Annotated in this window: 50 protein-coding genes and 4 tRNA genes; 11 read left to right on the forward strand and 43 right to left on the reverse strand. The window is 68.6% G+C overall.

Translation table 11 applies throughout. The features are described from left to right. The 11 genes from AAGI91_10520 to AAGI91_10570 form a co-directional block, all read right to left on the reverse strand. Window positions 1-114 (reverse strand): GTP-binding protein (locus tag AAGI91_10520; GenBank protein ID MEM1043052.1); only part of this gene is annotated, 114 nt, incomplete at its 3' end. 73 nt (window positions 115-187) lie between these two features. Further along, window positions 188-262, reverse strand: a tRNA-Thr gene (locus tag AAGI91_10525). Window positions 263-345: 83 nt separating this feature from the next. Then, window positions 346-418: transfer RNA gene (locus AAGI91_10530), tRNA-Gly, on the reverse strand. A gap of 90 nt (window positions 419-508) precedes the next feature. Next, a tRNA-Tyr gene (locus AAGI91_10535) sits at window positions 509-591 on the reverse strand. A gap of 48 nt (window positions 592-639) precedes the next feature. After that, window positions 640-712 (reverse strand) — tRNA-Thr (locus tag AAGI91_10540). Window positions 713-801: 89 nt separating this feature from the next. Next, window positions 802-1,446, reverse strand: a complete 645-nt coding sequence (locus tag AAGI91_10545; protein ID MEM1043053.1) for a DedA family protein — start codon at window positions 1,444-1,446, stop codon at window positions 802-804. Further along, window positions 1,439-1,927, reverse strand: a complete 489-nt coding sequence (gene ispF / locus AAGI91_10550) for a 2-C-methyl-D-erythritol 2,4-cyclodiphosphate synthase (GenBank protein ID MEM1043054.1) — start codon at window positions 1,925-1,927, stop codon at window positions 1,439-1,441. The genes AAGI91_10545 and ispF overlap by 8 nt, the downstream gene beginning before the upstream one ends. A 64-nt stretch (window positions 1,928-1,991) precedes the next feature. Then, window positions 1,992-2,714, reverse strand: coding sequence for a 2-C-methyl-D-erythritol 4-phosphate cytidylyltransferase (gene ispD, locus AAGI91_10555; GenBank protein ID MEM1043055.1), 723 nt, complete (start codon window positions 2,712-2,714; stop codon window positions 1,992-1,994). 67 nt (window positions 2,715-2,781) lie between these two features. Then, window positions 2,782-3,828 carry a tRNA preQ1(34) S-adenosylmethionine ribosyltransferase-isomerase QueA gene (gene queA, locus AAGI91_10560; protein MEM1043056.1) on the reverse strand — a complete coding sequence of 349 codons (1,047 nt, stop codon included), beginning with the start codon at window positions 3,826-3,828 and terminating at the stop codon, window positions 2,782-2,784. A 228-nt stretch (window positions 3,829-4,056) separates the two neighbouring features. After that, window positions 4,057-5,358, reverse strand: a complete 1,302-nt coding sequence (gene fahA / locus AAGI91_10565) for a fumarylacetoacetase (protein ID MEM1043057.1) — start codon at window positions 5,356-5,358, stop codon at window positions 4,057-4,059. 115 nt (window positions 5,359-5,473) lie between these two features. After that, window positions 5,474-6,466 carry a hypothetical protein gene (locus tag AAGI91_10570; GenBank protein ID MEM1043058.1) on the reverse strand — a complete coding sequence of 331 codons (993 nt, stop codon included), beginning with the start codon at window positions 6,464-6,466 and terminating at the stop codon, window positions 5,474-5,476. A 270-nt stretch (window positions 6,467-6,736) separates the two neighbouring features. On the opposite strand from AAGI91_10570, the gene AAGI91_10575 reads away from it, so the two are divergent. From AAGI91_10575 to AAGI91_10585, 3 genes are all read left to right on the forward strand, one after another. After that, complete coding sequence (locus tag AAGI91_10575) at window positions 6,737-7,933, forward strand: tetratricopeptide repeat protein (protein MEM1043059.1); 1,197 nt, start codon at window positions 6,737-6,739, stop codon at window positions 7,931-7,933. Window positions 7,934-8,067: 134 nt separating this feature from the next. Then, complete coding sequence (locus tag AAGI91_10580) at window positions 8,068-9,273, forward strand: cystathionine gamma-synthase (GenBank protein ID MEM1043060.1); 1,206 nt, start codon at window positions 8,068-8,070, stop codon at window positions 9,271-9,273. Window positions 9,274-9,505: 232 nt separating this feature from the next. Beyond that, window positions 9,506-10,258: a CDP-alcohol phosphatidyltransferase family protein gene (locus AAGI91_10585; GenBank protein MEM1043061.1), complete on the forward strand. Its 753-nt coding sequence runs from the start codon at window positions 9,506-9,508 to the stop codon at window positions 10,256-10,258. Between the two features lie 84 nt (window positions 10,259-10,342). Here AAGI91_10585 and AAGI91_10590 read toward each other — a convergent pair whose 3' ends face one another. From AAGI91_10590 to AAGI91_10600, 3 genes are all read right to left on the reverse strand, one after another. Continuing rightward, window positions 10,343-12,148 (reverse strand): carbamoyltransferase, encoded by a 1,806-nt coding sequence (locus AAGI91_10590; GenBank protein MEM1043062.1) that lies wholly within the window; start codon window positions 12,146-12,148, stop codon window positions 10,343-10,345. Window positions 12,149-12,161: 13 nt separating this feature from the next. Beyond that, entirely contained in the window at window positions 12,162-12,668 is a 507-nt protein-coding gene (locus AAGI91_10595; GenBank protein MEM1043063.1) for a universal stress protein, read from the reverse strand. A gap of 111 nt (window positions 12,669-12,779) precedes the next feature. Then, a complete protein-coding gene (locus AAGI91_10600) occupies window positions 12,780-13,337 on the reverse strand; it encodes an FHA domain-containing protein (GenBank protein MEM1043064.1) in 558 nt (185 codons plus the stop codon). A gap of 480 nt (window positions 13,338-13,817) precedes the next feature. Here AAGI91_10600 and AAGI91_10605 point away from each other — a divergent pair, with 480 nt between their 5' ends. The 3 genes from AAGI91_10605 to AAGI91_10615 all read left to right on the forward strand — a co-directional run bounded on the left by AAGI91_10605 (window position 13,818) and on the right by AAGI91_10615 (window position 16,404). Next, window positions 13,818-14,321, forward strand: a complete 504-nt coding sequence (locus AAGI91_10605) for a single-stranded DNA-binding protein (protein MEM1043065.1) — start codon at window positions 13,818-13,820, stop codon at window positions 14,319-14,321. A gap of 211 nt (window positions 14,322-14,532) precedes the next feature. Further along, window positions 14,533-15,942, forward strand: coding sequence for a hemolysin family protein (locus AAGI91_10610; protein ID MEM1043066.1), 1,410 nt, complete (start codon window positions 14,533-14,535; stop codon window positions 15,940-15,942). Between the two features lie 15 nt (window positions 15,943-15,957). Further along, entirely contained in the window at window positions 15,958-16,404 is a 447-nt protein-coding gene (locus tag AAGI91_10615) for a GNAT family N-acetyltransferase (protein MEM1043067.1), read from the forward strand. 15 nt (window positions 16,405-16,419) lie between these two features. Here AAGI91_10615 and AAGI91_10620 read toward each other — a convergent pair whose 3' ends face one another. The 20 genes from AAGI91_10620 to AAGI91_10715 form a co-directional block, all read right to left on the reverse strand. Next, window positions 16,420-16,911: a histidine phosphatase family protein gene (locus AAGI91_10620; GenBank protein MEM1043068.1), complete on the reverse strand. Its 492-nt coding sequence runs from the start codon at window positions 16,909-16,911 to the stop codon at window positions 16,420-16,422. Window positions 16,912-16,983: 72 nt separating this feature from the next. Further along, window positions 16,984-18,009 carry an AI-2E family transporter gene (locus AAGI91_10625; protein MEM1043069.1) on the reverse strand — a complete coding sequence of 342 codons (1,026 nt, stop codon included), beginning with the start codon at window positions 18,007-18,009 and terminating at the stop codon, window positions 16,984-16,986. After that, the gene (locus AAGI91_10630; protein ID MEM1043070.1) at window positions 17,993-18,535 is read right to left on the reverse strand and encodes a cyclic nucleotide-binding domain-containing protein; all 543 of its coding nucleotides are present in this window, start codon (window positions 18,533-18,535) and stop codon (window positions 17,993-17,995) included. The genes AAGI91_10625 and AAGI91_10630 overlap by 17 nt, the downstream gene beginning before the upstream one ends. Then, window positions 18,528-19,433: an ATP-binding protein gene (locus AAGI91_10635; protein ID MEM1043071.1), complete on the reverse strand. Its 906-nt coding sequence runs from the start codon at window positions 19,431-19,433 to the stop codon at window positions 18,528-18,530. The genes AAGI91_10630 and AAGI91_10635 overlap by 8 nt, the downstream gene beginning before the upstream one ends. Then, a complete protein-coding gene (locus AAGI91_10640) occupies window positions 19,434-19,712 on the reverse strand; it encodes a hypothetical protein (GenBank protein ID MEM1043072.1) in 279 nt (92 codons plus the stop codon). A 41-nt stretch (window positions 19,713-19,753) separates the two neighbouring features. Next, window positions 19,754-21,229 carry an adenylate/guanylate cyclase domain-containing protein gene (locus tag AAGI91_10645; protein MEM1043073.1) on the reverse strand — a complete coding sequence of 492 codons (1,476 nt, stop codon included), beginning with the start codon at window positions 21,227-21,229 and terminating at the stop codon, window positions 19,754-19,756. Continuing rightward, window positions 21,226-22,098, reverse strand: coding sequence for an MBL fold metallo-hydrolase (locus tag AAGI91_10650; GenBank protein MEM1043074.1), 873 nt, complete (start codon window positions 22,096-22,098; stop codon window positions 21,226-21,228). Before AAGI91_10650 ends, AAGI91_10645 begins: the two co-directional genes overlap by 4 nt. Continuing rightward, window positions 22,098-22,940 (reverse strand): Pycsar system effector family protein, encoded by an 843-nt coding sequence (locus AAGI91_10655; protein ID MEM1043075.1) that lies wholly within the window; start codon window positions 22,938-22,940, stop codon window positions 22,098-22,100. Before AAGI91_10655 ends, AAGI91_10650 begins: the two co-directional genes overlap by 1 nt. 202 nt (window positions 22,941-23,142) lie before the next feature. After that, window positions 23,143-26,874 carry a BamA/TamA family outer membrane protein gene (locus AAGI91_10660; GenBank protein MEM1043076.1) on the reverse strand — a complete coding sequence of 1,244 codons (3,732 nt, stop codon included), beginning with the start codon at window positions 26,872-26,874 and terminating at the stop codon, window positions 23,143-23,145. Beyond that, a complete protein-coding gene (locus tag AAGI91_10665) occupies window positions 26,871-27,776 on the reverse strand; it encodes an SdiA-regulated domain-containing protein (protein MEM1043077.1) in 906 nt (301 codons plus the stop codon). The genes AAGI91_10660 and AAGI91_10665 overlap by 4 nt, the downstream gene beginning before the upstream one ends. Before the next feature lie 69 nt (window positions 27,777-27,845). After that, a complete protein-coding gene (locus AAGI91_10670; protein ID MEM1043078.1) occupies window positions 27,846-28,898 on the reverse strand; it encodes a bifunctional phosphoglucose/phosphomannose isomerase in 1,053 nt (350 codons plus the stop codon). A 60-nt stretch (window positions 28,899-28,958) separates the two neighbouring features. After that, window positions 28,959-30,752 (reverse strand): phosphoenolpyruvate--protein phosphotransferase, encoded by a 1,794-nt coding sequence (gene ptsP / locus AAGI91_10675; GenBank protein ID MEM1043079.1) that lies wholly within the window; start codon window positions 30,750-30,752, stop codon window positions 28,959-28,961. A gap of 189 nt (window positions 30,753-30,941) precedes the next feature. Next, window positions 30,942-31,205, reverse strand: coding sequence for a hypothetical protein (locus tag AAGI91_10680; GenBank protein MEM1043080.1), 264 nt, complete (start codon window positions 31,203-31,205; stop codon window positions 30,942-30,944). A gap of 12 nt (window positions 31,206-31,217) precedes the next feature. After that, window positions 31,218-31,490, reverse strand: coding sequence for an HPr family phosphocarrier protein (locus AAGI91_10685; GenBank protein ID MEM1043081.1), 273 nt, complete (start codon window positions 31,488-31,490; stop codon window positions 31,218-31,220). Between the two features lie 11 nt (window positions 31,491-31,501). Beyond that, entirely contained in the window at window positions 31,502-32,509 is a 1,008-nt protein-coding gene (locus AAGI91_10690; protein ID MEM1043082.1) for a polyprenyl synthetase family protein, read from the reverse strand. Between the two features lie 11 nt (window positions 32,510-32,520). Beyond that, entirely contained in the window at window positions 32,521-33,183 is a 663-nt protein-coding gene (locus AAGI91_10695; GenBank protein MEM1043083.1) for an adenylate kinase, read from the reverse strand. Between the two features lie 118 nt (window positions 33,184-33,301). Continuing rightward, window positions 33,302-33,652: a hypothetical protein gene (locus AAGI91_10700; GenBank protein ID MEM1043084.1), complete on the reverse strand. Its 351-nt coding sequence runs from the start codon at window positions 33,650-33,652 to the stop codon at window positions 33,302-33,304. Further along, entirely contained in the window at window positions 33,645-34,085 is a 441-nt protein-coding gene (locus tag AAGI91_10705) for a hypothetical protein (protein MEM1043085.1), read from the reverse strand. Before AAGI91_10705 ends, AAGI91_10700 begins: the two co-directional genes overlap by 8 nt. Before the next feature lie 23 nt (window positions 34,086-34,108). Continuing rightward, window positions 34,109-34,663, reverse strand: a complete 555-nt coding sequence (locus tag AAGI91_10710) for a DUF883 C-terminal domain-containing protein (protein MEM1043086.1) — start codon at window positions 34,661-34,663, stop codon at window positions 34,109-34,111. Between the two features lie 6 nt (window positions 34,664-34,669). Beyond that, a complete protein-coding gene (locus AAGI91_10715; protein ID MEM1043087.1) occupies window positions 34,670-34,975 on the reverse strand; it encodes a phage holin family protein in 306 nt (101 codons plus the stop codon). A 261-nt stretch (window positions 34,976-35,236) separates the two neighbouring features. Here AAGI91_10715 and AAGI91_10720 point away from each other — a divergent pair, with 261 nt between their 5' ends. Then, window positions 35,237-35,509: a NifU N-terminal domain-containing protein gene (locus AAGI91_10720; protein ID MEM1043088.1), complete on the forward strand. Its 273-nt coding sequence runs from the start codon at window positions 35,237-35,239 to the stop codon at window positions 35,507-35,509. Between the two features lie 3 nt (window positions 35,510-35,512). On the opposite strand, the gene AAGI91_10725 is transcribed toward AAGI91_10720, so the two are convergent. From AAGI91_10725 to AAGI91_10735, 3 genes are all read right to left on the reverse strand, one after another. Then, complete coding sequence (locus tag AAGI91_10725) at window positions 35,513-36,457, reverse strand: hypothetical protein (protein ID MEM1043089.1); 945 nt, start codon at window positions 36,455-36,457, stop codon at window positions 35,513-35,515. Then, a complete protein-coding gene (rnd, locus tag AAGI91_10730) occupies window positions 36,454-37,635 on the reverse strand; it encodes a ribonuclease D (protein MEM1043090.1) in 1,182 nt (393 codons plus the stop codon). Before rnd ends, AAGI91_10725 begins: the two co-directional genes overlap by 4 nt. A gap of 85 nt (window positions 37,636-37,720) precedes the next feature. After that, window positions 37,721-39,226 carry a sugar transferase gene (locus AAGI91_10735; protein ID MEM1043091.1) on the reverse strand — a complete coding sequence of 502 codons (1,506 nt, stop codon included), beginning with the start codon at window positions 39,224-39,226 and terminating at the stop codon, window positions 37,721-37,723. Window positions 39,227-39,495: 269 nt separating this feature from the next. Between AAGI91_10735 and AAGI91_10740 the strand changes: the two genes are divergently transcribed. After that, window positions 39,496-41,178 carry a hypothetical protein gene (locus AAGI91_10740; protein ID MEM1043092.1) on the forward strand — a complete coding sequence of 561 codons (1,683 nt, stop codon included), beginning with the start codon at window positions 39,496-39,498 and terminating at the stop codon, window positions 41,176-41,178. A gap of 51 nt (window positions 41,179-41,229) precedes the next feature. Here the strand turns inward: AAGI91_10740 and AAGI91_10745 are convergent, their stop codons facing one another. After that, the gene (locus AAGI91_10745) at window positions 41,230-41,829 is read right to left on the reverse strand and encodes a DJ-1/PfpI family protein (GenBank protein MEM1043093.1); all 600 of its coding nucleotides are present in this window, start codon (window positions 41,827-41,829) and stop codon (window positions 41,230-41,232) included. A gap of 168 nt (window positions 41,830-41,997) precedes the next feature. On the opposite strand from AAGI91_10745, the gene AAGI91_10750 reads away from it, so the two are divergent. Further along, window positions 41,998-42,258, forward strand: coding sequence for a type II toxin-antitoxin system ParD family antitoxin (locus tag AAGI91_10750; protein MEM1043094.1), 261 nt, complete (start codon window positions 41,998-42,000; stop codon window positions 42,256-42,258). Beyond that, window positions 42,167-42,565 (forward strand): type II toxin-antitoxin system RelE/ParE family toxin, encoded by a 399-nt coding sequence (locus tag AAGI91_10755; GenBank protein MEM1043095.1) that lies wholly within the window; start codon window positions 42,167-42,169, stop codon window positions 42,563-42,565. Before AAGI91_10750 ends, AAGI91_10755 begins: the two co-directional genes overlap by 92 nt. A gap of 23 nt (window positions 42,566-42,588) precedes the next feature. Here AAGI91_10755 and AAGI91_10760 read toward each other — a convergent pair whose 3' ends face one another. The 4 genes from AAGI91_10760 to AAGI91_10775 all read right to left on the reverse strand — a co-directional run bounded on the left by AAGI91_10760 (window position 42,589) and on the right by AAGI91_10775 (window position 47,926). Next, window positions 42,589-43,317, reverse strand: a complete 729-nt coding sequence (locus AAGI91_10760; protein ID MEM1043096.1) for a TonB family protein — start codon at window positions 43,315-43,317, stop codon at window positions 42,589-42,591. Between the two features lie 35 nt (window positions 43,318-43,352). Beyond that, the gene (locus AAGI91_10765) at window positions 43,353-45,965 is read right to left on the reverse strand and encodes a M1 family aminopeptidase (GenBank protein MEM1043097.1); all 2,613 of its coding nucleotides are present in this window, start codon (window positions 45,963-45,965) and stop codon (window positions 43,353-43,355) included. 79 nt (window positions 45,966-46,044) lie between these two features. Continuing rightward, on the reverse strand, window positions 46,045-46,695 hold the full coding sequence (locus AAGI91_10770) for a hypothetical protein (GenBank protein ID MEM1043098.1): 651 nt from the start codon (window positions 46,693-46,695) through the stop codon (window positions 46,045-46,047). Window positions 46,696-46,720: 25 nt separating this feature from the next. After that, the gene (locus AAGI91_10775; GenBank protein MEM1043099.1) at window positions 46,721-47,926 is read right to left on the reverse strand and encodes an aminotransferase class I/II-fold pyridoxal phosphate-dependent enzyme; all 1,206 of its coding nucleotides are present in this window, start codon (window positions 47,924-47,926) and stop codon (window positions 46,721-46,723) included. A gap of 200 nt (window positions 47,927-48,126) precedes the next feature. On the opposite strand from AAGI91_10775, the gene AAGI91_10780 reads away from it, so the two are divergent. After that, on the forward strand, window positions 48,127-49,653 hold the full coding sequence (locus tag AAGI91_10780) for an aldehyde dehydrogenase family protein (GenBank protein MEM1043100.1): 1,527 nt from the start codon (window positions 48,127-48,129) through the stop codon (window positions 49,651-49,653). Between the two features lie 166 nt (window positions 49,654-49,819). On the opposite strand, the gene AAGI91_10785 is transcribed toward AAGI91_10780, so the two are convergent. Next, window positions 49,820-50,704, reverse strand: an 885-nt coding sequence (locus AAGI91_10785) for a TIGR00366 family protein (GenBank protein MEM1043101.1), incomplete at its 5' end; no start/stop codon positions are given.

A 50,704-nucleotide genomic window follows, 5' to 3' on the forward strand; every position in this document is an offset into this window, starting at 1 on the left:
CTCGGCGAGGACCTTGGTGATGGCGGCGGTGAGGGTGGTCTTGCCGTGGTCGACGTGGCCGATGGTGCCGACGTTGACGTGGGGCTTGGTGCGCTGGAAGGTCTCTTTGGCCATGAGAGGGTACCTCTGCTGGAGTGTCTACTGCTGAAATGTGTGCTGCTCGGTGCTGCAGGCCGTCGCCGGCCCGTGGAGCCTCCTCCCGGACTTGAACCGGGGACCCCTTCCTTACCATGGAAGTGCTCTACCGCTGAGCTAAGGAGGCGTTGTCAAGTGACGAGGTACGAACGACGAGTTTCGAACAGCTACCCGTTCGTCGCTCGGCGTTCGTACTTCGCCGCTGTGCTGAGCGGGAGACGAGACTCGAACTCGCGACCCTCAGCTTGGAAGGCTGATGCTCTACCAACTGAGCTACTCCCGCTTTTTCGATGACGAGCGCCGAACGGCGAGTGACGAACGGGTGCCGAGCAGATCGCTCGTCGTTCGCCACTCGAAACGCGTCGCTCGGCCGTGGGCAGGGAAGGATTCGAACCTCCGTACTCGTATGAGAACAGATTTACAGTCTGTCGCCTTTAACCACTCGGCCACCTGCCCGGTGTACTGCGCCCGGCGTCGCCGCCGGTCTGTCGGTCCTGCCGTGTGAGCTGGCGGAGGGACTCGAACCCCCGACCTGCTGATTACAAATCAGCTGCTCTACCAACTGAGCTACGCCAGCCTGTCCAGCAGAGCGTGCCAACGCGGCGGAACGTGACAGACTCGAAAGGTAGCGAGCCTGCCAGGCCCCTGTCAACTCCCGAAGCGGCCTCAGATTCCGGTTTCGGGGTCTTCGCCGTTTCTTTGTGCGCTCCGCCGCCAGCGCTTCGCGCCGAGGTAGGCCCCGAGTCCGAGCACGAGCAGCACGGTGACGACCTGCCCGTAGCGTGCCAGCCATGTGCCGATCACCTCCCACTGCGCGCCGACGACGAAGCCGAGGTACACGATCAGCGCGCACCACGCGGCGGCGCTCACCGTCGCCCACAACGCAACCGGCCCGGGCCGCATCCGGGCGGCACCAACCATCAGGGCGATCACCGCCCGCGCCCCGCTCAGAAACCGGTTCGCTGCTACCACTCCGAGGCCATAGCGCTCCAGCCACCTTTTGACTTTGCGCGCGCCTTCCTTCGGGATCCATCGCAAGCGGTCCGGGTCGAGCACGGCGTCGCCGATCCGCCGCCCGACGAGGTAGACTGTGAGGAAGCCCAGCGTCTCGGCGACGGTGGCGAGCGCGATGACCGGCACCAGCCCGACCTTGCCCAGCCCGACGAGCGTGCCGCCGAAGGCGACGACCATGTCGCCGGGGATCGGCGGGATGACGTTTTCGAGGTAGGCCACGGTGAAGACCGTCGCGTAGATCCACACCGGCGGCAGGTCCTCCATCCACGCGACGATGTCGCCGAGCAGCTCAGCCATCGGCGCGACCGGCCTCGACCAGCAGGCAGACGGCGTGCGCGGCGGCTCCCTCCTCGCGCCCGGCGAAGCCGATCTGCTCCCCCGTCGTCGCCTTCACCGACACCTGCCCGATCTCGATGCCGAGCACCTCGGCCATATTCGCACGCATCGCGTCGATGTGCGGGCGGAGCTTCGGGCGCTGGAGGACGACGACCGCGTCCACGTTCCCGACCCGGTACCCGGCCTCGCCGACGACGGCGCGGACGTGCGCGAGGAGTCTTAGGCTATCGGCTCCTTTCCACTCGGCGTCGGTATCGGGAAAGTGATGCCCGATGTCGCCGAGGGCCGCCGCACCCAGGAGGGCGTCGATGACGGCGTGGACGAGCACGTCGGCGTCGGAGTGCCCGTCGAGGCCGAGCGCGCTCTCGATGCGGACGCCGCCGAGGATGAGAGGTCTGCCTTCGGTGAGGCGATGGACATCGTAGCCTATTCCTGTACGCATTGCTTCGGGCCAAGACTGCGTGGAGAAGATGGAAGATAGAGGACGGAGGATGGTGACCCCAGCTTCAGTCCTCCATCTTCAACCCTCCAGACCACACCGGCCAGAGCGCTTCGGCAAGGCTCCAGTCGGCGGGAGTGGTGATTTTGAAGGTGAGCGCCCTGCCCTCGACGAGGCGAACGGCGTGACCGAAGCGCTGCACGAGTTCGACCTCGTCGGTGCCAGTCACGCCATCAGCGCGAGCGGCAGCGTGGGCGTCGCGGAGCCAGCCGGTGCGGAACGCCTGCGGAGTCTGCATCCGCCAGAGTCCATCGCGCGGCACGGTCTCGCCGAAGACGGACGCGCCGGCCTCGGTCTCGCTGCGCCGGACGGTATCGGCTACGGGGACGGCAAGGGCGGCGGCTCCGTGCGTGCGGGCGACGTCGATGACGGCGCTCAGCCGGTCGGCCGGGAGAAAGGGCCGGACAGCGTCGTGAACGAGAACGAGATCCGTTTCCTCTGGAAGTACGAACAGGCCCCGCTCTACCGATTCTTGCCGCGTCGTCCCGCCCTCGGCGACGGCGTGCAGCTTCGTGAGACCGTAACCCTGCAGGTCAGCCTGCAGCGCTTTCGCCTCCCCCGGTGGCCCGACAACGACGAGCGCATCCACGGCGGGGTGGTGCTCGAAGATCTCCAGCGTGCGGACGAGGACCGGCGCACCGCCGAGCGTGCGGAACTGCTTGCGCCGCCCGCCCATCCGGGTCCCACTCCCGGCAGCAGGAACGACGATGGCAACGTTGCTCTCATTCATAACGCTCTGAAACGAGTAGGGGCGCGGCAAGCCGCGCCCCGACGGTGGTCTCGATGGTCGGTGCGCTCTACACGATGATCATCGCGTCGCCGAAGGAGAAGAGGCGGTACTCATGCTTGATGGCCTCGCGGTAGGCATGCATGATCAGCTCCCGGTCGGCGAAGGCCGAGACCAGCATCAGGAGCGTCGACTTCGGCATGTGGAAGTTCGTGATCAGGCGCTCGGTGATGCGGAACTCGTAGGGCGGGTAGATGAACTTGTCGGTCCAGCCCTCGCCGGTCTTGAGACCACCCGTCGCCGAGATGCTCGACTCGAGCGCGCGCACGCACGTCGTCCCGACGACGGTCACGGTGTTGGTCTGCGACTCCAGAGCACGGTTGACGGCGGAGCACGGGTCGCCGGAGATGTGGAAGTTCTCCGAGTCCATCCGGTGCTTCGTCAGGTCCTCGACCTCGACCGGGCGGAACGTGCCGAGCCCGATGTGGAGCGTCACCGGGCAGACCGAGACGCCCTTCGCCTCGAGCGCCGCGATGATCTCGGGCGTGAAGTGGAGCCCGGCCGTCGGCGCGGCGACGGCCCCGCGCTTGGCGGCGAACATCGTCTGGTAGCGCTCCTTGTCGATCGCCTCGACCTCGCGCCGGAGGTAGGGCGGGATCGGCGTCGTCCCGATCTCGTCGATCTTGGCGTAGAGCTCGTCGCTCGTGCCGTCGAACTGGAAGCGGATGGTCCGACCCCGGCTCGTGGTGTTGTCGACGACCTCGGCGACGAGGCCGTTGTCGAAGTAGAGCTTGTTGCCGACCCGGATCTTGCGCGCCGGGTTGACGATCACGTCCCAGAGTTGGCTCTCAGCGTTGAGCTCGCGCAGCAGGAAGACCTCGATGCGCGCCCCGGTCTTCTCCTTGTTGCCGAAGAGCCGCGCCGGGAAGACCTTCGTGTCGTTGACAACGAGCGCGTCGCCGGCACCGAAAAAGTCGACGATCTCGCGGAAGCTGTGGTGCTCGACCGTCCGCCGCTCTCGGTCTACGACCATCAGCCGCGCACTGTCGCGCGGCTCCGCAGGATACTTCGCGATGAGTTCCTTCGGGTAGTCGTACTGGAAGTCAGAGAGTTTCAGGGAGAGCGTGGGGCGGAAGATGCGGGGTGCTGTAGCAACACTAGCCATGCGACACGGGGAGCCGGTGGATCAGAAGCGCGTGGGTGGCGGGGAGAGCTTCGGTGATCATGATGGAAGCGTGGAAGCGGAGCCCCTCCTACGAATCGGGCGCTAATATAATAGCGTTCGCAGGCCACGCCAACTCTGTGTGAGGGTCCTTCCAATGTTCCGCGCGCCTGCCGGGCAGCGCTATGCCTGGCGCGCTGGCAGGACCCGTCCACGCACCTCGCCGAAGCCGACGCGGTACCCGTCGCCCTGCGCCCAGCCGCGCATCGTGACGAGGTCGCCGTCCTGTAGGAATCTGCGCTCGGCCCCGCCCTGGAGCTTCACCGGGTCGGTGCCACGCCAGCTCAGCTCCAGCATGCTGCCGTACGATCCCTTCTCCTCGCCGCTGATCGTGCCGCTCGCCAGGAGGTCGCCGGGGCGGACGTTGCAGCCGTTCGCGGTGTGGTGGGCGAGCTGCTGCTCGGGGCTCCAGTAGAGGTACTTCGCGTTCGACTCGGCGATCGTCGTCGGGCTGCCGGCGTCCTCGGGCCAGAGGCCGACTTCGAGGTGGAGGTCGAGCGCGCGCTTGCCGGGCTGCCGGAGGTAGTCGAGGATCGCGGGGTTGCCGGCCTCCGGCGTCTGCGGCTCGCCCTCGACGCGGAACGGCTCGAGCGCCTCGGCGGTGACGACCCACGGGCTGACGCTCGTGGCGAAGCTCTTGCCGAGGAACGGCCCGAGCGGGACGTACTCCCACTTCTGGATGTCGCGCGCCGACCAGTCGTTGACGAGGACGAACCCGAAGATGTGCTCGGCGGCCTGGTCGATTGGGACCGACGCGCCCAGTTCCGTACCAGGGCCGACGAAGAAGCCCATCTCCAGCTCGAAGTCGAGCAGCCGCGACGGGCCGAAGACCGGCGGCTCGTCGTCGCTCGGCTTGAGCTGGCCCTGGGGCCGGACCACGTCGGTGCCCGACACCACGACCGACGACGCCCGCCCGTGGTAGCCGACCGGGAGGTGCAGCCAGTTTGGAAGCAGTGCGTTGTTCGGGTCGCGGAACATCGACCCGACGTTCGTCGCGTGCTGGCGCGACGAGTAGAAGTCGGTGTAGTCCCCGACGCGCGCCGGGAGCAGCATCTCGACATCGCCGCGCGGGACGAGGGCGCGGGCGCGCAGGCCGTCATCATCGCGTAGCGTGGGCGTGCTGCCCAGCAGGAGGTGCTGGACCGTGCGCCGCGCCTCACTCCACGCCGGGCGGCCGAGCCCCATAAACCCGTTCAATGAGGACTGCGAGAAGGGGTGCTGCCCCGCGAGTACTTCACCGTCGAAGAGCCCTTCGTCCTCCAGCACCGCGAGGTCGAGCACCTGCTCGCCGATGGCGACGCCGACGCGGGGGCCCCCACCGGCCTTCCGCCGGAAGACGCCGAACGGCAGGTTCTGAATCGGAAACGGCGAGTCCGGGTGTACGTCGACGAACGAGCGAAGGGCGGGGTCGTGGGTGGGGTTCATGTTCTGAGGTGTGGAAGAGCGGAAGCAGGGAAGTGCGAAAGCGGGAGCGTGCGAAAGATAGCACGGCGGTAGATCGCGGGGTCTTCCGCTCTCCCTCTCCTCCGCTCTTCCGAGCTCACAACAGTCCGGCGGCGCGCAGGTCTTCGCGGGGCTCGTCGAAGGAACAGCTTCCGTAGGACATCGCAAATACCTCGCGGGCGCGGGCCACCTGCCGGGTGCTGATCGAGAGGTCCTGGAAGGCAAAGCCGGTTTCGTCGAACGCGAACGCCTTGATCGACTCGCCGCGCAGGAGCTGGCGCAGCGAGGCCTCGGTGAGGTCGAGCGCGTGAGCGAGGACGCCGGCCCCGAAGACGTTGAGGAAGCCGTGCATCATAGCCCCGACGGTGCGGTCGAGGTGGCGGACGGGGTGGTGCAGCCCGGCCGTCGCCTTGAACGGCACCCCGGCATCGCGGCACGCGGCCAGTACGAAGGCGACCTGCTCGGGCGTTGGGAACGCGTCCGGGGTGACGCCGCCGCAGCGCACCTTGAACCCGACCGGCGGCCCGCCGCCCGCGTTGTGCCGGGCGAGCGCCGTGACGGCCCCGCCGATGGTTTCGCGCCACTCCCCGGTGAAGCCGGCCTCGAAGTGCATCCGCTCGAAGGCCACGCCGGCCTCGGCAGCGGCCTCGCTCGCGCGGAGCAGCACGCCGGCCACGGCATCGCTGCCGGCTTCGGTCACGGCCTCCGGCAGCCGGGTCTCCAGGAGGTCGGACCGGACGCTGTCTCCATGCCGGTCCTCGAACGCCTTCACCGCCTGCATGTCGTCCCGGAATGCCCGGCGGAACGATTCGGCGTCAGCCCCGCCGCTGCCGAGTACCGAGACAGGAAACGGCGCTTCGGGGGTGAAGTGCTCCGCGTACGCGCTCAGGTCGCCCAGCCGCGAGGCCGGGCAGATGAACCGACCCAGCATCCAGGCGTCTTCGCTCTGCCGGTACGCAGCGAAGTTGGGGACGGCCACCTCCAGCGGCAGGCGAGCGGGCGGGAACAGGCCGGCGTAGTCGATCAGGCCGGCCAGGAACGCGCGGAGCCCCGCCGGGACTATCGTCTTCGACGTAGAATGAGAAGTCATCGCTAGAACGTGGGTGAGCGCTAACGTAGGTACTGCCGGACGGGGGACACGCAGGAGGAGAAGGCGCGTTCCGGCGTTTGCAAGAGATTCTAGCACTGCCGGCGCTGCCCGGTGCATGCGGAACAGGCGCGGTTGTCCGTTCATACAGAAAGTGGTAGTTTCGAGCCGTGCCGAGCGTGCGTTCTAACCGATCTGTTCGCCGCTGGCACCTCTCACCCCCGGGCCTGCCCGCGCTGCCCCTGTCCATCCGCCATCTGCCCCTCCACCGTCATGACCTCCTCTCGCCTGCTCCCACGCCTCGCGCCACTGCGCACGCCCGTTGCGCTCAGCCTTTTCGCGCTCGCCTTCCTCATCGCCGGAGCCGACGGCTGCACGGACCCGAACGTCCAGGGGGCGCGCAACGAGATGAACAACCAGGACTACGAGCGCGTCCTTGAACTGACCTCGATGGCCATCGAGTCTGACCCCGCGAACGGCGAGGCGCACTTTCTGCGCGGCGAGGCCTTCCGCATGAAGGCCGAGGGCATGCCCAACGACGCCGCGGGACGCGGTGCTTTCATCGAGGACATGACGCTGGCCTACGCGAGCGCCCGCACCAACGGCTACGAGCCGTCCGACATCGACAACCGGCTCCAGGTGGCATGGGCCTTCGAGATGACCCGAGGCCAGAGTTCGTACCGCCGCGCTGCCGAGGACCCGTCGGCCTACGGCGACGCCGCGACGGCCTACCAGAACGCCATCACGCTTCAGCCCGACTCCTCCGCTGGCTATCTCAACCAGAGCCTCGCCCTCATCGCCGCCGACCGCTCCACCGAGGCCGCCGAGCCGCTCCAGATGGCCATCGACAAGGGGGCCAACAGCGTCGACGCCTACATTTACCTCGGGCGCATCTACCTCGCCGAAGGCCAGGCCAGCGACGCCCTCGCCGTGCTGGAGGAGGGCCAGGCGATGTTCCCCGAGAACGAGGACATCCAGACCGAACTGCTCAACGCTTACGGGCGCACCGGCAACGCCGAGCAGGCCATCGAGCGCTACGCCGAAGCCGTGGAGCGCGAGCCCGACGACCCGGTGCTCCGCTACAACTACGGCTCGTTCCTCCTCCAAGACGGACGCTACGACGAGGCCGCCGAGCAGCTCATGCGGGCGACGGAACTGGACAGCCAGAACGCGAACGCCTACTACAACCTCGGGGCCGCCTACCAGAACAAGGCCGCCAGCTTCAACGACCAGATCTCGGAACTCGAAGACGCCGACGCCCCGCGCGCCGACGTCGAGGCCGTCGTTGCCCAGCGCTCCGACCTCCTCGCGCAGGCCATGCCGAACCTGGAGCGCGCCCGCGAACTGACCGAGGCCGGCGGCGACGACACCGCCGACATCTGCCGCGCGCTCTTCCAGGTCTACGCCTCGCTCCGGCAGAACGACAAGGCCGAGGAAGCCGCCGAGTGCGCCGGCCTAGACCTCAACTGACCTACTCCTGCCCGTAACCTCGACGGGGGCGCGGCCAGCCTGCGCCCCCGTTTTGTTTGGAGGATGCAGATGGAAGGTGGAGGATGAGGTGCTTTCTCCGCTGTTCTCCATCCTCTGTCATTCTTTCGACCTCTATGTCTTCTACTGCCGACGCTGAAACGAGAACCAACGGCCAAGACCACGCCACCGCTGAACTCGGATTCGGCACCCGCGCCGTGCACGCCGGGCAGGAGCCGGACCCGTCTACCGGGGCCATCATGACGCCGGTCTACCTGACCTCGACCTACGTCCAGGCTGCGCCGGGCGACCACCAGGGCCACGAGTATGCCCGCGTCTCAAATCCGACCCGGACGGCGCTCGAAGCTAACCTCGCCGCACTCGAAGGGGCAGTCGAGGGCATCTGCTTCGCCTCCGGCATTGCCGGCGTGGACGCCATCCTCCGCCGCCTCCGCCCCGGCGATCACGTCGTCGCCGGCGACGACCTCTACGGCGGCACCTACCGCCTCATGCGCCAGGTGTGGGAGCCGTTCGGGCTCACCTTCTCGTTCGTCGACATGACCGACCTCGGCGCGGTCGAGGCGGCGTTCACGGAGGCGACTAAGATGGTCTGGGCCGAGACGCCGACGAACCCGCTGCTCCAGGTCGTCGACATCGCGGCGCTGGCCGAGCGGGCGAAGGCGCAGGGTGCGAGCCTCGTCGTGGACAACACGTTCTCCTCGCCCTACCTTCAGCAGCCGCTCGCCTTCGGCGCCGACCTCGTCCTCCACTCGACGACGAAGTACCTCGGCGGGCACTCCGACGTGGTCGGCGGCGCGGTGATGACGAGCGACCCGGACTGGACCGAGCACCTTCGCTTCCAGATCAAAGCCGTCGGGGCCGCGCCCGGTCCGATGGACTGCTTCCTCGTGCTCCGCGCGACGAAGACGCTCCACCTCCGCATGGAGCGCCACTGCCAGAACGCCCGCCGGGTGGCCGACTTCCTCGACGCCCACCCGGCGGTCGGGCACGTCCGCTATCCCGGCCTCGCCTCGCACCCCGGCCACGAGATCGCCGCCCGGCAGATGCGCGACTTCGGCGGCATGGTCTCGTTCGAACTCGCCGACGACTCGGTCGAGCGCGCGGTGGAGGTGATGACGGCGACACGAGTCTTCGCGCTCGCCGAGAGCCTGGGCGGGGTCGAGAGCCTCGTCAACCACCCAGCCACGATGACGCACGCCTCGGTGCCACGCGAGCAGCGCCTCGCGGCGGGCCTCACCGACTCGCTCATCCGCCTCTCGGTCGGCGTCGAAGACCTCGACGACCTGAAAACGGACCTCGACCGGGCACTTCGCGCGGTCTGAGGGGTAGGACGCAGGCACAACGTGAGGAGCCATGTCGGAGACGGCGGGCCAGGAGGATCCGCTGAGATCGGGAGGATAGAGGAGAGATCATCGAGGATTGCGGGCTTGCTTGCTAGGCTCTGCTATCTTCCATCATCCATTCTCAATCCCTCACGCCTCTCCGCCGCCCGAGACGGCTGGCTCCAACCCCCCTCGGGGCTCCGTCGTGTCCAGTTCCTCTCGCCCACGTCCTATGGAAAAGGCGCAAGCCAAGAAGCGCGTCAACAAGATCGCCCTCGCCCGCTTCGAGCAGTGGGCGCTCCCCCGCATGGCCGCGCGCCTCCCGATGTGGATGACGCCGGACAAGCTCACGATCGTCGGTCTTATCTCTGCCGTCGTGATCGGCGGCTCGTACGTCCTCACGCAGTACAGTCTGGGGTGGCTGTGGGTCGCCTCAGTAGGGTTTGTCGTCCACTGGTGGGGGGATTCGCTCGACGGCACGCTCGCCCGCGTCCGCAACATCCGCCGCGAGCGCTACGGGTTCTACGTGGACCACCAGAGCGACGCGGTCTCAACGTTCCTGATCTTCGTCGGCCTCGGCCTGTCGCCGCTGATGGACCTCTCGGTGGCGCTGTTCCTGATCGTGGCTTACTTCCTGATGATGATCCACGTCAACCTCGTGACGATCACGCAGGACGTATTCAAAATCTCCTTCGCCGGGGCCGGGCCGACCGAGTTGCGCCTGTTCATGATCACGGCCAATACGGTCGTATTCTTCCTCGGCAACCCGGTGGTGACCGTGCTGGGGTACGAGCTTCGGCTCTTCAGCGTGATCGGGATCGTCGCCACCGCGGTGCTGCTTGCGATCTACGTCATCTACGGCCTGATCGAGCGCGCCAAGCTCGCCGTGCTGGACCCGACGCCGACGCACGCGCCGCCGGTCAACGGCGAAGGCCCGCTGCCGCCAGAGGCGGTCACTGAGGAGGAGACCGTCGGGAGTCGGTAGGCCAGCGGGCAGAGGACAGTGAGCCGGAGGACAGAAAAAGGCTGCCGCGTTGCGGGGCAGTCTCTCTAAACTCATTCTCCTCCCTCAATCCAGCCCGTACTCGGCGGCGATCTCTTCGGGCGAGAACGCGGCGCGCTCGGCCTCGGGCAGCATCGCCTTCGTGACGACGTAGGGGCCGAGCACGAGCGCGTCGAGGTGCGTCCGGCGGAACACGCGGAGGGCGTCTTCGGGCGTGCAGACGATGGGCTCGCCCCGCACGTTGAACGACGTATTGACGAGCACGGGGCAGCCGGTCTCGGCCTCGAAGGCGCGGAGGAGCCGGTAGAAGTGTGGGCTCCGCGCCGCCGTTACCGTCTGCACCCGCGCCGAGCCGTCGACGTGCGTCACAGCCGGAATCGGCGACGCGACGTGGTGCCGCCGGTCCAGCCCCTCGCCGCTGGTCGCGGCGTCGCGCACCGGGGCTACGAGCAGCATGTAGGGGCTCTCGGCCCCGAGGTCGAACACCTCGGCGGCGCGCTCGGCGAGGACGGCCGGGGCGAAGGGCCGGAAGCTCTCGCGGAACTTGATCTTCAAGTTGACCGTCCGCTGGACGTCCCGGCCTCGGGGGTCGGCGAGGATCGAGCGGTGGCCGAGGGCGCGCGGCCCAAACTCCATCCGGCCCTGGAACCACCCGACGGTGTGGCCTTCGGCGAGGAGCTGCGCTGTCCGCTCGGCGAGGGCGTCTTCGTCGTGCAGCGCCTCGTGCGGTACGCCCTCGGCTTCCAGCACCGCCGCGATCTCGTCCGGCGAGAACGCAGGCCCGAGGTAGCTGCCCTGCATCGCGTCCTTCGGCTCCGGCGCGCGAGGCCTGTCCGCCCACTCGTGCCACACCGCGAGCGCCGCGCCGAGCGCCCCGCCTGCATCACCCGCCGCCGGCTGGACCCAGAGCCGCTCGAACGGCCCCTCGCGCAGCAGCCGCCCGTTCGCCACGCAGTTGAGCGCAACGCCGCCTGCGAGGCAGAGGTTGGCCTCCCCCGTCTCGCGGTGCACATGCTGGGCGAGCGCGAGCACAGCTTCCTCCGTCACCACCTGCACGCTCCGGGCGAGGTCCAGCTCGCGCTGCGTGATCTCCCCCTCCGGCTCGCGGCGCGGCCCGCCGAAGAGGCCCGCGAAGCGCCGCCCCGTCATCCGCAGCCCGACGGGGTAGGTGAAGTAGTCCAGGTTCAGCCGGAACGACCCGTCAGGCTTCAGGTCGATCAGTTCGCGCCGGATAGTGTCGGCGAAGCGTGGCTCGCCGTAGGGCGCGAGGCCCATCAGCTTGTACTCGCCCGAGTTGACGCGGAAGCCGCAGAAGTAGGTAAACGCCGAGTAGAGCAGCCCGAGCGAGTGCGGGAAGTGTTGCTCAGCGAGGAGCCGGACGCGGTGGCCTTCGCCGACACCGTAACTCGTCGTCGCCCACTCCCCTACCCCGTCGGCGGTGAGGACGGCGGCGCGCTCGAAGGGCGAGGGGAAGAACGCGCTCGCGGCGTGGCTCTCGTGGTGCTCGGTGAAGAGGACCGGCCCCTCGAAGTCCAGCTCGCGGGCGAGCACGTCCGGGGTCCAGAGCTTCTTCTTCAGCCACACCGGCATCGCCTTGATAAACGACGCGAGACCGCGCGGCGCGAAGGCGAGGTAGGTCTCCAGGAGCCGCTCGAAGGTCAGAAACGGCTTGTCGTAGAACGCGACCGCGTCGAGGTCCGCCTGCGTGAGGCCGCCTGCGTGGAGGCAGTAGGCCACGGCGTGCGCCGGGAACGAGGCATCATGCTTGAGGCGCGTGAAACGTTCCTCCTGCGCCGCCGCGACGATCCGGCCGTCCTGGACGAGGCAGGCCGCGGCGTCGTGGTAGAAGCAGGAGAGGCCGAGGATGTTCACGGAAGCGGGCGGGCTACGCCGAGGCCGGAGGCTGTTCCGTCTGCCCGTCGCCGCTCGCCTCCTTCATCTGGTCCCGCCCCGGGTCGAACGCCTTGACGACCAGCACCGGGCACGGGGCCATCTGCACCACCTTCTGCGCCACCGCACCCATCGCCACATGCTGCAACCCGCTCAAGCCGTGCGATGTGATCACCACGAGGTCGACCTCGCGGGTGCTCGCGAACCGGATAATCTCCTGGCCTGATGCGCCCTTGACTACGTGAAACTCCAGGTCCTGCCGCTCAGCTGGCGTGCCGAAGCGTTTCTCCAGAGCCGTCCACGCCACCTTCTCCTGGTCCGGCACCATGCCGTAGATCCGCATCGCCCCGAGCTTGAAGAAGGACGGGAAGGCCGGCTCTTCCACGATGTGGAGGATGTCGAGCTGTGCACCGTGCGCGTCGGCTAGCTGCTCGGCGAGCCGGACGCCCTCTTCGGCGAGCGCGGAAAAGTCGAACGGGACGAGGATACGCTGGAAGGGCACGCAGAGGTCTCAGAGGTGTAGCTTCAAGATAGGGGCTGCCTTCCGCTTTAGCCAGTCCCTTTCTGCCGAAGAAGCGACTTCATCTTCCCTACCCAAACCGGAGCCTGAGACTCACACCACCGCGAGCAGGATCGCGAGCAGGAGCAGCGCCAGCACGCCCGCCAGTATCAGCGTCCCGCGAGGCGATCTCACCCGGCGTTGCTGGCTTGGCGTTCTCCTCGGCATCGCCTCTGCGCCCCTTGCCGAGGCAGCCCGGACGAGATCGGTCGCGTCGTGCCCCGTGGTCGGCTCCTCGGCGCGAAGCGGGCGGTACGGCTGCGACTGCCGCTGGGTGTCCTCCTGCGCCCGGCGGCGGCGCGACACCGGGACCCCCATCTCTCCCGCCTCCACGGACCACTCACCCATTTCCCTGCGTTCGGCCACCGCAAGGTACACGAAGGGGCCTTCCCGCCCCAACCGCACGGCGGTCTCGCCGCCGGCTAGCGGCACGCGCTCCACGCGCTGCTCGTTGTAGTAGGTCCCGTTCGTGCTGCCGGCGTCGCGCAGCACCCAGCCCCCGTCTTCGTAGACGACCTCGGCGTGGAGGCGGCTGACGCGGCCGGAGTCGACGTGGAGCGTAGCCTGGATGCCTCGGCCAATCGTGAAAGGTTCGGTGTAGGCCCGCTCCATGCCGGGCACGGAACTGCCTTCGACGCGGGCACGGACGGCTGGACGCGCAGCGGTGGGGGACGGCGAACCGGGTGGGGAAGAAAGCAAGGAAGTAAGCGCTTACAGTAAGCAAGACGAGCGCGCGGCTGTCCTCAAGAGCCTAAACGCGATGCGCAACCGGCAGGGGCCACGCCCGGCACGCACGCCGCACAAGGCTGCTTCGCGGCGAAGTAGTCTCGACAATACCGTAGATGATACCGTACATGCGGTCGCTACCGCAAACGGTGCCCGCCGGACTATGGGTGCTGGAGGCTGGGCAGAAGTTGTATGACAGGGAGCTGTCACTGTGGAAAAGTATTTTGGCGGCGGAGGTTATGTCCCTAGCGCCTCCCTGTCTATACTGGCAGCCCGGCCGCGAGGCCGGACCCGTTAAGGCCGAGCGCGCCTCCCCGAGACGCACCGGCGGAATCATGTAACCCTATCCAAATAGGAGGCCATCTTATGGCACGCGCAATCAACAAAGTCATCCTCATCGGCAACCTCGGGCAGGACCCGGAGCTTCGCTACACCGGCAGCGGCACCGCCGTCTGCAACCTGCGGCTCGCCACGAATGAGAGCTACAAGGACTCCAACGGCGACCTCGTCGAGAAGACCGAGTGGCACTCCGTCGTCGCGTGGGCCCGCCTCGCGGAGATCTGCGGCGAGTACCTCAAGAAGGGCTCGCAGGTCTACTTCGAGGGCTCGCTCCAGACCCGCCAGTGGGAAGACAAGGACGGCAACACCCGCTACACCACCGAAGTCAAGGCGCGCGAGATGATGATGCTCGACAGCCGGGGCGGCGGCGGTGGCGGCTACGACTCGTCCGGCGGCTTCGACCAGTCGCGCGGCTCGAACGGCGGCGGCTACTCGCAGGAGCGGCGCCAGCCGCAGCGGCAGGCCCAGCCCGCCGGCGGACCCGCAGGGTCGAACGATCCGTTCGGGCCGGATGACGACCTGCCCTTCTAGAGGCCACGCCCTTAGGGCGAACCTCTGAAGCGCACTGCGCATCGCGGGGGTGGCGGCCTTTGGGCTGTCACCCCTCACTTATTAAGAATATGCGGCCCGCCGAAACTGCCAGGGCCGCACGGAGCACTCGCTCGTATATTTTTGCCCATGACCCCGGTGCACGCTGCCGGATCGCCGCTCGTAGAACCAGCCGAGGGCCTCCTCCCCCGCTTTGGACGCCGACTCTAGCAGCCCCCTCGTGGGGCTCCTCCTGACACTCTGGCCCGTCGCCGCCGGAACCGCGACCGTCGCCACCGAAGCGACGCTGTTCGTGCTGCTCTTGGTCCTCTCCGCCTTCTTCTCGGGCTCGGAGGTCGCCCTCTTCTCGCTCAGCGCGAGCGACCGCGAAGCCCTGAGCGAGGACGACAGTAAGGGTGCCCGCCGGGTGCTCGCGCTCCTGGAACGTCCCCGCCGGCTGCTGATCGGCATCCTCATCATGAACAACCTCGTCAACGTCGCCGCGGCGATCCTGGCGACGGTGCTCACGGTGCAGGCCGCCGAAGCCTACGAGATCAGCAAGACGACCCTACTCGTCTTCCAGGTCGTCGTCCTGACGTTCCTACTCCTCGTCCTGAGCGAGATCACCCCGAAGCTCGTCGCCACCCAACAGAACCGGCGGTGGGCGACGCTCTTCTCCGGCCCGCTCTACCTCGTCTTCCGCGTGCTCTACCCGGCGTCCAACCTCCTCGCGCACGGGATGGACCTCGTCCAGCGGCGCTTCCGCACCCAGGCGGCCGTCGTCTCCAACGAAGACCTCAAGACCCTCGCCGACCTCGGCGAAGCGGACGGTACGCTCGAAGAGGAAGAGCGTGCGCTGATCCACTCGATCGTCGAGTTCGGCGAGACCACGGTGCGCGCGGTCATGGTCAGCCGGGTCGATGTCCACGCGCTGCCCGACACGGCCACGCTCGACGAAGCGCTGACCCTGATCCGCGAGACCGGGCACTCGCGCTTTCCGCTCTACCGCGAGCACCTCGACGATGTGCTCGGCATTCTCTACGCCAAAGACCTCATCCCGCTCCTGGACCAGGAAGAGGCCCGCGCCCTCGGCAGCCAACCGGCCGACTGGGAGCGCATCGCCCGCCCGGCGAAGTTCGTTCCGCTCGGCTGCCCGCTCGACGCGATGCTCGCGGACTTCCAGACCTCGAATACCCACATCGCGGTCGTCGTCGACGAGTACGGCGGCACGGCGGGCGTCGTCACGCTCGAGGACATCTTGGAGGAGATCGTGGGCGAGATACGCGACGAGCACGACCTCCCCGAGGCGCTCCCCTACGAACGCGTCGGCCCGCAGACGTTCCGCGTCGATGCCGGGATCGACCTCGACGACCTCTTGGAGAGCTTCGAGGTGGAGGTGGAGACCGAGGCGTTCGACTTCGAAACGCTCGGCGGCCTCATCTTCCACCTGACCGGCGAGATTCCCGAGCCGGGCACCGTCACCGAGTACGGCCCGCTGACGCTACGGGTCGAGGAGCTAGACAACAACCGGATCAAGCAGGTGCTCGTCGAGATCAGTCCGCGCCCGCTGGAGGAGGCGGAAGAGCGCAAGAGCGGAAGAGCGGAAGAGAAGGCGGAGCGCTAGAGACGGGAGCGTATTGTGACTCAGGCAGAGATCACCGTCCGAACAGCCTTCGAGAGCGACCTCGTCTTCGTCTCCCAGGACGGCCATCTTCCTAGCCCCGCCGTGAGACGGAAGGTGGGCGACGGCGACGTGTACATCGCACGCCGGGGCGACAAGCCAGTCGGGTACCTTCGGCTGGAGTGGCTGTGGTCGAAGCTCCCGTACATCGAACTCATCCTCGTCCTGCAGCCCCACCGCCGCGTCGGGGTCGGGCGTGCGCTCCTCGCGCACGTCGAGGCCGAGGCCTCCAGTCGGGGGCACACCGTACTCTACAGTTCGTCGCAAGCGGACGAGCCGGAGCCGCAGGCTTGGCACCGGCGCATGGGGTTCGAGGAGTGCGGTTTGCTGGCTGGGGTGAACGATGGTGGCATCGGGGAGGTGTTTTTCCGCAAGTCTCTTGACACCATCCGCAGGGTAGTATAGCTACCGACCGTAGTCCTACCCCAGCGCTTTCGGCGGGACGAGCCAGATCAGTTCGCCCTGGCCGAAGCCCACGTCGCGCCAGCGTGTGACGCCGACATCGACGCGGGCGAGCGCGGCTGTCGGGAAGCGGACGGCGCTGCCGCCGGTGAGGCGGCTGACAGTCTCGCCCCAGCCGGGCTGGTGACCGACGAGCAGCAGCACCTCCGCCTCGTCGTCTTGGGCACGGATGGTCCGCAGCAGTTCGCGGGGCCCCGCCCCGTAGAGGTCGCGCGCCTCGTGCACCGGAGCCTCTAGCTCCCCGGCCCCGCGCACGATGTCGAGCGTGGTGCGCGCCCGCACGGCCGTCGAGGTGACAATCCGGTCCGGGAGCACGCCGCTCACGAGCAGGAACCGCCCCATCGTCTCGGCGGCCTTCCGGCCTCGCTTGCCCAGCGGGCGCTCGTGGTCGTGGTCGAACTCGGCGTTCCAGTCGGACTTGCCGTGGCGGAGGAGGAGGATCGTTTTCATGGGGTGTGGTGCGTGAGACGTGATGCGTACCCGTCGCCTCACCGAGTGCTACCTGGTCTCACGAGGTACGCATCACGAAAAGCGGTAGCTGCGGAAGGTGGTGACGAACTCGTGGACGAGCACCTTGAGCACGGCGGCCGTCGGCACGGCGAGCAGGAGGCCCAGGATGCCGAACGCCTCGCCGGCGACGAGGAGCACAACCAGGATCGCAAGCGGGTGGAGTTCGACGTTCTGCGCCAGTAGGAGGGGCTGCGAGATGAAGTTGTCGATCATCTGGATCGCCGAGAACGACAGGAAGATCGGGACGACGAAGGAGAAGGAGCCGGTCGTGACGGTCGAGACCGTGACGGCGACCGCACCGCCGATGAACGGGCCGAGGAACGGGATCATGTTCGCCACGCCGGCCACCAGGCCGATGAGGAAGTAGTACTCGACCCCGATCAGCCAGAGCGCGAGCGTCGCCAGCAGCCCGACGATCGTCGCCGCGAGGAGCTGGCCGCGGAGGTAGCCGCCGAGCTGGGCGTCGGCCCGGCGGAGGGCACTGAGGGTGAACTCGAAATAGCGGTTCGGGACGAGGCCGATGAAGCCCCTGCGGAAGCGCCGCCCGTCGCGCAGCAGGAAGAACGCGATCACCGGCACCACCACGACCTGCACCGCCAGCCCGAGCACGCCCGGTACCATCGCCACGATGTTGCCGAAGTGCTGCCCGGTAGCGTCGGCCAGCCAGGTGCGCAGGTCCGGCGCGTCCAGCCCCAGCGGCTCGGCCCAACCCCCGACCCAGAGGTCGATCTCGGCCACCATCTCGCTCGCTGCCGTCATGTCGATGCCTTCGCGCAGTGCCCGGACCTGGGCGGCGAGGGCCGGAAACAGCAGCGTAAGCGGGAGGCCGAGGCCGAGAAGAGCGCTGAAAAATACCGTCGCCGCGGCCCCGGTCCGCCCCATCCCGCGCGCTTCGAGCCGCCCTACGAGGGGGTCCAGGAGATAGGCCAGCAGCGCCCCGAGCACGACCATCTGGACGACGCTGCCGACCGGGCGCAGCAGCCACACGGCAGTGGCAAGTCCCGCTGCTACGAGCAGCCCCTTAGCCCACCGTGACATCGCGGGCTCCGTTGGATTGGACGCTCTCCTCGGCGGCAGCAGCCTGTGCGTGCAAGCGTTCGAGCTGCTCGTCGGCGTGGACGAGGCGCGCGCCGAGGGTGCGGGCCAGAGGCAGGAGCAGCTTCACGCCCAGCCGGGGGGCGCGCTTGACGAGGTCGTAGAGCTCAGGCTGGAAGAGGCCGTACAGGGTGGTCGCAGTCGTCGCCACGGCGCGAGCCGAGCGCGGCGTCTCGTTCAAGAGGGCAATCTCGCCGAAGACGTCGCCGACGCCGAGGTCGGCCAGGACGCGGTTCGTCGGCTCGTGCACGATGTCGACCGTTCCCTCTTCGATGACGTACATCCCGACGCCCGGGTCGTCTTGGCGGAAGATGACCTCACCGGCTCGGTATTCCCGGCGGTAGAGGATCTTGCGCACCTCGGCGATCTCGCGCCGGTCGAGGTCGGCGAACATCGGCACCTGGCGCAGCAGCGCCGCGGGCCCCGTCTCGTCTCGGGAGCGGAAGATGTTGTCCCAGAGGCTATCCATCGGCGGCGGGCAGGCGCTGGTCTGTCTGGGGCAAGGTAATGACGAAGGTCGTCCCCTCGCCCTCCTCCGTCTCGACCGCCATCGTCCCGCCGTGCCCGACGGTGACGATCTCGTAGGAGAGCGACAGCCCCAGCCCGGTCCCTGTCCCGACAGGCTTGGTCGTGAAGAACGGCTCGAAGATGCGCGCCCGCACGGACTCCGGGATGCCGGTCCCGTTGTCGCCGATGCGGACCTCGACCTCGTCGCCGCGCAGGCTCGTCCGCACCGAGACCACGGGGCGGAACGACTCGCCGGCGGCGTCCTTCTGCTCCGCCTTCGAGCGCGTAGCCGAGAACGCGTTGTTGGCGAGGTTGATGAACACGCGCCCGATCTCCTGCGGGATGATCTCCAGGTGCTCCACCTCAGGGTCGAGGTCGAACTCGATGGTGGTGTTGAAGTGCGGGTCGGAGGCGCGCATGCCGTGATAGGCGAGGTTGACGTACTGCTTGACGAGCGCGTTGAGGTCGACCGCCTGGCGCTGGTCGTCGTTGCTGCGGGAGTGCATGAGCATGCTGCGGACCGTCGCGTCGGCGCGCTCGCCGTGCTCGCGGATTTTCTCCGCGTTGTGGGTCATGTCGTCGAGGATGTCCCCGACCTCGTCCAGCACCTCGCCGGCCGGGCGGTCGCGCTGCTCGCCGAGTTCCTCGCGCAGCTCGCGGGCGAGGTCCACGAGGAGCTGGGCGAAGTTGTTGACGAAGTTGAGCGGGTTCTTGATCTCGTGCGCGATCCCGGCGGTGAGCTGCCCGAGCGAGGCCATCTTGCGGGCCTGGAGGAGCTGGTCCTGCGCGATGCGGAGGCTCTCCCTAGCTCTCTCCGCCTCGGCCTGCGCCGCTTCTAGCTCGGTCTGTGTGTCAGCCATCTATCGTGCCCCTTTGGTTCGCGCTCGTTCGTCCCGCAGCCGGTCCAGCTCGTCCCGCAGCCGCGCGTTCTCCTTCGCCTGCTGCCGTCCCCACCACCAGAGCCACGCCGCGAGCGCGACGACGGCAACGCGGAAGACGAGCAGCAGCGGGTCCATTGGGCGGAGGACAGAAGACAGAGGACGGAGGACGGTGGGACGGAGGACGGTGGGACGGAGGACGGTGGGACGGAGGACGGTGGGACGGAGGACGGTGAGCGCGTTGCGCGGCGGTCTCGTCAACTTGATTGGCCTTATTTGACTCTCCCACTCTCCCACTTCGCTCAGCCGACGCGGCCGGCGGCTTCGTCGAGGTAGCCGCGCAGCGAAAGCGCGACGGCTTCGGGGACGGAGGTGAAGTGGATCGTCCAGCCGTCGTCCCCGCGTTCGAGCACTTTGGCGTAGGCGTTCCCGACCGGTTCGTCGGTGGCGTCGCGGATCGGGACGTGCAGCTTGAGGTCGGTGAATGGGTCGAGGGGGTAGTCCGTGCGGAGGCGGCCGGCGGCCGGGGACAGCGCGGTCAGGTCAGCGTCGACGGCCTCGTCGCCGAGTTGCTTGCCGTCGAGGATGTGGAAGCGGACCGGGAGCGGGCGCGGGAGCGGCTGGAGCGCGCGCGTCTCGGTGGGCAGTTGGAGGTCGACGTGGCCGCCGACGCCGGCCACGTCGAAGAGCGGGATCGGGGCGGAGAAGCCTTTTGCGGCCAGTTCCATCGTCCGTCGGATGCGGACATCTGCGCCGGCCTCGGCCTTCGTCGCGGCCGAGACCAGGACCTGGCCGCCGACCGTCGCCGACTCGATCCGGCCCGCCACGTTGACCGGGCTGCCGACGACGCCGTACTTCATCCGCTTCTCAGAGCCGATGTTGCCGACGACCACGTCGCCGGTGTTGATCCCGATGCCCATCTGAAGCGGCCGGTGCCCCATCGCCCGGACCTGCTCGTTGACGTCGGTCATCGCCTGCTGCATCGCCACGGCGCAGGCCACGGCGCGGCGGGCGTGGTCCTCACGCTCGACCGGCGCGCCGAAGAGGACGAGGAGGCCGTCGCCGAGGTACTCGTCTATCGTCCCGCCGTAGGTCCCGATCACGTCGGCCATCGCGCCGAGGTGGATGTTGAGCACGTCGAGGACCTGCTCCGGTGCGAGGCGCTCGGCCATCGTCGAGAAGCCGCGCAGGTCGGCCATCATAATCGAGACGCGGCGGCGTTCGCCGCCAAGCTGGGTCGCCTCCGGTCCGGCCAGAAGCGTCTCGGCGATCTCGTCGGAGAGGTAGCGCCCGACAGTCTCGCGGGCGTGCGCCGCCTGCTTCTCGTCGCGCACCCGGTCGAGCGCCTTGTCGATCGTCACCTCGAGGTCGTCGAGGTCGATGGGCTTGGTGAGGAAGTCGAACGCCCCCTGGTTCATCGCCGTGCGGATGTTCATCATATCGCCGTACGCGGTGACCACAACCGCGCCGAGCACATCGTCCTCGCGCTTGAGGCGGGTCAGCTCGGCCAGGAGCGTCAGCCCGTCCATCCGCGGCATGTTGATGTCGGTCAGGACGAGGTCGATGTCGGGGTGCTCGCGGAGGTGCTCCAGGGCCTCTTCGCCGTCGGCGGCGAAGAGGAAGTCGAGCTCGCCCTTGCGGATGCGGCGGCGGAACTTCTGCTTGATCAGCGCGGCGAGGTCCGGCTCGTCGTCGGCCACGAGGATGTGCGCGCATCCGCTCGCCGCCTCGGGCTCGGCGGGGGCCGTCTCGTCGTGGCGGTCGGTGGGGCTGCTCATAGCGTCTGTGCTTTCGTGGCCACGCTGCCGGGGTCGGGCGGCAGCGGATCGGCCTCGCCGAGGTGGAACGTGAGCCCCTCGTAGGCGACGGTGCAGGCGATGCCGTGTGGGCCGAGCGCTGCCCGCGCCCGCGCCTGGACGCGGTCGAGGTCGTCGTCGGTGCGGTCGGGGTCGTGGTGCGTCAGCACGAGGTGGCCGACGCCCGCCTCGACGGCGAGCTCGACGGCTTCGCTGACGCTGCTGTGCCCCCACCCGCGCCGCTCCTCGATCTCGTCTTCGAGGTACTGCGCGTCGTGGCAGAGCACGTCCGCGCCCTGGCAGAACGCGACGATCGTCTCGCGGGGCACAAGGCTCTCGTCGCCGAGTTCGTTGTCGGGCATGAACACGAAGCGCTGCCCCTCGTGCCCGACCCGGTAGCCGTAGGCTCCACCGGGGTGGTTGACGGCCTGGCGCGTCACCGGAAGCCCGTGCGCGCGCAGAAACGCCATCGGCTGTTCCCGCGTCCGCTGCACCGAGCACGGCAGGTCGCCCGGCCGGAGCGGGTAGTGGACGCCGTCGAAGAGCGCGAGCGGCGACCACGACGCCTCCTCGTAGTCGATCAGGTGGATCGTCCGGCCTTCCTCGTAGAGCGGGGCGAAGAATGGGAAGCCCGTGACGTGGTCGGCGTGGAGATGGGTCAGGAGGACGAACAGGTCGTCGCCTCGGCCAAGCAGGGCGCGCCCGAGCGGCCGGATGCCGGTGCCGGCGTCGAGGACGAGCACGCGGTCGCCGAGCGCGACGGCGGCGCAGGTCGTGTGTCCACCGTAGCGGGCGAAGGCGGTGCCCGGCGCGGGCGTGGACCCCCGGACGCCGTAGAAAGTGACGGTCATCAGGGGAGAGGAATCAGGGGCGCGGCGTTCGGGGCCGCGTCCGGGACCATCACAGTCGTCTCGGCGGGCTCCTGGCCGATCACGTCGGTCGCGATGAGAAAGTAGGTCCCGATGAAGAGGAGCACGCCAATGACGATGCTGAACATGAACACGGTGTAGGACGTGCGGAGAAGCCTGAACTTCGTCGTCAGCACGCTGCCCAGCCCGTAGAGGTCGCGGATCATGTTGCGGTAGAGCCGGTCGTTGTCCTGCATCAGTTCGGTCATCCCTTGCTCGAAGTCATCGCGCGTCATGTTCGCGTAGTGGCCGAAGAAGAGGATGTTGACACTCTCGTTTCGCACCTGGTCGAGCGTGACGACGTTGCTGTTGACGCGCGGTCGCGCCGAGCGGATGGCGAAGACCATCGAGATCAGACACCCGATCATCAGCACCGAGGTCGGGACGAGCAGCCAGGGGTTGGAGTCGATCTTGGGCGAGATCGCGCCGAGCAGGATCGGGAGGATCAGGCCGTTGATCGAGATCATGATGTTGGCCTTGGTGTCGGCCAGCGACGAGAGGTCCATGTGGACGCGGTACGAGGTCCGAAACATGGTCTCGACCCCTCGGCTCGTGCCGAGCGTGTCCTTCTTGTCGGCCTGCTTCGCCTCGGCCTTTTTCTTTTTGGCCTTTTTCTTGGCCTTGCGCTCGGCGCGTGCCTCCTCGACTGCCTCGGCGGCGGCCTCGGCGACGGCCTCTACGTCGGCCGGCTCCAGTACGTCCGGCTCGGGATCGGCCTGGCCGTCGCCCGTCGCAGAGGCGTCTTCGGCCGGGGCACCCGGTGCGCGTTGCTCGTCAGCAGTCATGTGAGACTAGGTTGAACGGAAAGGGCGCGTCGTCTGGACAGCCCGACGCCTTCAGGCCAGGACGGCAGACGGCAGACCGCCGACGGGCGGATGGCACAGAGCACGACCGGCTGCGGTCTGCCGTCCGTGGTCTGCGGTCTGTCATCTCGTATCTCGTGCGGATTAGGCACCTCATCTGGCACAATATCGGCACAATATCCGATTAGTAAAGGAACCCGACCCCGACGTTGAAGATCGTGGCCTCTTCGGAGACACCGACGGTCCCGTTGACGAGGATCATGTCGAACAGGTTCATCCACAGGCCCCCGCCGTAGCCCTGGTGCCATACCGAGGAGCGTTCGCCGTCGGCCCAGACGCGCCCGTTGTCGACGAACCCGACGAGGCCGAACGAGCCCGCCGCGGCGTAGGTCGTGAACCGGGCCAGCCCAACGCGGAGTTCGGCGTTCTGGTAGAACGCGCTGCGGCCCGAGAAGCGCGTGCTCCGGTAGCCGCGCAGGTTGGTCGTCCCGCCGAGCGTGGCGGCGCGGTAGAACGGGAAGTCGCCCACGATGTGCTCGGCCCCGACGCGGAGCGCGAGCGTGACCTGGGGCTGGAGCGAGGGTGAGAGGTAGGCCGTCAGCATCGACTCCAGCGTACCGAAGGTGTCGCTGGTGTTGAGGATGCCGCTGCGTACCCCGGCACGGTTCTCCCAGCGGAAGCCCTGGCGCGGGTTCACCATCCGGTCGGCGTGCTCGAAGATGAGCCGCGCGTCGCCTCCGGCGAAGGCTTCCTCCTCGAACACGTCCTCGGTGACGCCGTTCAGTTCGAGCAGGTCGGGGTCGCGGTCCACGATCGTGAGGTCGGCGGCGGGCAGGAGGCCGAGGCGGAGGCCGCGCACGAGGTTCAGTTCGAGTCCGGCTGCCGCCGAGGCGCGCGCGAGGCGCACCCGGTAGAAGTCGAAGTCGCGGTCCTCGACCGTCTCGTTGCCGAGGCCGTAGAAGTTGAGCACGTTGCGCGGCGTCGCTCCGTCGGCGTCGAGGACAGCGTCGAACGGCCCGACCCGCTCCGTCCACCGGCTCTGGTAGTCCGCGCTGACAGCCCCCCGGAACGTGGCGACGCTCACCGCGAGCTGGTGGCGGTGTCCGAACGGCCTGCGCCGGAACTCAGAGGTCGTCACCGCCGCGTCGAAGCCGACGACGGGGCCGTCGGTGGGGTTGAAGCCGAAGCGGGGGAAGACCTCCAGGCTGGAGTAGCCGAACTCTTTGGGGTCGTAGCGGTTGACGCCGGGGTCGTCTGACAGGGTGAGGCGTGCGTCACCGCGCTCGATCTCGTTGCCGTCGGGCGTGTCGTAGTAGTGGACCTGGTTGCCGACGCGGGCGCGGTCGGCGAACACGTCCTCGCCCGGCCCACCGATGACGCGGATGTAGAGGTCGCCCTCGCCGCTGATCTCGAACCGGTCGCGCCCGCCGAGGCCGTAGAGCCGCACCTCGCGCGTCTCGTCGTCGTGGAAGACGCGGCGGTAGATCACCTTGCGGTTCTCGCCCTTCTTGCTGGTCTTGTAGACCGTCACCTCGGTCTCCTCGCCCCGGCGCTCGACGACGAACCGCTCGTGCTTGTCGCTCCCGACGACATCGACGAAGCGGGTCAACTGGCCGTACCAATCGCCCGCAAACTCGGCGAGCGCAGCGCGCCGCGTCTGGAGGCTCCGGTAGATTCGCTCGCCGTGGAGGGCGTTGACTTCGGTCGGCCAGTCCTGGAGCGCCTCGGCGAACGCCTCGTCCGTCATGCGCGCCTGGAGGTCACGGGCGACGGCCTCCCAGTCCTCGCGCGAGAGTTCGTTGAGCAGGCGGCGGTCGAGTTCGCGCCCGTTCTCGGTCAGGCCGCCGACGTTGCCGTAGCCGGGGTCGAAGTCCTGGAGGCCGGGGACGTAGTACTGCGCGATGCGCGGGAAGAGGCCCGTGAGGCGGAAGAAGACCTGGTCCCGGTCGCGTGGGATCGGGCGGTAGACCTTGCCCTGCTTCCGGTCGTCGCCGGTCAGGGTCGGGTCGAGCTCGAAGGGCTCGAACTGCGCCCAGCGCCACTGGTCCTCGTGCCGGTCCCAGTCGCCGATGAGCGCGTCGAAGAGGCGGCTGCGGAGGAAGAACCGGGCGTCGACGCGGGTGTCGTTGTCCTCGCGCAGTTCGCGGAGCAGCTTCACCGACGAGTCCACGTCCTTCGCCCCGCCGAAGTGGGGCTGGTCGGAGACATCGTCGGCCGGGCGCTCCTCGAAGAGGGCGAGCGTCCCCGCGAAGTCCTCGCGGTAGACCCCGAGGCGCGGGTCGTCGGGAACGACGACGAACTCGGGGTTGGTGTGGTAGATACCAGCGGCTTCGGCGAGGCGCGGGACGACGAGCGCCGCATAGGGGTTTGCCGACGACGTCTGGTCAGACAGGATGTCGGCAGCGGCCCCGACCTGCAGGGCGGAGGGCAGGAGCAGGTCGGGGCGCTTCTGGACCTGGCGGAGCACGAACTCGCGGCCCTCGGGGTTCTTGACGCGGAGCGAGACCGTCTGGTAGCCGCCGCCGCGCTTGACCGGGGTCAGCCCGCCCTTGTCGCGCCCGAGGTCGAGCACGCGCACCGACACCGGGGCCGTCCACACGTCGCGGTAGTTGTCGCCGAGGAAAAACTCCTGGAACGCCCCGGCTCCGAGGTCCGGGTCGGCCACGACGACGCGGGTGCTGTCGGTATAGTCCGGCATCTCGGCCGGGTCCAGGTCCGGCATCTGGGGATCGATGTCTTCGCGGAGCGCTTCTTCGAGCTGGGTGCGGAAGGCGAGGCGGCCCTGCGGGTTGCCAGCCTCCGGCTCCCAGAACTCGAGCCACATCGTCCCGTCCTGGTAAAACTGGACCGAGGCGAAGCCCTGCGAGGCGTGCGCGAAGCCCGCGCCGAAGCCGCCAGCGAACGAGCCGCGCGTGCTCCCGCCGCCGCTCGTGATGTGGTGCTGGAGTTCGAGCGCGTCGGTGCGGAAGGGGGTGTACTGGAGGCCATACTCGTGCGCGGCGGCGTAGATCACGCCGTCGTGCTCCTCGATGGCCGCCGGGAGTGCCTCGCGGAACGTGCGGTAGTCGGAACCGGAAAAGTCTTGGCGCCCGCCGAAGTAGCCGCGCAGGAGCGGGTAGACCGAGCCGACGACCGGCAGCGGGATGTAGAGCGGCTCCCACACGTCAGTCAGCGGGAAAAGGTGCTGGCGCAGGCTGTAGTGCCCGCCGCGCTCGCCGTTCGAGAAGACGGGGTGGTGGCCGACGACGATGATCCGGTCGTCGTCGTACTTGGCAAGGAGTTCGGTGAGGGCGATCAGCACGTCGAGCTCGGACTCGATGTCCTCGTCGTCCACCTCGCCGGTCGGGCGGTCGTCGGCGTCCTGAAGCCACCACTCGGTGTCGAGCGCGAGGAGCCGGATGCCGTCGTCGAGCTTGACGTGGGTGGGGCCGGGCAGGCCCTCCTCGGGGACGACCACGTTCTCGCCGAGCCGGTCCCGCAGGAAGTCGGCCGCGTCTTCGGGCGTACCGTCGCGCCACTCGCCGTCGCCGGGGACGACGACGACGCGGCCTTCGTACCCCTCGACAGCCTCCACGACGCTGAGGAGCGGTGCTTCGGCCTCGGCCCGGTTCGACGCGAGCGAGTCCGGCAGCGGGCGCTTGAGCTGGTCGCCGAGGAAGACGACCGTGCTGTTCTCCCCGGCCTCGGCCAGTTGCGCTTCGAGCACACCGAGTCCCGCCCGGTCCTCCGACGCCGCGATGTCGCCGATCAGGAAGACGCGGTGCGCGAGGTCAGACCGCTCCGGCGGTACCTCAGCCTGCCACTCATCGAAGGCTCGGTCTACGAACGAGCGTGACGAGGTGCACGCCGCAAGCGTGAGCGCGCACACGAGGGCGAGAACACCGGGAACAGCCGGGTGGGGTAGCGAACGGATCATGGGACCGGATGGTAGGCGAACCGAAGGAGCGTGGCGTCACCGCCGGCTGCTTCGCTAGCGATGAAGAGGGTGCCGTCGGGCAGAAAGGCGAGGCCCTCCGGCTGGGGCAGAAGGCGCGAGGGGAGCGGCCAGGCGGCAGCGATCGTGCCGCCGCGGGCGAGGACGAGGACGCGCTTCGCGACCGACGAGAGCACATAGACCTCACCCGTGAGTGGATGGATCCCGACCGCCGAGGGCTTGAAGGCGTTAATGTCGCTCAGCGGACGCACAGCCGAGCGCACCGCCTCGTCGAGCGAGCGCTCCATGCCGGCGAGCGAGTCGGCCCAGACGACGAATGCCGGCTCCGGGACGAGAGCCTGCCGGTTGAGGTCGAAGGCGTAGAGCGCCCGGGCACCCCGGAGCCCGCGCCCCGCGCGCTCCTTGCATGCGACGAGCAGGCGCTCGCCCTCGGTGTCAAAGGCGAGCCCCTCGGCGTCGCACGAGCCGTGGAGGCCGGTGTCGAGGGTCGCGGCGCGGGTCTTCTCCGTCTGCCAGTCGAGGATGACGAACAGCCGCCCGTCGCTGCGGAGCACGACGACCCGGTCGCCGACGAGCCCGACGCCTTCGTAGTCGCCGCCGCCGCCGAAGTCGTGCTCGTGGACCACCTCGCCGGTGGCGGCGTCGAGGACGTAGAGGTTGCCCTTCTCGTCCTGCACCGCGCCGAGCCGCCCACCGCCGAGGTCGGTCAGGCCGGAGATTTCGTCGAGCCGGCCGGGCAGGTCGAACCGCGCGTCCGGCGCGTCGAAGCGGTACGGCGCGTCGGCCTGGGTCCTGGCCAGTGACTGGGGTGCCGGCCGCGGCTCAGCGTTCCCGCACCCGCTGAGGGCGAGGCTGAGGATCAGGCCAGAGACGAGACGAAGCACAGGCGGCGTGGTGGCGTGAAGGCAGCGCCAAACTACGCCACGACCACCGCCCTTGTCCTCACACCCGCATCACGCCTCGGCCAGCGTGCGCTTGAGGTGGTCGATGGTCTCAATCGGGGTTGGGTCAACCCCCATCAGCATGGCGAGGTAGAACGACATGAAGTCGCCGAGCTGGATCGTCGAGAGGAGCCGGGCGAGCTTGCCCTCGCCCTGCGGCGTAAACTCGGTCCAGCCTGCGGCCTTCGGCGCGAGGAGGCCCTTCGTGACCTCCATCCGCTTCTGGATTTTGTGGTGGTCCGCCGGGTCCTGGAGCACGACGACGTGGAGTAGCTGCCGCACGTCCGGGAGCGCGTGCTCCCAGGCCAGCACCTCGTTGTGGTTCATCTCGGCGAAGATGTTGCCGAAGGCGAGCTGTTTGGCGTTCTCCTGGATCTGCGTCATCCAGCGCACGCCGACGGCCTCCATCAGCCCAGGCCCAGTGTAGACGAGCGGGACCTTCTCGGCCAGCACGCGGGCCAGCTCGAGCGCTTCGTTGCCGTCGAGGTTGGCGAGGGCCGAGGCGCGGGCGTCGGTGACCTGCTTCGCCTCGGCCTGCTCGGCTTCCGAGATCTCGCACAGGCCAAGCTGGTGAGCGAGCCTAAGCATCGCCCCGAGCGAGTAGCCGAGGGCGGCGCGCGGCTGCATGCCGCCGGGGATGATGAAGTGCGGCGTGCCGTCGCGCTTGGCGCGCTCCTGCAGGGCTCCGCCAGAGGTGACGGCGTAGACGGTCGCGCCGCGCCGCTTCGCCTCGTCGTAGGCCGCGAGCGTCTCCTCGGTCCCGCCCGAGTAGCTGGAGGCGATCACGAGCGCGCCCTCCCCGACCGACGCCGGGAGCGCGTAGTCGCGCACGACCGAGACCGGCACGGGCGACGTTTCGCGGCAGAAGGTGCGGACGAAGTCGCCCCCAATCGCGGAGCCGCCCATCCCGACGACGACGCTCTGCGTCCAGTCGGAGGCGCTGCGGTCGGGGGCGAAGTCGCCGGGGATGGCGAAGCCGTCGCGGAAGTTCTCGGCGAAGCCGCGCACGGCGTCGAACATGTTGTCGGGGTCGTGCCGGGCGATGGCGTCTCGGATGTCAGACATCAAACTGGGGTGAGGGCTGGAGGTGAGGAGAGAAAGCGATCATTCGCCGCTGGTCGTTTGTCAAGCGCTCCCGTCGAAGAAGACGGCGAGTTCGGGTACGTGCTCGCGCAGCCATGTGTTCATCAGCGTGACGACCGACTGCGCGTCGGGCTGCTCGAGCGCTTGCGCGGCGAGGGCCGCCATCTTCTCTTTCGAGCACGAGCGGACGGCGCGCTTGACGTCGAGCAGGAACGCAGGCGAGGCGCTGAGTTCGCTCAGCCCGAGGCCGACCAGGAGCGGCGCGGCGCGCGGGTTGCTCGCCATCTCGCCGCACAGGCTGACGGGGAGCCCGTGGCGCTCGGCAATCTCCGCCGTCTGCGCGATCAGCCGGAGCACGGCCGGGTGCAGTTCGTGGTAGCGGTCCGCGATGAGGTCGTTGCCGCGGTCCACGGCGAGCGTGAACTGCGTCAGGTCGTTCGAGCCAATCGAGAGGAAATCTACCTCCGGCGCAAACCGCTCCAGGAGCAGCACGACGGACGGGACCTCGACCATGATGCCGACGTCCAGGTCCGCCTCGTGCTCCAGGCCCTCGGCCTGCAGCGAGGCGGCCGCCTCGTCGATGTGCGCGCGGGTGCGGCGGACCTCGCCGACGGTCGAGACCATCGGAAGCAGGATGCGCGCCGGGCCACCGGTCGCGGCGCGGAGGATCGCCCGGAGCTGGGGCCGGAGGAGGTCGGGCTTGTCGAGGAGGATGCGGATACCGCGCCAGCCCAGCGACGGGTTGTGCTCGCGGTGCGCCATCGGGAGGAGCTTGTCGCCGCCGAGGTCGAGGAGCCGGAACGTGGTCGGGTGCGGGCGGGCGGCGCGGACGGCCTCGCGGTAGATCGCCGTCTGCTCCTCCTCGTCGATGGGATGGCCCTGGGCGAGAAGCAGCATCTCGGTGCGGAACAGTCCGATGCCCTCGGCCCCGTACTTCTTCAGAAGCGGAAATTCCTGTTCCAGCTCGACGTTGGCCCGGAGCGCGATGCGGTGCCCGTCTTTGGTCTCGGCCGGGAGCGGGACCAGTTCCTGCCGGGCGTCGAGGCCGCGCTCGTAGCGCGCTTGCCGCTCGCGGTAGGCCGCCAGCGTCTCGTCCGACGGGTTGAGCACGACGCGCCCCGAGAATCCGTCGAGGACGACGGTCTCGCCGCCTGCGACCTGGCCGGCGAACCCATGCAGGCTGACGACGGCCGGGATGCCGAGCGCCCGGGCCATGATCGAGACGTGGCTCGTCGCCCCGCCGAAGTCGATGGCGCAGCCCAGCACATCGCGGCGGCTAAAGAGGAGCAGGTCGGCCGCGGTCAGGTTCTCCGCGACGACGACGCGGCCGGTCTCGATCTTCGAGAAGCCCTTCGCCTGCTGGAGCGTGCGAAGGAGCCGGTTCTGCACGTCCACCCAGTCGCCTGCGCGGTCGCGGAGGTACTCACTCGGGCTGGCCTCCATCCGCTTGCGGGCACGCCCGAGGACGGTCTGCACGGCGAAGGCGGCGCTGTACGCCTCGCCGCAGATCAGCGCCTCGACGTCGGCGTGGAAGGCCGTGTCGCTCAGGATCATCGTCTGGGCGTGGAAGATGTCAGCGCTCGACTCGCCGAGCTTGTCGCGGGCGAAGCCGGCGATCTTACCGAGTTCCGCCTCCGCCCGCGCCACAGCTTTCTTGAACCGGCGCAACTCCGCGGCGGTCTCGTCACCCTCGACGCGCTCCTCGCTCGCCCGGAACGTCTCGCCGACAAACGCCAGCGCCGGCCCGACCACGATCCCCGGTGCCACGCCGATGCCTTCGACCACGCGCTCGGCGGCGGCGACTTCGGTCGATGCGTCGGGGAGGTTACGGGGCATGAGACTATTTCAGAGCTTCTGACAAAACAAAATCAGTCGTCCCCGCGCAGGCGGGGACCCACCGGGCTGCTAGCTCTCTGGATTCCCGCCTGCGCGGGAATGACCAAAAGGAGTTTTCAATGGGTAAACGAAAGGGGAGCGTCTCGCCTCGTGGGTAGTCGTGCTAGACAGGTCTCAGGTTGACTCGAATCAGTGATGACTGTAGCGCCCTCGAAGCAAATCGAACACTGCTTTCCACCACGGCTTCAGTATCTCGTTTGCCGTCCACTGTGCATCGGCCCCATGAACTTCGACTTGCTCCAGCAATGCAACGATTCGCAACCGGTCACGCCTTTTGCGCGCTTGGTCAAACTCGCTGCGCAACCCTGTTACATAAAGCCGCTCGTTCAGTGTCATGCCGTTCAGATCGGCCTGTCCACGAAGCGTTGGTTTATACTGCTGCGAAGTTGACATAGCTCCCATGAGTCACTCCACCGGTTCGCCGAAGCCGGACTCGAAGAGTTCGGTCATCGCCTCGGCGGCGGCGGCTTCGTCGCTGCCCTCGAACAGCAGCGTCAGCGTCGCGCCCTGCTCGGCGGCCAGCGTCATCACCCCGATGATGCTCTTGCCGTTGATCTCGTAGCCGTCGGTGCGGATGTAGAACTCGGCGTCGAACTTGGCGGCGGTCCGCACGATCATCGACGCCGGGCGGGTGTGGATGCCGGCTTTGTTGCGGACGGTGGCGTGGCGCTCGGTCATGGCAGCGATGGCTAGCGCACGCGGCGGGCCATGCGGCCTGCGATCCAGCGCAGCCCCTCGCGCCCCGGCCCAGCGGGGAGCGCGCCGAGGGCCTGCTCACCCTCCTCGTAGTGCCGCAGCACCGTCGCCCGCGCCTCGTCGAGGACCCCGAGAGCGTGCATCCGGCGGCGTGCCTCGTCGATCTCGCCGGCCGGCAGGCCACCGTTGGTGACGATGCGCTGGAACCAGGCGTGCTCGTCGCCTTCGGCGCGCTCCAGGGCCCGGAGCAGGAGGAACGTCTTCTTGCCTTCGAGGAGGTCGCCGCCCACGGTTTTGCCCCACCGGGCGTCGGCGGCGGTGAGGTCGAGGAGGTCGTCCTGAATCTGGAAGGCCCGGCCCCAGCTTCGCCCGACCTCGGCTAGGGCAACGAGTGCGGCGTCCTCAGCCTCGCCGACGAGGCCCCCGAGCACGAGCGACAGTTCGACGAGCGCACCCGTCTTGCCGTCGATCATGCCGAGGTAGCGCTCGACCGTCACCGCGTCGTCGGTCTCGAACTGCTCGTCGAGCGCCTGCCCCTCGCAGAGCCGCATCACCATCCGGTGGAACCGCCGGACGATGGCCCCGAGCCGGCCAGTCTCGGTCTGCGCGAGGAGGTCGTAGCTCATCCCCATCAGGAGGTCGCCCGCGAGGATGGCCGTGCTCTCGTCCCAGACGACGTGGACCGACGGCCGGCCGCGCCGCTCGTCAGCGTGGTCCATAATGTCGTCGTGGACGAGCGTGAAGTTGTGGAACACCTCGACCGCGAGCGCCGCAGGGAGGGCCCGCTCGGTCGGCGCGCCGAAGGTCTCGGCGGCGAGGAGGACGAGGGCCGGGCGGAGCCGCTTGCCGCCGCCGCCGAGCACGTAGCGCACCGGCTCGTAGAGCACCGCCGGCTCCTGCGGCAGCGGAAGCGTGGCGAGGGCCTGGTTGACGGTCTCCGTCAAGCGGCGCAGGTGCGCCTCGGCATCGGACGTATCGGGGTAGAGTACGGGCGGATTCACGCAGGCGGCGGTCAAGAGGTGGCAGCCCCGACGCCGCGCGCGCCGAGGGCGCGGAGCGCGTCCATGATCCGGCCCTGGACCTCGCCGATCTCCCCGACGCCGTCGATCTCGGCGAACGGGACCGAGTCGCGGAAGACGGCGGCGACGGGCAGGGTCTCGTCCTCGTAGACGCTGAGGCGGGTACGGATCGCGTCCGGCTTGTCGTCGGAGCGGTGGACGAGGCGGTCGGCCGGCAGGTCGGCCGGCGGCGGGTTGAAGTCGAGGTGGTAGATCGCGCCGGTCTCGCGGTCGGTGCGGCGGCCCGCCAGCCGCTTGATGATCGGCTCGGCGGCCACCTTCAGGCTGACGACGGCGTCGAGCGGGGTGTCGTGCGCGCCGAGGTAGCCGAGGAGCCAGCGCGCCTGCTCCGTTGTGCGCGGGAAGCCGTCGAGGATGAACCCGTCGAGCCCGAGCGCGTCGAGCGCGCCCTCGACCGTTTTGTTCACGACCGAGTCCGGGACGAGCTCGCCCCGGTCGAGGTAGCTTTCTGCTTCGAGACCGACCGGTGTTTTGTCGCGGCGAGCGGCGCGGAGGAGATCGCCGGTGGAGATCTGCTTCAGCGCGAAGCGCTCGACGAGGTGGCGGGCCTGGGTGCCCTTGCCCGCTCCCGGCGGGCCGAAGAGAATGAGACGCATGCGTATCGGGAACGTAGATGAACCGCCGCACTACGCTGGCGGGCCGGAAGATACGGAGCGCCTGTGATGCTATCTACAAGAAGTACTCTGAATCACAACCTCGGGTATAGCTCGGTAGCTAGAGCACATGCAGGTCATCGATCCGCACATCGTACAAAGGCTTTTCAGTATCGAAGATCGTCAAGCTAAGCGTGAGATCTGATAAACCTCCCTCTACTGCATAGAGATCTACGTCCGTCCACCACCCACTGCCATCATCGAGAGGCTCAGGTTTGCTTGCGTCGAATGGCTCTGCCACGACCTTGGAGCCGTAGCTCTTTATTGCATGACGGAGTTCGTCGGCGGAGAGGCCATCTCCTACCGAAAACAGCGCAAGCGCGTCGTAGTCGCTGGAAGCGAGAAAGCTCACGATGTAGCGTACCGTAGCCTCAGCTTTCTCGCGGTCGAGCATGATGGCAAGCTCAGACACGCACCGGGCGTCCGGCGGCGGGGTCGATGCTGCGGCTGCCGGGGCCGCTGTCGAGGTGGAAGATGTGCTCCATGAAGAAGCCCTCGTCCAGCGGGTAGGGCACGGCGTAGAGTCCAAGCCACAGCCCGGCCCACAGCACGAGGGCCAGCGCGAAGAACGACGCCGCCCCGGCGAAGCGCCGCCGGGCGAGGGCGACGAAGCGGATCAGGCTCAGGACCGTCACCGGGATAAACACGAGCGCCAGCAGGACCGTCCCTCCCATCGAGCGGATCAGCAAAGCGCTTCCGGCGACGGTCGCAAGGAAGAAAAGCACGGCCCGCCACGCCTCCTGTTGGTGTGACGCCGCCGTAAACCGCCCTGTCCTCGCCTCCCACATCAGCACGATACCCGCGATAAACAGAATGGCCAGGAAGGCGACGACGGCGACGGGCATGAGTGTGAGGGCGTGGCGTTGGTCTAGGTGGTGGGCGGCGCGTCCGGCATGTCCTGCAGGGCATTCACGATGCCGTCGTCGCCGGTCAACTGCCGCGCCATCTGGTCCAGCACAAATTTAGCGCCGAAGCCGAGCGCCGTGTTCATGAGGACGTTCAGCGACGACGCCGTCTTGGTCCTGACCGGCGTGGGCTCCGGCTCCACCACGACCACGGGGGCGCGCCGCCGGAGCGCCTTGCCGAGCGCTGCGTTTGCGGCCTCGCCCTCGGCGACCCGCATGCCTGCGTCGTCCACGAGGTCGCGGAGGTAGGCCCCCATCCAGAGGTCGTGCTCGCTCGGCCCCTCCGGCGCGGACCGGGCGAGGAGGCCGCCGATCAGCCCGGCCGCGAGCCCGACCCCGGCCGCCACACCGACGGCAAGCAGCGGCTGCTCGCGGACATAGTCGGTCAGCGGACGCCCACCCACCATAACATCGTTGAACGTCAGCTCGCTCTCCAGACCGGCGATGTGGTGCTTGATGGAAGCCTCCTTCGCCTCCAGCACCGCCCGCAATTCTTGTGTGCTGCGCGTCTCAGCCATGGACCTTTATGTGTTGAACGGTGATTTTTTGTACGCCACGAAGGCGACGAGGAGAAGCAGCAGCGCAACAACGAGGAAGCCCAGGAGGAGCGCGACGAGTTGGTTCTCGATCCAGATGCCAACCACGGCACTCGCTCCAAAGCCAAGCGCGATAAGCAGGAAAAGCCCGCCCAGCGCCGCAAAAACGGCAATGATACCGCCGTACGTTCCCTTCTCCTCCAGCTTGTCCTTGACCTCCTGCTGGACGAGCGCGATCCGTAGTTCGGCCCACTCCTTTATGTCGTCGGCCAGCCCGCGCGCGTGGTCCGCCATGCGCCCGGCCTTGCCTCGGTGCGCCGGAAGCTGACGCGCTTCGCCAGCGGGTGGCGGTAGCACCGCCGGCAGGGCATCTGGCGGCGGAGCTGGAGCGAGTGGAGGAGACGAGGAACGAGGAGGCGCGGAGACCGGACGGGGATCGGACACGAGCGGCGGGAGGGCGAGAAGAAGAGGTGGAGCAGAAGGTACTCAGCACCGGGAAGATATGTTTGATGCCCCTCGCCGGGGTAGTTTTCGCGCTCACCCACTACCTGCCCGATGCCTCCGTTCACAGTCCAGCCGACGCCCAACCCCAACAGCCTCAAGTTCACCGCTTCCGACCGCGCCTTCATCGAGGAGGGCATGGGAGCCTTCGCCAGTGCCGCCGAGGCGGAGGGCGACGCGCTCGGTGCCCCCCTTTTCGCTTTGGACGGCGTCCACAATGTGCTCGTCCTCCCAGGCTTTGTCACCGTCACCAAGACGACGGAGACCGACTGGGACGCTCTGCTCCCGCGCATCGAGGCGATCCTGACGGAGCACCTCGCGGCCTGATTCTCACAGCCCCACGAGAAACTCGATCAGGTCAGGGTTGCGTTGGCCGAGGGCCGGCCGGTGCACGTCGCCGGGTGCGGCCACCGGCAGGTCGGTGGCTAGTCGCTCTGCCACGTCCGGCGCTGCTACGAGGAATGAGAGGTGCGGCTGGGATCGCAGCCAGACGGTCACGTCGCCGAGGTGCTTGTATTCGGTCCACCGGACGTGCGCGGCACCTTGCGGCTCCGGCGCGCCCTTGCTGACGAGGAAGCCCGGTCCGGCAGCGTGCGACCGCTTCGCGGAGGCAAGAAAAGCGGCCGGGAGCGCCAGCGTGCCGTCGGTGTCGGGGTGCGGCGGGAAGAAATCGCGGAAGCCGGCGAGGGCGTTCAGCAGCGCGTCGGGCTCCAGCCCTGCCGGGGCCCACACGACCGAGGGCGTGCCCGGCGCGGCGCCTTCGTGCAGGAGCAGGTCTTCGGCCAGCCCGCTCAGCGCCTCGCTGTCTTCCTGACCGCCGATCACGGCCACGGTTGCCTCGTTTTTTCCTTCTGCAATAACAGCTTCCTGGTCTGAAGTGTCAGTGCCGACGCGCACCCTGTCCGCTGCCCCCTGTACCTCCGACCAGAACGCAGGCAGCAGCGCAGGCGACGCTCCCGGCGGCGCGACCAATACGGCATGCCCAAGTAGAAACGCGCCGAGCACGGCCTCCCACCCCGCAAGCGGACCGCTTTCCTCACAAACCACGCCGACCTTCACCGTCCGCTCGGCCGCCCGGTCCCCGGTCCACGTCCGCAATGCCTGCTCCGTCGCCTGGTGCGCCCGGTGGTTGAGCGCGAAGGCCAGGCTCTCCTCGGTGAACCGGTTCGGCGCAGCGAGGGTCGCCTCAGCGGCCGATGTGCGTGCCGGGTGCTCGGGGTCGCGCCAGCGTGCGGCGCTGGCCGCGACGGCCTGGATTCGGTCGCCCAGCGTCACCGGCCCGGCAGCACGCGGGGCAGCGCCGTCTCCGGGTTGACCCCGACCGCGCTCTCGCCGCGCAGCAGGTCCAGGAGTGCCTCGCCGGCGAGCGTGCGCCGCCAGCCCTGCAGGAGCGCGTGCTCGTCGGGCTTGGCCTCGGCTCCAGCAGCGACGAGCCGCTCCACGCTCGCGCGGTTGGCGACGAGCGCGGGGTCCACGTCGTGCCCGAGGCTCTGCCCCTTGACGAGCGCGAGCGCGAGGTCGAGCCGGGCCTGCTCGGCGTCGTCCGAGCGGCGGCCTTGCGGGGGGCGCGGCCGGTCGCCTTTCGGCACGGCGAGGCCTCGCTCGACGGTCTCGACGAGGGCGTCGCCGTAGCTCCGGCGCGCGTTGTCGCTCAGGCCGCGCACGCTGCGCAGCGCCCCGGGGTCGGTCGGCTTGCGCTGCGCGAGCGTGACCAGCACCTCGTCCGGGACGATGTGGCGGCGCGGTCGGTCGCGGTACCGGGCTTCCTGCTCGCGCCACGCCCCGAGTTCGCGCAGCACGGCGTAGTCGCGCCCGGAGAAGCCCCGCTTGCCGCGCCCCTTGATCCGGTGGTAGTGCGCCCAGGGATCCTCCTCGGCGTAGAGTGCTGGGTCGTCGTAAAGTTGCATCTCCTCCTCGACCCAGGCCGTGCGGTCGCGCTCGCGGATGTGATCCCACAGCGCGTCGTAGGCGTCCGGGAGGTAGCGCACGTCGTCGCGGGCGTACTCCATCTGCGCGCTGCTCAGCGGCCGCCGGAGCCAGTCGGACCGGGACTCCCCTTTCGGCAGGTGCACGCCGACGGTCTCTTCGATGAGGGCCTGGAGCGAGGTCGTCGCCGTCAGCCCGACGAAGCCGGCGGCGACGCGGCTGTCGAAGACGTTCTTCGGGGCGAAGCCGTCGTCGCTGCCCGCGGCTCGGTGCAGGATCGTGAGGTCCTGCTGTGCGTCGTGGAGAATCTTGACGACGGAGGCGTCGGCCAGCAGCGCACCGATCGGGCGGAGGTCGAGCGCGGCGGCGTCGATCAGGAACGTCTCGTCGCGGCTGAGGCCGAGTTGGACGAGGCCAAGGCGCGGGTAGTAGGTCCGCTCCCAGACGAACTCCGTGTCGAGCGCCACGCGGTCGGCGGCGCGGGCCCGGGCGATGAGGTCGGCAAGCTGCTGCGGGGTATCAATCATGTCGGACGACGAATGCCGAGTGACGAACGTCGGATGGGGGCTGCGAGCGGCCCTTCGACGCTCGTCGTTCGCACCTCGTCATTCCCTAGTGGCCTTGCTGGGTGAGCGTCGTGCGGACGGTCTGGAGGAGGATCTGGAAGTCCATCCGCAGGCTCATGTTCTCGATGTAGAACAGGTCGTACTTGAGCTTCTGGCGCACGTCGTCGAGGTCCTGGTCGTAGCGCCACTTAACCTGGGCGAGCCCGGTGACGCCGGGCTGGATGCGGTGGCGGCGGCTGTAGAGCGGGATTTCGCGCGCCAGCTTCTCGACGAAGTAGGGCCGCTCGGGACGCGGGCCGACGAGGCTCATCTCCCCTTTGAGCACGTTCCAGAACTGCGGCACCTCGTCGAGCCGGAGCGCGCGGAGCCGCTCGCCGATAGACGTGTAGCGGGGGTCGCCCTTCTGCGCCCAGACGGGGCCGGTGTGGCGCTCGGCATTGTCCTCCATCGTGCGGAACTTGTACATCGTGAAGGGGCGCCCGTGGCGTCCCGTGCGTGTCTGCCGGTAGATGGCAGGGCCAGGCGAGGTGAGCTTGACGAGCGCCGCGACGGCCAGCCACAGCGGCAGCCCGGCCAGCAGCACCGCTGCGCTCACCCCGACGTCGAGGATGCGCTTGGTGCTCTTCTCCCACGCCGGGATCGGCTCCGGCAGGACTTCGATCAGCGGGAGGCCGTACATGTGCTCGGTCCGGGCCATTCCCCCGATGACGGTGTAGAAGTCTGGCACCAGCTTGAGCGCTACCGAGCGCCCGTCGCAGACGCGGAGCACCTCGTCGAGGTAGACGTGGTCGTCCGGCCCGAGGGCGATCAGCACGTCCTGCACCCCGAGGCGGTCGATGAGGTCGGGGAGCGCCGAGATCGAGTGGACGGCCGTCGAGAGGCCGTTGCTGTTGAAGGCCGGGGCCGAGTCGCCCTGGCCGGCCGACACAGACGCGCCGTCGCCGGAGGCACCGACCGGTCCGTCGCCGCCGTGGAGGTACGCGTCGGCTGCGCCCGCGAGCGCGAGCTCGGCCACCGGGTCCGGCTGGAGCCGGACGGCCCCCACGATCTCGAGCCCGGCCGCCGGGTAGCGGGCCACCTCTTCGTAGAGCTGCTCCACCTGCTCGCTCCAGCCGACGATGACGGCCTTGTGGAGCCCGTGCCCGCGCAGGATGCGTGCCTTCTGCACGCTGCGCACCACGAACCGCCCGAGTCCGGCAAAGCCCAGCACGCACGCCCAGTAGGTCGCCGTTTCCGCCCGCGCCGCGCCGTCGAGGCGCTCGATGAAGAGGAGGAAGAACAGCAGGAGGGTGCCGACGGTGACCACCTTGAGGAGCGTCACGAACTCGTCGAAGCGGCTGGCGGCGCGGCGCTCGCGGTAGAGGCCCGCGAAGAGGAACAGCACCAGCCAGAAGGCGCACAGCAGCCCTGCCGAGGGCAGTTCGAGGACGGCGGGATCGGCCGAGGCACCGAGCCAGCCCGAGGCGCGGGCGGCCTGAAACGACAGGTAGGCAAGCAGGAGAGCGGCGGCGTCGCTGAGGAGCAGCGCGGCCAGTTCGGCTTTACGAGCCACAGGCGTGGAAGAGGTCGGTTACGCGTGTAGCAAGCTAGCGAATAGGGCTTACCGGGCTGGTGAAATATCACAGCGGAATAACAAGAAGGTAATCGACTGCGCACCAATCATGCAAGGGGGGCACGCTACGATGCCCTGGGTTTGGCACACGGATGTCACCGCTGCTGCGTTGCAAACGATCAGGCCCAGGTCGCGCAGCATGCCATTGCGCCCACGCCGGACAGAGCCTAGCTTTAGAAACCTTGCCTCGTCCCTCACCGCCCGTACCGTTGCGCTCTGTTCTCCGCCCCCTGCCCCGCCTGCTCGCCGCGCTTGGGGCTGCTCTGCTGCTGTCCGCCTCGGCGCAGGCGCAGCCGGAAATCGTGCCCGCCGAGCACGCGATCTACGACTTCCTGCACCAGCAGCGGGTGCGCGGCCTCCTGCCGGAGTACCGCCACGAGGCGCGGCCCCTCGGTCGCGGGCATCTCGGCCGCCTACTCGACAGCCTCAGCACGCGCACCGGCGACGGGACCCGGCTCGACGGCGCGTCGGCGGACTGGCTCGCTCGCTACCACCGCGAGCTCTTCGAGCCCTCCGAGGCCGTCTCCACCGTCTTCGGTGGGGGCGGCGTCCGCATCCCGCTCGAGGCCGAGACGGAGAAGTTCCTCTACTACTACCGCAGCGACGACTGGCGGCTCGCCCTCGACGCCATCGGGCGGTTCCAGGCGCGCGCCTCCGACGAAGCCGAAGCCTACCAGGGCGTCTCCCTCGTCCCGGAGGGCGTGCTCCAGGGCAACTACCGCGGCATCGTCGGGTTCTACGTCGGCACCTTCAACGGGGCACAGGTCACGGGCGACACCCGCGTGCTCCAGGCCGACCCGGGGCTGGCCCCGCTCTACTACATCGGGCGCGCCGACGTCCCGCCCGGCAACTTCGACCAGGCGACGACCTCGCTGCGCGCCGCGAGCCGCACGTTCTCGGCCGAGATCGCCCACGCCCGCCTGCTCCTGGGCTCCTCGTTCGGCGACGGGCTGCTGATGACCGAGAACGCGGACTACTTCTCCTTCGTCCGTCTCGGCCTCGACACGCGGGTCGTGCAGTACCAGTTTGTCCACGGCGCGCTCGGCGACCAGTCGTTTGTCGTTCCGGGTGACGAGGGCAGCGGCGTCCTCCTCGGGCCGGAGCGCTACCTCGCCCTCCACCGCCTCACGCTCAACCCGTGGCGGCGGCTCCAGCTTGCGTTCACCGAAATGGTGGTCTACGGCCAGCGCGGGCCGGAGCTGGCCTACCTCAACCCGATCAACCCGATCAAGCCTGCCGAGCACGCGCTCTGGGACCGCGACAACTCCCTCTTCGCGCTCGAAGCCGTCTTCCGGCCCCTCGACGGCGTCGAGGTCTACGGCACTTTCCTCGCCGACGACCTCGACTTCGGACTGCTGGGCCAGAACTCGTTCAACAACAAGTGGGCGGTGCAGGCGGGGCTCGGCGGCACGCTCGGGCCGGCGCTCGGGTGGGTCGAGTACACCCGCGTCGAGCCGTTCGTCTACACCCACCGCTTCCTGCTCGACGGGTCGTTCTACAATGCCTACCAGCACAACGGCTTCGGCCTCGGGCACCCGCTCGGCCCGAACGCGGACCAGGTCGAGGTCGGGCTGCGGGCGTGGGGACCCTACCGGACGCGCGGCGAGGTCCGGGCGCGCTACGCCCGGCGCGGCGAGAACATCGTGGACCCCGAGACCGGCGAGGTCACCCGCAACGTCGGGGGCGACATCGCCGACGGGCGCCAGCCACCGTTCGACGACTTCTCCAAAATCTTCCTCGCGGGCGACCGCTTCGCAGGCCCCGGCCTGACGGTCGGCCTGACGTGGGAGCCGGTCCGCGACATCGCGCTCAACGTCTTCGCCGACCTCCAGCAGTGGGACCGCGACACCAACCGCCTCTTCGTCCGCACCGAGTTTGCCGTGGACCTGTAGCATGCGAGGGCGACCGACCGGCCGCCCTCGCAGGGTACACGTTGATGCGTGTCAGGCCATCGCCGGTTCGGCGTGCTCGATGCGGGTGCCGAGCACGTCGAGGAAGGCGGCGAGCCACTTCGGGTGGGCAGGCCAGGCCGGGGCGGTGACGAGGTTGCCGTCGACCTCGGCCTCGGTCACGTCGATGTCGGCGTAGCGGCCGCCGGCGCGGGTGACTTCGGGGCCGCACGCGGGGTAGGCCGAGCAGCTTCGCCCGTCGAGGATGCCGGCGGCGGCGAGGATCTGCGCGCCGTGGCAAACGGCGGCGATGGGCTTGTTCTCGCGGTCGAAGTGGCGGACGATGTCGAGCACGCGGTCGTTGAGGCGGAGGTACTCGGGGGCGCGCCCGCCGGGGATCACGAGCGCGTCGTAGTCGGCCTCGTCGACCGCGTCGAAGGTGGCGTTGAGCGCGAAGTTGTGCCCGGGCTTCTCGGTGTAGGTCTGGTCGCCCTCGAAGTCGTGGATGGCCGTCTTGACGCTGCCGCCGTCTTCCTTGTCGGGGCAGACGGCGTGGACGGCGTGCCCGACCATCTGGAGCGCTTGGAACGGCACCATCACCTCGTAGTCCTCGACGAAGTCGCCGACGAGCATGAGAATCTTTTTGCCAGCCATGAGGTCCTCCTGGAAGTGGTGAGTAGAAAGGGGTTCCCCCTACACGGCCACTCGGTGCGAAAGGTCCCTGGGGCAGGCCGGGTCCGTCCGAGCTCAAGGTGAGATCTCTTGGAAACTGATGCCATTTAATGACACTGAACGCTATCGTAGTCCATTCGTCCTAAGCCTATGCAGAGCCTGAACGTCACCGTCACCGACGAGCAGAAGAAACTCGTCAGCCAGGTCGTTGCGGAAGGGCGCTACGCTTCCGCCAGCGAGGTTGTGCGCGACAGCCTGCGCCTCTTCAGCGAGCGCGAGATGCTCCGGGAGGCGAAGCTGCAGGAGTTGCGGCGGCTCATTGAAGAAGGACGCACAAGCGGCGTCTCTACACCCTGGGACCTCGACGTGTTTTTGGCCGAGGCACGCGCGAGGCGCGAGGGGGAGTCCTGATGCCTCGCATCGAGCAGACTCCAGAAGCACGCCTCGATCTCTAAACCTGTGGGACTACATCGCTGCCCGAAGCGTAGCCGGTGCCGACAAGCGAATTCGGGAGATCGACAAGGCGTTCGAGTTACTCGCCGAGAACCCCGGCCTCGGGCGGGCGCGACCCGAACTGGCAACCGGGCTCAGGAGCTTTCCCGTAGGTCGCCATGTCGTCTTCTATCAACCGCTCGACGACGGAATCGACGTGCAGCGCGTGCTCCACGAAGCGCAGGACGTAGACCGTGCGTTCAACCCTGGAGATGAGGACGCATAAAACTGAGGGGCCCGCTTCCAGCGTCAGTCCAGGCTGAAGAAGAAGGTGATCGTGCCCTCCTGGTTCTCCTGCGGCGCGGCGGGCGGGAGCGGGTTGAACGTCCAGCCGCGGACGGCGTCCTGCACGGCGCGGTCGAGCGCCGGCCCGGCCCGGCGCAGGATGAGCACCTGGGCTACCCCGCCGTTCGGCGCGACGGTCACGCGGACGGTCACCGTCCCGACGCCGCCGGGGTTCTGCGGCAGCGGCGCGCGGCGCGGCGTCCGGTTGAGGCCGTCAATCGAGTACGGCGCGCGGCGCGTGGTGCCCGTCCCCTCGTCGCCTTCTTCGGACGTGGAGCCGACCGTACCCGCCGGGTTGCCGCCGGTCTGGTCGATGGGCGCGGGGTCGGCGACAGGCTGCTCGGGGAGGGTCTCGCGCTCCGGCTCGGGCGTGGTCTCCTCCGGCGTCGGCGGAGGGACCGTTTCTTTTTCCTGCGCGGGCGGCGGGTCGGGGAGCTTGACCGGCTTCGTCTGCTGGGAGGTCGGCTCCGGGCGCGGCGGCGTGGGCTGCGGGTTGGGGCGCGGGGTCGTCGGCGCGGGCCGCTGCGTCTCGGCGCGCGTCGCGGGCTGCGCCATTTCGAACGGGCCGAACTCGACCTCGACGAGGCCGAGCGGCTCGGGCGGCGCGGCCCCGGAGACGACGGCGAAGCCAAGCAGGACGAGTGCGTGTAGCGCCAGGCTCACGCCGAGGCCGGTCCAGTCGTCTCTGTTCATCGCATCGCGGGTCGGGTGCGTCGGCAAGATAGGCGCTACTCGCCGCTGCCCACCTGCGTGGAGCCTTTCTTGCGCTGCTCGATAGCCCCGCGCAGGGCCGCCTGCACGTCCGCGTCGCGCTCCACCTCGGCCTGGGCTTCGAGCGCTTCGAGCGCCGCCGCGTCGCCGATCTCGCCGAGGGCCTCGGCTACGGCCTCGCGCACGGCCGGGCGCAGGTCGCCGACGCGCGCCGCGAGCGCCCCGGCCGCAAACATGCGGATGTCCTCGTCCCGCCGACCGAGAACCAGAAGGCCCTCGATGGCGCTCAGGCGGACAGGATCCGGGCGCAGCACGTCGGTCTGCGCCGCGAGGTACTCGGCCCCGGCCACCCCGCCGAGCCGGTACTCGGTGATGACCTCGACGAGTGCCTGCTCCACGCGGCCCCGCCACGAGAGCGGCGCGTCGAGGAGGGGCTGCACGGCGTCGAAGGCATCGTCGCGGAAGCGCTTGGCGTAGAGCCGGACCGCCTGGGCCTGGGTGAGATACGACGCATCGTCCAGGGCCGCGCGCAGGGCAGGCCGAACGAGGGCTGCCGAGTCGGCCTCGGCGAGGCTGCGGAGCGCAGCGCGGCGCACGGCTGGCGTCTCGTCCGCCTGCCCGAGCTGCGCGAGCGTCTCGGTGACTTCGGGGATGCCGGCGTAGGGTTCGAGGGCTCCGGCGGCGCGCTCGCGGACGAGCGGGTGCGCGTCCTCCGTGGCGGCGCGAAGCAGGACCTCGCGCACCTGCAGGTTGAGGTCGCGCCCGGCGAGGGCCACGACGGCGTCGTAGCGCCCCGCCATCTCGTCGTCCTCGACGGCCTGCACGAGCGTCTCGGCCAGCGGCTGCCGGAGCAGGATGTCAGCGAAGGTCCAGTTGCCCTCGTCGAAGCGGACGAAGCTCGGGGCCTCGGGGACTGAGAACCGGAGCGTCGTGTCGGCGCGTGCGATGCGGACGCGGCGCACCTCGCGCGGCTGGTTCGGGTAGTTGAGTTCGATGTTCGTCTCGAAGGCGAACGTCGGCGCATTCGCCAGGTCCTGGCGCTGGACGACCTGCACGGTGTAGACGCTCGACCCGGCGAAGTAGGCCTGCTCGACTTCGAGCACCGGGTGGCCGGGCCGGTGCCACCACTGGTCGAAGAAGCGTCGCAGGCTGCGGCCCGAGGTCTCCTCCATCGCGATGCGGAAGTCGGCCATCTCGACGCTGCCGTACCGGTGCTTGGTGAGGTAGTGCTGCATCCCGCGCCAGAACGCGTCGTCGCCGAGTTCGAACCGGAGTTGGTTGAGCACCTGCCCGCCCTTCTGGTAGGTGTGCCGGTCGAACATGCCGTCGGGGGCGCTGTAGCCGTACCACACGATCGGGCGGCGGTGCCGCTCGGCCTCGGCGAAGTACCCGTCGCGGTCGGCGATGCCGTGGGCCTGGGCCTCGGCGCGGCCGAAGGCTTCTTCGAGGTAGACCTCCTCGAAGTACGACGCGAAGCTCTCGTTGAGCGCGAGGTTGGCCCAGTCTTTCGTCGTCACGAGGTTGCCGAACCACTGGTGGGCGAGCTCGTGGGCGATGAGGTCGCGCCCGGTGTAGTCGAGGTAGGCGCGCTCGTCGGTCTGGATGTGCTCGAAGAGGAGGGTGATCGTCGTGTTCTCCATCCCGCCAGCGGTGAAGTCGCGGACGGCCATCTGCTTGTAGTCGGGCCAGGGGTAGGGCACGCCGAACTTTTCCTCGAAAACCTCCATCATGCGCGGCGTCTCGCCGAAGATGCGCGGCACCGCCTCCTCGAACTCCGGCTCGACGAAGTAGGCGAGCGGGATCGCCGTGCTGTCCACGCTCATCACCGAGTCGCGGACGACCGCGAACGGCCCGGCGGCGACGGCGGCGAGGTAGGCGACCTGGTCGCCCTCGAGCACGTAGCGGTCGCGCCGCATCCCGCTCCCGAGGTCGGTCTGCTCGACGAGCGCGCCGTTCGCAGCGGTGACGAGCGAGTCCGGGACGGTCATTGAAATCTCAAAGCCCATCCGGTCGTTGGGGTAGTCCCAGGTCGGGAACCAGCGGCGGTTGCTCTCGGCCTGGCCCTGGGTCCAGAGCTGCGTCGGGCGGCCCGGGTCGGTGCCGGACGGGTCGATGAAGTAGAGGCCCGAGCCGCCGTCGCCGAGCGCCCCCTGCCCGGCCAGCGTCGGGCGGGCGAGGTAGTCGATCTCGAACGTGTAGACCGAGTCTATGGCGAGCGGCGTGGCGGGCGTGACCGTCAGGCGGTCGCCCTCGTAGCCGTGCCCCACCCCGCGCTCGCCGATCTGCCGGACGTTCTCGATCTCCATGTCGGCCGCGTGGAGATAGAACGACTCTACACCGCTACGGAGCGGCGTGAGCGTGTGCCGCGCCGTCCCCTGCACCGTTTCGTCCTCGAAGCCGAAGGCGAGGTCGAGCGCCGTCGAGAGGATGTCCACGCTGCGGTCCGGGGCCACGTCCGGCGTGACGGCGGCGGGCAGGACGTAGGTCACCCCGGCCGGGTCCTCGACGACGAGTGTGTCGCGCTCGAACTCGGGCGGGCGGTCCACCTCGGTGACTTCGTAGACCTGCTGCGTGGACGAGCAGGCGGCGAGGGTGAGGCAGAGGGCAGCGGCGAAGAGCGAGACGCGCATGAGCAGGGGACCGGGATGAGGGAGCGATTCAGATAGACAGACGCTGCGAGAGCGAGGCCTAGTACGTGGGGACTTCAAACTACCCCCCTGAAGTCCCATCCCCCTGGAGGGCAATACTCAAGCCGACGGTACCGACGAGGAGCAGGTCCGTCTCCTGATTGTTGAGGGTGATAGCGGCTGAGGGCTGCAACGTCAGAAAAGTGCCAGGGCTGACCTGCAGCCCCACACCTAGTCCAGCGCTCAGGGTCTGCGCAGCGGCAGCCGCGGCCTCCGAGAGCGCCAGCACGAGCCCCAGTTCGAGCTTAGGGACGAAGAGAATACCTGCTTCGGGCGGCCCAAATGCTCTAGCCAGGACGGCGCCGACGTTGAGCGCCAGGGCCTCCGCCTCCATCAACCTTCCAATGCCAATTCCCAGGCCGACGGTCACCGGTCCATCGAGGCCCTGCCGTCCCGGATACACCCGCAGTCCGACACTGAACGCACGCGCTTCGACCTCGCTGGGCCCGCCGAAGTCCTCGGTGACCTCGGCCGTCGTACTGGAGTAAGTCAGTGAAGCACCAAGCCGGGGAGTCGCAAGGGCTTCCAGCCCGACCCCGAACCCACTTTGCCCGTCTCCGGTCAGCAGCGCCAGACCGAACCCTGCACTGGGTCGCCCATCCAGGATGTATTCGGTTTGAGCCCGGGCAGCAGTGGAGGAGGCTAGGAGTAGGAGCAGGAACGCAAAGCGCATCAGGAGGAGCGGAGGGGTGGAAGGATTACTCGGCGCGGGCGCGCTCGGCGAAGGCGCCGATGCGGCGGACGGCCTCGGTGACGTTCTCCAGGCTCGTCGCGTACGAGCAGCGGAGGTAGCCCGTCCCGCTCGGGCCGAAGGCGTCGCCGGGGACGCAGGCGACGTGCTCCTCCTGCAAGAGCCGCTGCGCGAAGTCCTCCGACGAGAGGCCGGTCGAGGTGATGTCGGGGAAGGCGTAGAACGCGCCCTCCGGCTCGAACGTCGGCAGGCCGGCGGCGCGGAGGCCGTCCACGATCACGCGGCGGCGGGCGTCGTAAGCCTGGCGCATCTCTTCGACGTGCGGTTGACACTCTCGGATCGCGGCGACGGCTCCGATCTGCCCCATCGTCGGCGCGCTCATGACGACGTACTGGTGGCACTTGTAGATCGCCTTCAGGATGTCCGGCGGCGCGCAGCAATAGCCGATCCGCCAGCCCGTCATCGCGTAGCCCTTCGAGAACCCGCCGAGCAGAACCGTCCGGTCCCGCAGCGACGGAATCGACGGCAGGCAGGTGTGGCCCTCGCTGTAGGCCTCGCCGTAGACGAGCCGGTCGTAGATCTCGTCCGAGAGCACGAGGAGGTCGTGCCGGACGACGACCTCGGCGATCGCTTCCAGCGTCTCGCGGCGCAGCACGGCCCCGGTCGGGTTGTTGGGGTAGCCGAGGAAGAGCAGCTTCGTGCGCGGCGTGATGCGGCTCTCGATGTCCTCGGCGGTGACCTGGAAGTCGTGCTCGGCGCGCGTCGGGACGTAGACCACCTCGGCCCCGGCGAACTTGGCCGTCGGGCCGTAGCTCACGAAGCAGGGCTCGGGGATCAGGACCTCGTCGCCCGGTCCGAGCAGGGCCAGCATCGCAAGCTGCATCGCCTCGCTCACCCCGACCGAGACAAGGATCTCGCTGCCGGGGTCGTAGCTCACCCCGTAGAGCCGGTCGATCTCCTCGCTGATCGCATCGCGCAGTTCGGGCAGTCCGGCGTTCGCCGTGTAGCCCGTCCGGCCCGCGTCGAGCGACGCCTTCGCCGCGTCGATCACCGGCTGCGGGGAGACGAAGTCGGGCTCGCCGATGCCGAGCGAGACGAGGGGCGGGTCCACGTCTCCCATCGTCCCCGCGATCTCGAAGAAGCGGCGGATGCCGGAGGGTGGGACGGAGCGCACGCGCTCCGAGAGGCGGGCTTCGAGGTCGAGGACTTGCATGGGGCTAAAGGTTTGAGAGTGTGAGTGCGCGAGGGTTCAGCATGAGGGTCGAGAGCACCGTACTCCCCCATCCTCCCATACCCCCACACTCGCACGCTGGAATCCACGGAAAGCGGACGGACCCGGCGGGCGAGGTACCGGTAAGTTACCCACTCGCCCAACGCGGCGCACTCCCTTTCCCCCGCATCACGTTTGAGATCATGGCAGAAACCCTCGCGACCAACGGTACCGATACGGCCGTCCAAACCTTCCAGAACTACATCGGCGGCCGGTGGCGCGACGCCTCCTCCGGCGAGACCTTCGAGGACCGCAACCCCGCCCGGCAGTCCGACCTCATCGGCCACTTCCCGAAGTCGACCGCCGAGGACGTGGACGCGGCGGTGAAGGCGGCGCGCGCGGCGTACGACGGCTGGCGGCTGATGCCCGCCCCGCAGCGCGGCGACATCCTCCGCCGCCTCGGCGACATCCTGACCGAGCGCAAGTCGGACCTGGCCCACGCGATGACGCGCGAGATGGGCAAGCCGTTCTTTGAGACAAAGGGCGACGTGCAGGAGGCCATCGACACCGCCTACTACGCCGCGACGGAAGGCCGTCGCCTCTTCGGCTACACCGTCCCGAGCGAACTGTCGAACAAGTTCAACATGTCGGTCCGTCTCCCGATTGGCGTAGTCGGCGTGATCACGGCGTGGAACTTCCCGGTCGCGGTCCCGACGTGGAAGATGTTTCCCGCCCTGCTCGCGGGCAATACAGTCGTCTTCAAGCCGAGCGAGGACGCCCCGAACAGCGGCCGCCTGCTCGTCCAGGCGATGATCGACGCGGGCTTCCCGGACGGCGTGGTGAACCTCGTCCAGGGCGCGGGCGACGTCGGTCAGGCGATGGTCGAGCACGAGGGCACGAACGTCATCACCTTCACCGGCTCGACCGAGACCGGCTCGCACATCGGTGCCGTCTGCGGGCGGATGCACAAGCGCTTCAGCTTCGAGATGGGCGGCAAGAATCCGATGATCGTGATGGAGGACGCCGACCTCGATCTCGCCGTCGAGGGCCTCCTCTGGGGTGCCTTCGGCACGACGGGCCAGCGCTGCACCGCCACCTCGCGCCTGATCGTCCACGAGGACGTGCACGACCGACTCGTCGACATGCTGAAGGCGCGCGCCTCGGCCCTCACGCTCGGCTACGGCAACGACGACGACACCGAGATGGGGCCGATGATCAACGGCAAGGCGATTGAGAAAGTCGAGCGCTACGTCGAGATCGCCCAAGAGGAAGGCGCAACCCTCACCCTCGGCGGCGAGCGCGCGACGGGCGACGGGCTGAGTGACGGCCACTTCTTCCAGCCGACCATCTTCACCGGCGTAACGCCCGAGATGCGGGTAGCGAAGGAGGAGGTCTTCGGCCCGTTCCTCTCCGTCATCAAGATCCAGAACTTCGACGAGGCCATCGAGGTGGCGAACAACGTCCCCTACGGCCTCTCGTCGGCGGTCTACACCCGAGACGTGGCCCGCGCCTTCCGCGCGATGCGCGACATCGAGGCCGGGATCACCTACATCAACGGCCCGACGATCGGGGCCGAGGCGCACATGCCGTTCGGCGGCGTCAAGGGCACCGGCAACGGTCACCGCGAAGGCGGCTGGGAGGTCTTCGACTTCTACACCGAGACCAAGACGGTCTACGTCGACTACTCCGGCACCCTCCAGAAAGCCCAGATCGACAACGTCGAGGACTGACTAGAAAGACCAGCCTTTCTCCCCTCTCGCCCTCATGGAAAAACGCCGCATCACCCAAATCACCGCCGCCTCGATGGCCGTCTTGGCTGTCGTCCTCATGGTCATCGCCGTATTCGTGGTCGGCGTGGACGTGTTGAGCTTCTTCGGCTAAGTCCGGCAGCACGGGCTACACCGCTCCCCACCCTATCGACACAGCGACGGCGAGGACCGCGAGGCCGAGGGCGAAGAGGGCGAGCTGGAGCGGGAGCATCCACCGCGCCCACGTCTGCCACGGCACGTCGGCGAGGGTGAGCGCACCCATCAGGACGGCGCTCGTCGGGATGATCATGTTCGTGAAGCCGTCGCCCATCTGGAAGGCGAGGACGGCGGTCTGCCGGGTGACGCCGACGAGGTCGGAGAGCGGGGCCATGAGCGGCATCGTGAGCGCGGCCTGCCCGCTCCCACTCGGGACGAAGAAGTTGATGACGGTCTGCGACGCGAACATCGCCATCGCCGCCACTGCCGAGCCGGTGCCCTCCAGCCCCGAGGCGAGGGCGTGGAGGATCGTGTCGATCACCTGCCCGTCCTGCATCACGACCAGGATGCCGCGCGCGAGGCCGATGATGACGGCCGTCGCGACGAGGTCTTTGGCACCGACCATGAACGCCCGCGCCGTGCCATTCGCCCCAAGACCACCAATGGCCCCCATCAAAATTCCCAGCGCGACGAAGAGAGCAGCGATTTCATTGATATACCACTGGGGCCCTCCGACATAGTAAGACAACCCGTGGATGGTGATGGTGTAGCCGAATGGGACGTCAAATGCCTGTGACTTGGGCAATACACCCCAAACAAGAATTACTATCCCGAGGAAGAAAACCGCGAGCACCGTTTTCTGTCGACCCGTCAGTTCAGTACCTCCCTCCATGTTGAGGTGGAGACCGTCGCGGCGCTTCCGCTGGTCGATCTCGAACGTCGGGCTGCGGGTCGGGTCGCGGCGGACGCGCGCGGCGTGCCACATCACGAAGGCGATCACCACGACGGTCACCACCACCCACAAGACGACGCGAAA

Source organism: Bacteroidota bacterium, from assembly GCA_038746285.1.
In the GTDB taxonomy this organism is placed as follows: domain Bacteria; phylum Bacteroidota; class Rhodothermia; order Rhodothermales; family JANQRZ01; genus JANQRZ01.

What these genes read in the sequence shown, in the direction of transcription:
- AAGI91_10545 (MEM1043053.1), bottom strand. Translation starts at nt 1,446, where the DNA reads ATGGCTGAGCTGCTCGGCGACATCGTCGCGTGGATGGAGGACCTGCCG.
- ispF (MEM1043054.1), bottom strand. Translation starts at nt 1,927, where the DNA reads ATGCGTACAGGAATAGGCTACGATGTCCATCGCCTCACCGAAGGCAGA.
- ispD (MEM1043055.1), bottom strand. Translation starts at nt 2,714, where the DNA reads ATGAATGAGAGCAACGTTGCCATCGTCGTTCCTGCTGCCGGGAGTGGG.
- fahA (MEM1043057.1), bottom strand. Translation starts at nt 5,358, where the DNA reads ATGAACCCCACCCACGACCCCGCCCTTCGCTCGTTCGTCGACGTACAC.
- AAGI91_10570 (MEM1043058.1), bottom strand. Translation starts at nt 6,466, where the DNA reads ATGACTTCTCATTCTACGTCGAAGACGATAGTCCCGGCGGGGCTCCGC.
- AAGI91_10575 (MEM1043059.1), top strand. Translation starts at nt 6,737, where the DNA reads ATGACCTCCTCTCGCCTGCTCCCACGCCTCGCGCCACTGCGCACGCCC.
- AAGI91_10580 (MEM1043060.1), top strand. Translation starts at nt 8,068, where the DNA reads ATGTCTTCTACTGCCGACGCTGAAACGAGAACCAACGGCCAAGACCAC.
- AAGI91_10585 (MEM1043061.1), top strand. Translation starts at nt 9,506, where the DNA reads ATGGAAAAGGCGCAAGCCAAGAAGCGCGTCAACAAGATCGCCCTCGCC.
- AAGI91_10600 (MEM1043064.1), bottom strand. Translation starts at nt 13,337, where the DNA reads ATGGAGCGGGCCTACACCGAACCTTTCACGATTGGCCGAGGCATCCAG.
- AAGI91_10605 (MEM1043065.1), top strand. Translation starts at nt 13,818, where the DNA reads ATGGCACGCGCAATCAACAAAGTCATCCTCATCGGCAACCTCGGGCAG.
- AAGI91_10620 (MEM1043068.1), bottom strand. Translation starts at nt 16,911, where the DNA reads ATGAAAACGATCCTCCTCCTCCGCCACGGCAAGTCCGACTGGAACGCC.
- AAGI91_10625 (MEM1043069.1), bottom strand. Translation starts at nt 18,009, where the DNA reads ATGTCACGGTGGGCTAAGGGGCTGCTCGTAGCAGCGGGACTTGCCACT.
- AAGI91_10630 (MEM1043070.1), bottom strand. Translation starts at nt 18,535, where the DNA reads ATGGATAGCCTCTGGGACAACATCTTCCGCTCCCGAGACGAGACGGGG.
- AAGI91_10635 (MEM1043071.1), bottom strand. Translation starts at nt 19,433, where the DNA reads ATGGCTGACACACAGACCGAGCTAGAAGCGGCGCAGGCCGAGGCGGAG.
- AAGI91_10645 (MEM1043073.1), bottom strand. Translation starts at nt 21,229, where the DNA reads ATGAGCAGCCCCACCGACCGCCACGACGAGACGGCCCCCGCCGAGCCC.
- AAGI91_10650 (MEM1043074.1), bottom strand. Translation starts at nt 22,098, where the DNA reads ATGACCGTCACTTTCTACGGCGTCCGGGGGTCCACGCCCGCGCCGGGC.
- AAGI91_10655 (MEM1043075.1), bottom strand. Translation starts at nt 22,940, where the DNA reads ATGACTGCTGACGAGCAACGCGCACCGGGTGCCCCGGCCGAAGACGCC.
- AAGI91_10660 (MEM1043076.1), bottom strand. Translation starts at nt 26,874, where the DNA reads ATGATCCGTTCGCTACCCCACCCGGCTGTTCCCGGTGTTCTCGCCCTC.
- AAGI91_10670 (MEM1043078.1), bottom strand. Translation starts at nt 28,898, where the DNA reads ATGTCTGACATCCGAGACGCCATCGCCCGGCACGACCCCGACAACATG.
- ptsP (MEM1043079.1), bottom strand. Translation starts at nt 30,752, where the DNA reads ATGCCCCGTAACCTCCCCGACGCATCGACCGAAGTCGCCGCCGCCGAG.
- AAGI91_10680 (MEM1043080.1), bottom strand. Translation starts at nt 31,205, where the DNA reads ATGTCAACTTCGCAGCAGTATAAACCAACGCTTCGTGGACAGGCCGAT.
- AAGI91_10685 (MEM1043081.1), bottom strand. Translation starts at nt 31,490, where the DNA reads ATGACCGAGCGCCACGCCACCGTCCGCAACAAAGCCGGCATCCACACC.
- AAGI91_10695 (MEM1043083.1), bottom strand. Translation starts at nt 33,183, where the DNA reads ATGCGTCTCATTCTCTTCGGCCCGCCGGGAGCGGGCAAGGGCACCCAG.
- AAGI91_10705 (MEM1043085.1), bottom strand. Translation starts at nt 34,085, where the DNA reads ATGCCCGTCGCCGTCGTCGCCTTCCTGGCCATTCTGTTTATCGCGGGT.
- AAGI91_10710 (MEM1043086.1), bottom strand. Translation starts at nt 34,663, where the DNA reads ATGGCTGAGACGCGCAGCACACAAGAATTGCGGGCGGTGCTGGAGGCG.
- AAGI91_10715 (MEM1043087.1), bottom strand. Translation starts at nt 34,975, where the DNA reads ATGGCGGACCACGCGCGCGGGCTGGCCGACGACATAAAGGAGTGGGCC.
- AAGI91_10720 (MEM1043088.1), top strand. Translation starts at nt 35,237, where the DNA reads ATGCCTCCGTTCACAGTCCAGCCGACGCCCAACCCCAACAGCCTCAAG.
- rnd (MEM1043090.1), bottom strand. Translation starts at nt 37,635, where the DNA reads ATGATTGATACCCCGCAGCAGCTTGCCGACCTCATCGCCCGGGCCCGC.
- AAGI91_10745 (MEM1043093.1), bottom strand. Translation starts at nt 41,829, where the DNA reads ATGGCTGGCAAAAAGATTCTCATGCTCGTCGGCGACTTCGTCGAGGAC.
- AAGI91_10750 (MEM1043094.1), top strand. Translation starts at nt 41,998, where the DNA reads ATGCAGAGCCTGAACGTCACCGTCACCGACGAGCAGAAGAAACTCGTC.
- AAGI91_10760 (MEM1043096.1), bottom strand. Translation starts at nt 43,317, where the DNA reads ATGAACAGAGACGACTGGACCGGCCTCGGCGTGAGCCTGGCGCTACAC.
- AAGI91_10765 (MEM1043097.1), bottom strand. Translation starts at nt 45,965, where the DNA reads ATGCGCGTCTCGCTCTTCGCCGCTGCCCTCTGCCTCACCCTCGCCGCC.
- AAGI91_10770 (MEM1043098.1), bottom strand. Translation starts at nt 46,695, where the DNA reads ATGCGCTTTGCGTTCCTGCTCCTACTCCTAGCCTCCTCCACTGCTGCC.
- AAGI91_10775 (MEM1043099.1), bottom strand. Translation starts at nt 47,926, where the DNA reads ATGCAAGTCCTCGACCTCGAAGCCCGCCTCTCGGAGCGCGTGCGCTCC.
- AAGI91_10780 (MEM1043100.1), top strand. Translation starts at nt 48,127, where the DNA reads ATGGCAGAAACCCTCGCGACCAACGGTACCGATACGGCCGTCCAAACC.